Consider the following 41,095-nt stretch of genomic DNA (forward strand, 5'->3'; position numbering starts at 1 on the left):
GACGCGGGGCGCGATCTGGTCGACTCGATCCTGCCCGATCAGCTCGCCTACGAGACCGTGGTCCTGGCGGGGCTCGACGAGGACGGCCAGGGTCAACTCAGCGCGCTGCTGGGGGATTTGCTGGGGCAGCTGGAGGGGCGGCTCGGGCTCTCGCCGGGGTTCCGGGGGTGACCCCCGCCCTCTGTCGTCTTCTGTCGCTCCCTGCCCTTCAGCTGAAGCTCCCTGCCCTTCAGTGATCCTCGACCGTCGCCGCGAGCAACTCCCTTGTCTCCGGCTCCACATGCTCCGCGTAGTACTCGTGCAGAGCCGTGCGTCCCAGCCGGGCGGCGAGAGGTCCATCCCCCGCGGTGATCGCTGCCAGGACCTCGCAGTGATGGGCTATGGAGCGCTGCATCCAGACCGCGGTGTCCGTGACGCCCGCGATCTTCTTCTCGATGACCTCCACCACCGCCTCGTGCACGGCGCGGGCGCACAGGCCCAGGAGGGAGTTGCCGCTCGCCTCGGCGATCGCGCGGTGAAAGAGCGCGTCCGCCTCGCTGAACGCGTGCAGGGACGCCGCGCCGCCGCGGCTGAGGGATTCCATGCGGGTGATCTGTTCGCGCATCCGGGCCAGGTCGTCCTCGCCGTGCAGGCGTGCCGCCAGGCGGTTGCTCTCGGCGTCCAACACCATGCGGAACTGCACCAGTTCGCCGAGCGTCGCCACGCTGGAGCGGGTCAGGCGCCCCAGGGCCTGGCTGAGATTGTCGGGGGAGACGCCGAGCACCTCGGCCCCCAGCGGGTCGCCGGGGCGGGAGCGGATCAGGCCCGCGGACTGCAGGACGCGCAGCGCCTCGCGGACCGTGGAGCGTCCCACGCCGAAGCGGTTGACCAGCTCGCGCTCGGCGGGCAGCCGGGAGCCGGGCGGCAGATCGCCGCTCAGGATGCGCTCCTCGATCTGTTCGGCCACCCGCTGGTAGGCGCGGACCGGTGTGACCGGCCGGAACAGGTCGGCGTCGTCGGCGGCCATCGGCCCGCCCCCTCCACGGTACGTAGCTGATACGCGGTGCCGGCGCGGGAAAACCAAGATCTGGTGGTTGACCCGGCCTCGAACGTGGAGGCAGAGTACGGGAACTCAACTGGTCTGACCAGTCGACTGGCCTCGCGGCCGGGCCGACTTGGAGGTTCCATGCATGCCAGCTCAAGGCACGCCGACTCAAGGCACGCCACCTCTAAGCACAGTGACTCAAGCGCGTCCTTTACCGTCCCGGACGTCGCCTCCGCCGCCGTCGCCTTCACCCAGGACCTGGTCCGGCTGCGTACCGTCAACGCGGCCGGAGCGACCGACGTGGAGCGGCCCGCGGCCGAACTCGTCGCCCGGCTGTTCACCGAGTTCGGCTGGGCGTACGACGTGGTGGAGGTCGCGCCGGGACGGCCCAACACCGTCGCCGTCATCGAGGGCGGTGGGGGCGAAGGGCCGACCCTGATGTTCGAAGGGCACATCGACGTCGTCACGGAGGGGGACCCGGCGGACTGGAGCGTCGATCCCTACGGCGCGGAGATCCGGGACGGCAGGCTGTGGGGGCGCGGCTCCGCCGACATGAAGTCCGGTGTGGCGGCGATGATTTACGCGGTGCGGGCGCTGCAGCTCGCAGGGCCCTTCCCGGGCCGCGTCGTCCTCGGCGTGCTGTGCGACGAGGAAGGGCTGATGCTCGGCGCGAAGGCGTTCGCCCGAACCCCGCTCGCGCGTGAGGTGGACGGAGTCATCGTCTGCGAGCCGGAGGGGTACGAGGTGTGCACCTCCGCCCGCGGCGGCATCCGGCTCCGGCTGGATCTCGACGGGGTGATGGCCCACGGCGCCATGCCGCAGGAGGCCAAGAGCCCGATCGTCGCGGGGGCGCGCATCGTCGAGACGCTCGCCCGCGTGCAGGACTGGGCCCGGGAGCGGTACGGCGCCCATCCGCACGCCGGCAGCGTGACTGTCACGCCGACCGTCCTGCACGGCGGTGACCCCGACCAGCTCAACGTCATCCCCGCGCATGGGCTCGTCGGCATCGACGTACGCACGATTCCGGGCACCGATCACGCGGAACTCATCGAGCGCGTGCGGGAGTTCGCGGCCGAGGCGGCCGGGACCGTGGGGGTGGGTGTCGGGCTCACCGTCGTCGATGACCGGCCCGCCATCGAGATCCCCGAAGACCACCCCGTGGTCACCGCCCTCATCGACGGACACCGCCAAGTACACGGAGCCGCACCGCCGTTCGGGGCAGTGCCCGGCACCACGGACGGAACCATCCTCACCCGCGACGCCGGCCTGCCGACCGTCGTCTACGGACCCGGCGGGAAGTGGATCGCGCACCAGAAGGATGAGTTCGTCGAGGTGCACGAGATCGTCGAGTACACGCGGGTGTACGCCGCCGCGGCGCTCTCTTTCCTGAACGGCACCAGCGGTGCCGACGTCGCCAACAGCGCCACCGGAGGTGCCTGATGACCTGGCCCGAAGGGCTGCCCGTCGGGGACGGCTGGGTGACCGTGCCCGACACTGGGCCCGTCCGCTTTCCGTACGACGGCAGTGAGATCGGCGCGGCTCCGATCGGTGACGAAGCCCTCGCAGTGCGGGCCGTCGAGCACGCCGCCGCGGTGCGGCTGAGGGTCGGCAGGCTCACCGCGGGCGTGCGGCGGCAGGTGCTCACAGGGGTCGCGGCGGCCCTGGCCGAGGCGGTGCCGGAGCTGGTGGACCTGCTCGTCCTGGAGACCGGGAAGCCCCGCGTCGACTGCGAGGTCGAGATGCGGCGGTCCGTGGCGACCTGGCAGTCCGCCGCCGACGAGGTGGCTCATCTGCACGGGGAGACCGTGCCGTTGGACCTCCAGCCGTCCGGAGAGGGCCTCTTCGGCTTCTGGACGCGACGGCCCGTCGGCGTGGTGGTCGGCATCGCGGGCTTCAACTACCCGGTCCTTCTCGCCTCCCACAAGATCGCGCCGGCGCTCGCCGCGGGCTGCCCCGTGATCGTCAAGCCCGCACCTGCGACACCGCTCACCACCTTGCGGCTCGTCCATCTCGTAAGGGAGCAGCTCGTGGCGGCCGGTGCACCGGCCGGAGCGGTGCAACTCGTCACGGGGGACGCGGAGGTGGGCCGTACGCTCACCACGCATCCGGAGGTCGCCGCGGTCTCCTTCACCGGGTCGGCCGCCGTCGGGCACCGCATCGCCCGGGACGCGGCGCCGCGCAAGGTGGTCCTCGAACTCGGCTCCAACGCGGCGCTCGTGGTGGCCGCGGACGCCGATCTCGACGCGGCGGTGGACGCGGTGGTGCGGGGCGGCTTCTACGCGTCGGGGCAGGCCTGCATCTCCGTGCAGCGGGTCATCGTCGTGGCCGCGGTTGCCGAGGAGTTCGAGAAGCGGCTCGCGGAGAGGCTGCCGGACGTGGTGGTCGGCGACCCCCGGGACCCCGCGACCCGGGTCTCGGCGCTCATCGACGAGACGGCGACGGACCGGGTGCTGGACTGGGTCGGGCGGGCCCGCGCGGCGGGCGCGCGCCTTGTGGCCGGGGGAGTTCGCGACGCGGGCGGCCGTTGCATCGCCCCGACCCTGCTCGCGGAGGTCCCCGACGGTGAACCCGCCTGGGACGAGGAGATCTTCGGCCCGGTCGTCTGCCTGCGCACGGCGGCGGACGTGCACGCCGCGTACGACCTCGTCAACGCGAGCCGCTACGGCCTCCACGCGGCCGTCTTCACCAACGACCTGCGGGCCGCGTTGGAGGCCGTGGACCGGCTGGAGGTCGGCGGCGTGGTGGTCAACGAAGTCCCCGGCTACCGCAGCGACATCGCCCCCTACGGCGGCGTCAAGGACTCGGGCATCGGCCGCGAGGGCCCCAGGTTCGCGATCGAGGAGCTGACGGTGACACGCATGGCCGTCATCCGGCCCTAGACCTTCAGCAGAGGCGGACACACGCCCGCCCCTCGGGCAGCCGCCCGTTGGCCGCCTCGTCCGCCGAAGACCGCGTCACCTGGGCGCCCGCCGCGGCATATCGCCCCGCCCCCAAGACCTCAGCCACAAGCCGCACCCGTCAGAGAGCCACACCCGTCAGAGAGGCACCACCATGGACTACGGCCATCTGTTCCGGCTCGACGGCCGCCGCGTCGCGGTCGTGGGCGGCGCGAGCGGCATCGGTCGCGAGGCCGCTCGCGCGCTGGTCGCCCAGGGCGCGCACGTCATCGTCGCCGACCGGGACACGCAGGGAGCGGCGGAGACCGCGGAGCTCGCGGTGGGCGGAAGCGGAGAGGGCCGCCCCGGCGCCGCGGTGCCCGGTGGCCCGGCGGCCAGGGTGCCCGCCTACCTCGCGGGGCCCGGCGCCTCGGACCGTACGGGGGCGGACGCACTGCCGACAGGCGCCCCGGCGCCGACCGCCCCGCACGCGACACCCGTCCACGGTGACCGCGCCGCCGACGCGGTTGCCGACCCCGGCGCGAACGCCTCGCCCGCATCCGGCGAGACGGCCCTCCCCGGCTACGGCACGGCCGTTCACCACCCCCTGGACGTCCTCGACCCCGACGCCGTCCGGGCCGCCGTCGCCGCATGGGGGCCACTCGACGGACTCGTCGTCACCGTCGGGGCCAACGTGCGCAAGCGCATCGCCGACTACAGCCTCGACGAGTTCGACCGCGTCATCGCGCTGAACCTGCGCTCCTATCTGACGCTCATCCAGGCCGTAGCTCCCGGCATGGCCGAGCGTGGCCGGGGGAGTGTGGTCGGGTTCGCCTCGATGCGGGCCTTCCAGGTGGAGCCGGGGCAGGGGCCGTACGCCGCGTCCAAGGCGGGGCTGATCCAATTGCTGCGGACCGCGGCCGCAGAATGGGGGCCGCAGGGCGTGCGGTTCAACGCTGTCGCGCCCGGCGTCGTCCGTACTCCGCTCACCGACCAGATCGCTGCCGACCCCGCATGGTTCGATGCCTACGCCCAGGCCTCCGCGCTCAAGCGGTGGGCCCGCGCCGACGAACTCGCCGGCGCCGTCGCCTATCTCGTGTCGGACGCGTCCACCTTCGTCACCGGCACCGTCCTGAGCGTCGACGGCGGCTGGACCGCGGTCGACGGCCGCTACGACCCGACCGTGTGATCCGTGTGATCCGTGTGATCCGTGCGATCGGTGTGATCCGTGCGCCTGCATGACCTGCATGACCTGCATGACCTGCACGGCCTGCACTGCCTGCGTGACCTCCCCGCCCCGCATGACCTCCCCGCCCCTCCCCAAGGAGCCCCCTCATGCCCCCCACAGCCGAAGACAGCGGCGAGCAGGGTTCACCGGACCCCGCGGCCTCGCCTCTCGACGGCCTCCCCACCCTCCGCGGCGTGGCCCGCCCCTCCCTCTGGCTGCTCCTCGTCCCCGTTCTGCTCTACGGCACCGCCCCGTTCGTGGCCAACCGCATCGAGCCGCGCATCCTAGGCGTCCCCTTCCTCCTGGCCTGGGTCATCGCCGCCACCGTGATCAGCCCCCTGGTCATCTGGCTCGCCGCCCGGCTCGACCCGGCGTACCGCGCGGGGGCCGTCGAACCCCTCCCGGCCGACGACCTCGTGGCCACCGACACCCGCGCCGACACTGGCACCGACATCGAAGGAGGCCGCCGATGAACGGCTCAGCAGCCGTCGCGACCACCATCTTCGGTCTCGCGATGGTCGCCACTATCGGTATCGGGGTGTGGAGCGCCCGCGGCCGGTCCAAGGGCCTCGCCGAGTGGTCCGTGTCCAGCCGCGGACTCGGCGTCCTGTTCATCTGGCTGCTGATGGCCGGCGAGACGTACACGAGCTTCTCGTTCCTCGGCACCGCGGGCTGGTCGTACTCCTTCGGAGCGCCGATCCTCTACCTCGTCGCCTATCTCACCGTCGGTTTCGCGGTCGCGTACGTCGTCGGCCCCGCGCTGTGGACATACGCGAGCAGGCACAGCCTCATCTCCATCGCGGACATCGCCGAATTCCGGTTCCGCTCACGGCCGGTGGGGATTCTCGTCGCCGTCGTCGCGACGGTCTTCATCGTCCCCTACATCCAGGTGCAGATTCAGGGCATGGGCGTCGTCGTGAACGCGATGACGTACGGCAGCGTCGACCTGAAAGTCGCCGCCGTCATTTCCTTCGTCGTGGCCGAGGTGTTCATCCTCGTGTCCGGGCTGCGCGGCTCGGCGTGGGTCAGCGCCCTCAAGGACATGCTGGTGATCGTCGCCGTCGTGTTCCTCGCCGTGTACATCCCGATGCACTACCTCGGCGGCTTCGGCGACTTCATGCAGCGCATGGTGACCGAGAAGCCCGAGTGGCTGACCTTCCCCGGGCACGAGTCCGGCGGCCGCAACGCCATGTGGTTCCTGAGCACCGTGGTGCTCAACGCCGTGACGATCACCATCTTCCCGACCACCGTCGCGGGCTACCTCAGCGCGAGGAGCCCGAACGCGCTGCGCCGCAACGCGCTGCTCCTGCCCTGGTACCAACTGCTCCTGTTCGTCCCGATGGTGGTCGGCGCGACGGCCCTGTTCGTTATGCCGACCCTGGGCAACCCCGATCTGGCGCTCTTCAGCCTCGTCACCGATTCGCTGCCCTCACCCGTCGTCGCGCTCATCGGCGTCGCGGGCGCCCTCTCGGCGATCGTGCCGATGAGCGTCTTCATGCTCTCCATCGGCACGCTGTGGGGACGCACGGTCCTCGGTGGCGGCAACGGCGCCGACCCGCGAGCACGCCGCCGCTTGCCGGGCAAGGCCGGTGACGCGAGCGACATGCGGACCAAGCGGCTCTCCCAACTGGTCTGCGTCATCGCGGGTTTGATCGCCCTCGCAGGCAGTCTCTTCTACCCCAACACCCTCGTGGAGCTCTCCGTCCTGTCGTACGAGGGTCTGGCTCAGTTGGTGCCAGTCGTGCTCCTCGCCCTGTTCTGGCGGCGGCTGACCGCGCGGGCCGCCGTCGCCGGGATGCTCACCGGGCTCGCGGTGATGACCGCGCTGTGGGCCACCGACAACGACCCGTACCACGGTGTCAACGGTGGCATCATCGCCCTCGCGGCCAACCTCGTCGTACTGCTCGCGGTCGTCCGGATCGCGCCGGGTCCCGGGCCGGCCGTCGTCGCCGCCAACCCGGCCGCACCGGACGAGAGTTCGGCGGAAACCACCGTGAAGTCGTGAAGGAGCCCCGATGACGGACAGAGACACCTTCGAGGTGCCGGGCCTCCAAGAGCCCGTGGAGATCCGGATCGACCAGTGGGGCGTCCCGCACCTGTACGCCGCGTCCCAGGACGACCTCTTCCTCGCCCAGGGCTTCAACGCCGCCCGCGACCGCCTCTTCCAGCTCGACCTGTGGCGACGGCGCGGACTCGGTCTGCTCGCCGAGGTACTGGGGGAGCGGTACGCCGAACACGACCGCGCGGCAAGGCTGTTCCTCTACCGCGGGGACATGGCCGAGGAATGGCGTGCGTACGGCGACGACACGGAGCGCGTGACGACAGCCTTCGTCAACGGCATCAACGCCTACGTCTCGCTGTGCCGCACGGATGAGGAGCAACTCCCGCCCGAATTCGCCCTGTTGGAATACGACCCCGCCTACTGGCAGCCCTCCGACGTGGCCCGTATCCGCAGCCACGGCCTCCAGTACAACCTCCGCGATGAAGTCGCCCGAGCCCTCACCCTGCGCGACCACGGCCCCGAGGCGGAGGAGCTGCGCCGCCGCCGCGAGCCCGCCCCGCACCGACTGCGCGTCCCCGAAGGCCTCGACCTGTCCGTCATCCCGTCCGACGTCCTGCGTGTGTACGAGATGGCCACCACGCCCCCATGGGCAGCCGGCGCGGCGCCCCGCCAGGGACTGGACGGCTCCAACAACTGGGTCATCTCCCCGTCCCGTACGGCCACCGGCCGCCCTCTTTTGGCCAACGACCCGCACCGCGGGATCGCCCTGCCCGCGCTGCGCTACCTCGCGCACCTCTCGGCGCCGGGCATCGACGTCATCGGAGCGGGGGAACCGGCGCTGCCCGGCATCTCCATCGGCCACAACGGCCACGTCGCCTTCGGCCTGACGATCTTCCCGATCGACCAGGAGGACTTGTACGTCTACCGCACGAACCCGGCGAACCCGCACGAGTACTGGTACGAGGACCGCTGGGAGCCGATGGCACACGTATCGGAATCGATCCCGGTGCGCGACGGCGAAGCGATCCGGGCCGACCTGTGGTTCACCCGGCACGGCCCGGTCATCCGTGAACTCCCCGAGCGCAACGCCGCGTTCGCGGTCCGCGCGGCCTGGCTTGGCCCCGGCATGGCTCCCTACCTGGGCAGCATGGACTACATGCGGGCGGCGAGCCCCGACGCGTTCGTGGCGGCGATGCGCCGCTGGGGCGCCCCCGGCGAGAACCAGGTCTACGCGTCCCCCGACGGCACGATCGGCTGGCGCCCCGCCGGACGGGTCCCCGTGCGCCCCGGCTGGGACGGCACCCTCCCGGTACCGGGCGACGGCCGCTACGAATGGGACGGTTTCCTGGACGTCGAGGACCTGCCTTCGGTCCGCGACCCGGCCCAGGGCTGGTTCGCCACGGCCAACCAACTGAACCTCCCGCCCACGTACCCGAACGCGGAGAAGACGGTGACGTACGACTGGTACGCCCCCACCCGCCACGACCGCATCACGGAGGAACTGAGCGCGCACGCGGCCTGGACGGTGCAGGACTGCGTACGCCTGCAGACGGACTGTGTGAGCCTGCCGGCGCGACGGGTGCAGCGGCTGCTCGCGGGGTTGGGACAGGACCAGGGTGCGGTGGCCACCGCCCTCTCCCTCCTTCGCGACTGGGACGCCCGTCTCACCGTCGATTCACCCGCCGCGGCCCTCTTCGAGGTCTGGTACCGGCGGCATCTGCGTCCCGCCCTCCTGGCGCGGGCCCTCGACGGGGTCGTGGGGGAGGAGCAGCGGGCGCGGGCCCTGGCGCGCGTCCTCCCGGTCGAGGACGCGGCGGCCGACCCGCGCGTCGACATGGAGCTCCTCGACGGTGACCCGGACCCCGCGCTGCTGCTCGGCACGCTCTGCGCGGCCTTCGACGAACTCGCCGGGCTCCTCGGGGCCGACTCGGCAACCTGGTCCTGGGGCGCCCTCCACCACGCCCACCCGCACCACCCCATCGCCGCCCTGCTCGACGGCCCCGCCCCCAAGTGGGCCTGTGTGGGGCCCGTTCCGCGCGGCGGCAGCGGGGACACCGTGGGGGCTGCCGCCTACGGGCCGGGGTTCCGGCAGACCGCGGGGGCCACCTTCCGGCTCGTGGTGGACGTCGGTTCGTGGGACGAGTCCGTGGCGATGAACTCCCCCGGGCAGTCCGGCGTTCCCGGCAGCCCGCACTACGACGACCTGTTCGCGAGCTGGGCCGCCGACGGTTCCTTCCCGCTCCTCTACTCCCGCGAGGCGGTGGAGAAGCACACGCGGCGGACGATCACGCTGCGGCCGTCCGCCGCGACGGCTCAGGCTGCCGACCCGAAGGGCAGGTAGTTCAGTTCGTACCCGAAGTAGCGGGGGCCGGTCAGCGCGAGGCCGGCCGGAGTGATCCAGCGCGGATCGCAGCGGGCGGCGATGACACTCACGCGCTGGCCGTAGCGCAGGCCCTCCGTGGTCACCGGGTCACCGGTCTCGCTGTCCAGGACGCAGATCAGGTCGGGCGTGGTCGCCACGGTCACTCCGTCCCGCGTGGCCACCAAGTGCTCGTTCTGGAACCCGAGTTCGAGCACCCGGCCCACGTCACCCCGCAGCCCCTCGACCCGGGCGTGACCGCGCGCGAAGCCGCCTTCCGTGCGACGGATCACGTCGACCACCTTGCCCGTCAGGAGAAAGATGCCGTCAAGCATCCCCCGCGCCGCCGCCACCGGATCGCCGTGCGCCGCGCGCGCCTCGCGCACCACCGCGCCGAGCCGACCGGCGAGCGTCAGTGTCGCCGGGACCAGGCCGACGGCGAGCTGGTCACCGCGCAGCACCGTGTCGGCGCAGCTGATCTGGCAGCCGAGCTCCACGCACACCGCGCGGGCGATCCGCTCGGCGGCGTGATTGTCCACGGCCTCGACGATGACCGTGTTGCCCTTGTCGTCGGCCAGAGCCATCGGCGAGTTGCTGATCCCGGCCAGGCCGGGCAGCACCATCTGTGCCTCGGGAAACGCCCGCCCCATCGCGTCCCCGTCCACGAGGGGCAGCCCGGCCCGCGCGGCGCACGCGATCGGCAGCATCGAGTTGACCCCGCCGACCTCCAGCGGCGTGAGGTGCGTGGCCCGGCGCCCGAGGTGTCGCTCCAGGGCACGCAGCGCGGCAAGGTCCTCGAGCCCGTTGGGCACCCGCTCCAGGAGGACGGTCGGTGCGCCCATGCCGGAGATGGGCACGACGGTCGCGTCGGCGTCGACCTCGTCGATGTGGGCGAGCCGCACCGGGCCGTGCGCGCGGATCGCCTCACGGGCGAGCAGTTTGCCGATGTAGGGGTCGCCGCCTCCCCCCGCGCCGAGGATGCCGGCGCCCCGGGCGATGTCGTCGAGGTTGTCGAGGGTGATCTCACGCACGGGACGTCGCCCCGGCGCCGGGCGCTGTGGCCTCGTTCAGACGCCCCAGGTCCAGATCGCCCACGGCCTTGACGCGGATGCGCGTCGCGCCGCCGGGCAGATAGGCGAGCGGCACCTCCTCGATGTCGACGACGCGTACGCTGCCGGGCCGCGCCCCGGCGTCCAGCGCACGCCCGACGGCCTCATCGCGGGCCCCGGCGAGCACCGTGTCCCGGTGTCCTTCGGGGACGCGGAAGACCCGGTCGACCTCGCCGCCGACCTGCGCGATCGCCGCGCCCACCGCGTTGGCCACGTCGAAGTGGCCCGGCCTGCGCACATCGGTGAAGCCGGGCAGCGCATCGGGCACGAGGATGGAACCGCCTCCCACGGCGACCACCGGCAGCACCGCCGCCGATGTCCGCATCCGGTCGACACCTTCGGCGAGGCGCTCGGCGACGCGGTCCAGGGCGTGCCCGGTGAACTCGGGGGCCAGACGCGCGACATGAGAGCCGTCGCCGATGGCCGCGCGGCCCGCCGCCACCGCGAGATCCGTAGCCGTGAGCCGCGTGCCGCCGAACACGAGGGCCTCCTGCGTGAGCAGGTAGCCCACCGACCGCGGCCCCGTCTCACCGTCGCACGACACCAGGGACCCGCCACCGATGCCGAGCGAAAGGACGTCGGGCATACGGAAGTTGGTGCGGATCCCCGCAGCCTTGCTCTCGCCCGCGGTCTCGCGCGGAAAGCCCCCGGTCAGGACGCCGATGTCGGCTGTGGTGCCGCCCACGTCGATGACCGCGCAGTCCCCGAGCCCGGAGAGGAGCGCCGCGCCCCGCATCGAGTTGGTCGGCCCCGAAGCGAACGTCGCGACGGGGCACGCACGCGCGAAGTCGGCATCCATCAGCGTTCCGTCGTTCTGCGACAGAAAGAACGGCGCCGTGATCGACACTTCGGCCAGTGCCTTGCCGAACGACTCGACGATGACCGTGGCCAGGTCCCGCAGCGATGCGTTGATGATCGTGGCGTTCTCCCGCGCGAGCAGCCCGACCCGGCCGAGCTCGTGCGAGAGCGAGAAGTGCACGCCCTCGCCGAGCTCCTCCCGCAGGATCTCGGCGGCACGCCACTCGTCCGCCTCCGCGACCGGAGAGAACACCGACGACACGGCGACCGAGGTGAGACCGCGCGCGGCGATGTCGGCGGCCGTCCGCCTCAGCTCGTCCGGGTCGAGCGGTGACAGGGGCCGGCCGTCGAACTCCCGTCCGCCGTGACAGAGATAGCCGTGCCCGCCGACGGCCGCCCGCTGCCGCGTCGGCCAGTCCGCCATGGGCGGCAGGGCGGCCGTGGCGGGCAGTCCGAGACGTACGGCGGCCACGGGAGTGAGCCGGGCGCCCTCGACGAGCGCGTTGAGGAACTGCGTGGTGCCGATCATCACCGCGGTGATGGATTCGGCGGGCGGTGCGAGGGCCTGGACCGCCGCGGTGACACCGGAGGTGATGTCGGGCGTGGTCGGTGTCTTGGTGGCCGCGAGCACGCGGTCGTCGTATCCGAGGAGGGCGGCGTCGGTGTTGGTCCCACCGACATCGATGCCGATACGCATGGTGGTGGAGTCCTTCGTGTGGCGGCGGGCGGGTGATGCGAAGTACGGACGTGGCGCGCGTCGTGATCAACCAGGCGGCGAGACGGCGGATTCCGGGGCGTCTTGGGGCCATCTGACGGCGGCATCGACCTTCAGACGAGGGCCGCGGCATTGCGGAGCCCTGAATCTCGGCCCTTTCGTCATCACGCCAAGGATCTCGGTACGTTGCGGCGGCGCCTACCCCACCACTGGTAGTCGCCGCGGGCCCGCACGACCAGAGACGCGGCGGCTGCCCCGACGTGCGCGCGATCCGGTGCTGTGCCCGCGCGAAGGCCGGTGCTCGCTTCCTGCGAGCACCGGCCTTCGAGTGAACTCCTCGACTGGCTACGGGAACAGCGGCTTCTCCGGGGCCATCGAACGCCCCGCCACCTCCGACGTCATCCGCGCATGGATCTCCTCCGGCGAGAGATAGACGTCCGTCTTCTCGAAGTCCGCGAGTGTGGCGGGTCGCTGGGACTGGAACCCGGTGCGTACGTAGTCGTCGCCCGCGAGCGCGTTGAGCCCCCAGTTCGCGGCCGTGCGGAAGCGCGCGGTGACGGTGCGCAGCGCCCCCAAGTGGTAGCCACGCGCGACGACCTGAGCGGGCAGACCCGTCAACTGCACACCCAGCGGCTTCGACACGGCCTGGATGCCGCCGAGGTCCACGACCAGGCCCATGTCCTTGTGCCGGTAGGCGGTCAGGGGCGTGCCGCGCAGCGCCGCGGTGACGTTCTTCGCGGCGGCCCACCCCTGGCGCATCGCGTGCTGGGCGGTCGGCGGGCAGATCGCGCCGCCGCCCTTGGCGAGGTCGGGGACGGCCGCCGCGTCGCCGAGCGCGAACACGCCGTCCATGCCCGGGACCGTCAGCTCCGGGTCGACGACCAGGCGGCCCTTGTTGGTCTCGGCGCCCAGCGTGGCGATGAGCGGGCTCGGCGCGACACCCGCGGTCCAGATCAGCGTCCGGCAGGGCAGCTCGCGTCCGTCGGTGAGGGTGACGGTGTCCTCGGTCACCTTGTCCACCGTCACGCCGAGCGACACCTCCAGGCCACGACGCCGCACGATGTCGAGGGCCTTCTCCCCGAGCCGGTCACCCAGTTCGGGCATCAGCTTCGGTGCCACATCGACCAGATGCCACTTGATCTGCGAGGGATCGAGCCCCGGGTACCGCTTGACGGCGGCACTCGTCAGGCGGTGCAGATACGCCGCCGTCTCCGTCCCCGCGTACCCGCCACCGACGACCACGAACTGCAGCCGGGACTCACGCTCGGCCCGGTCCGAGCTGGCCGCCGCCAGGTCGAGTTGCGAGATCACGTGGTCGCGGATCCAGGCGGCCTCGGCCAGCGTCTTCACACCGACGGCGTGCCGGTCGACTCCGGGAATGTCGAACTGCCGGGTCACGCTGCCCGGGGTCAGGACGAGGTAGTCGTAGCGCTCCACGACCTCCTCGCCGTTGATCTTCCGTACGATCACGGCCTTCGCGTTCGGGTCCACCCCGATGGCCCCGCCCGGCACGATCGCCGTACGGCGCAGCATGCGGCGCAGCGGGACCGCGACCGACTGCGGGGTCAGCACGCCCGAGGCGACGTGGGGAAGCAGGGGAAGATACAGCTGATGGTCCTGCGGGCTGATCAGCCGCAGTTCGGCGTCCTGCGCCTTGAGCGTCCGCTCCAGCTTGTGCGCGCACTCCATACCGGCGAAGCCACCGCCGATGATCAGAATCCGGGGACGTTGCATACGAGATCGCTCCAGGGTTGGGCGAGGGGTCCGGTCAATCCTCCGACGAGGGGCCGCCCGGCGCACGTCGGGTGCGCCGGGCGAGAAACCCGGGTACCCCAGAACCGCCGGACGATTGCACCCGAACCGCCGGATCGGAGCCGGAAGGTTCGCGTCAGATCCCGGGCCGGTACCGAATGGGATGGTCCTCCGGTACCTCGACGAGGACGATCCTGACGCCGTCAGGGTCCGCGATCCACATCTCGACCAGACCCCAGGGCTCCTTCACCGGCTCCCGCACCACCTCGACGCCCCGCGCCGCGAGCTCCGCGTGCGCCGCGCGCACGTCCGCCACCTGGAGCCACAGCTGGAGGCCGGGCGCGGGCGGGTTCTCCGAGCGGCCGGAGACCTCGAGGTGGCCGCCGCCCAGGAAGTAGACCGTGCCGCGCTCGGGGCCCGTGCCGAACTCGCGGTAGACGGCGAGGCCCAGCGCTTCGCCGTAGAACGCGCGTGAGCGCTCGGGGTCGGTGGGACGGAGGAGGATCCTGCTGCTCAGTACATGCACCATGCAGCCGCACCTTAGTGGGGGGATACGCTCGACGGTGCCTCGCCCACGCCGCGCCCGACAGCGGTGGGCCAGAGAGATCGGAGAACCCGCCCCATGGACACCGCCCCGCGCCCCAGCACGAGCGACCTCACCTTCCGGGACGCCACCGACGCGGACGTCGACGCACTCGTCTCGCTCATCGAGTCGGCCTACCGCGGCGACTCGAGCCGGACCGGCTGGACCACCGAGGCGGACATCCTCCAGGGCCAGCGGACCGACCCGCAGGGTGTCGTCGACGTCATCAAGTCGCCTGCGAGCAAGCTGCTCACGGTGGAGCGGGACGGCGAGATCGTCGCCTGCTGCCAGCTCGAACACCGCGGCGAGCACGCCTACTTCGGGATGTTCGCGGTGAGCCCGGCGCTCCAGGGCGCGGGCCTCGGCAAGGTGATCATGGCGAAGGCCGAGCGGACCGTCCGCGAGGCGTGGGGCGCGCGGGAGATGCACATGACCGTGATCTCCGTACGCGACGACCTCATCGCCTGGTACGAGCGGCGCGGCTACCGCCGTACGGGAAAGATGACCCCCTTCCCGTACGGCGACGAGCGGTTCGGCATTCCGCAGCGGGACGACCTGCAGTTCGAGCTGCTGGTCAAGGCGCTGGTCTGAGCAGAGGCCGGGTCATGCCGTGAAGCGGCCCGTGCGCTTGATCTCCGGGTAGTCCGTGGTCGCCCCGTCCAGCTGCAGCGCGCGCACGAGCCGCAGATCGTCCTGCGTGTTCACGACCCAGCCGATGATCCGCAGGTCGGCCTTCCTGGCGCGCTCGACGATCTCCAGCGTCAGCCGCCTGATGTTCAGGACGAGGGTGGTGGCACCGACCGCCGTGGCGCGCTCCACGACGTCGGTGCCGTAACGGCTCGCGACGAGTGCCGTGCGTACGCCCGGGACGAGGCGGGCGATCTCGGCGATCGCCTCGTCGTGGAAGGAGATCACCTCGACGCGGCCGACCAGGTCGCGCCGGTGCATCACCTCGGCGAGGGCGCGGGCGGCGGCCACATCCTTGATCTCGGCCTGCAACGGCGCCTTCACCGCGTCCAGGACCTCTTCGAAGACGGGGATGCGCTCACCGCGCCCCGCGTCGAGCTCCCGCAGCTCGGCCAGGGTCTTCTCGGCGATCGGTCCCTTGCCGTCGGTCGTACGGGCCACGTCGGCGTCGTGCATGACGACGAGGGCGCCGTCCTTGCTCAGATGCAGATCGAGCTCGATGAGATCGAGGCCCGCGGCTTGCGCGGCGATGAAGGACCGAAGGGTGTTCTCGGGTTCGACACCCATGACCCCACGGTGACCGATGGTGAGGAAGTTCAAGGTTCACTCGCTTCCGTCGACGGCGGCTCGATGGCCACGCGGTGAGGACAGGGGTGCCACGTGGCAAGGTCGCAGCCTAACGGCCCGCCTCCGCGAAGGAACCGCCCGTACGAGGGTGCTCCGAAGAATCGGAGTCGTCCGCTCTGCTTCCCACGATGCCGAGGAGAAGCCCGGTGATGACGGCGGCGACAAGGACGGCGCGGGTGGTCACAGCTGCACTGCTCCATACGGCGGGGTCGGCTGACCCCGCCCGTCCTACCGCCCAGCGCCCCCACGCAGCGAGCCACGTCACCCGTGGGTGGGCGAGTCCTCGACGGGTTGACCGGGGGCGGTCGAGGCACCTGTTTCCGCGCGCTCGGCGAGCGCCGGCGTCGCCATCCCCGCGAGATCGTCGAGCATCGCTTCCGCAAGTTCGATCTCCGCCTCGAGACGCCGCCCGCTCCAGCGGAGCGCGATCAGCGGATGTGTCCAGGCCGCCTCCCCGTCCGCGCGGGCGAGCGCGTCGCGCACCTCCTTCAGTTCGCCCCGCGTGTGCGCGATGTGCTCGCTCACCAGAGCCCGCAGGTGACCCGGCGCCGCGAGGTGCCCGAGCCAGACCCGCAGGAGCAGCGGGTGCTTCAGGACGGCGGGCCCAGCGTCCTCGGCTCCCCCCGCCCATCCGATCAGCGCCGCACGGCCCTCGGCGGTGATGGCGTACGACCGTTTCGCGCGGGGCTCCTCAGGACCTGAGCGTCGCGATGTCGCGTACCCGAGCGCTTCGAGGCGCCGCAGTTCGGCGTAGATCTGGCTGATGGCGGGGGACCAGTAGAAGTGGCGCAGTGAAGCGTCCGCCCACTTCTTCAGTTCGTACCCCGTCCGCTCCCCGGGGAAGGAGAGCAGGCCGAGCACGGCCCACGCGGTCGGCGGCAGCTCGGCGGGCCGCTGCGGTGAGATCGGACGGGGGGCTGCCATATGACTGATTGAAGTGAACGTCACAGGGCTCGCGCAAGATGTGTGCGGTGGGGAGGGCGTGCGGGGGTATAGGGGGTTCATGAGTGATCTTCCGACCTCGCACATCCGCAGACTGCTCGGCGCCACCGACCGGCTGGCGTTCCACCGCGTGGCATCCCGCTCCTGGCCTGCGGCGCAGCCCGTGCTGCCGCGGCTGAGCCGGAGCGCCGACCACGGGCTGCTGTGGTTCGGCGTCGCCGCGGGGATGTGGGCGTTCGGCGGCGCGCGCGGCAGGCGTGCTGCGGTGCGCGGCGTGGCCTCACTCGCCCTCGCGTCGGCCACGGTGAACACGCTGGGCAAGAGTGCGGTGCGCCGCTCCCGGCCGGTGCTCGACGCGGTGCCGGTCATAAGGCATCTCTCCCGGCAGCCGATCACCAGCTCCTTCCCTTCCGGGCACTCCGCGTCGGCGGCGGCCTTCGCCACCGGCGTGGCCCTGGAGTCGCGGGGGATGGGCGCGGCCGTGGCCCCGGTCGCGGCGTCGGTCGCCTTCTCCCGCGTCTACACCGGCGTGCACTACCCGAGCGACGTCCTGGTCGGCGCGGCCCTCGGCGTGGGCGCCGCCTACGCGGTGCGCGGCATGGTGCCCTCCCGGGCACAGCTGCCACCGCCCGCACGGCCCCGGACGGACGCGCCCGCGCTGCCGGACGGCGACGGCCTCGTCGTGGTGGTGAACCCCTCATCCGGTGCCCAGCCGCAACTCATGGACCCGGTCCGGCAGTTGAAGACGGCCCTGCCCCGAGCGGAGGTGGTCCTCTACGAGGAGGAAGCGGGCCCGCTGCCCAAGGTCCTCGCGGAAGCGGCCAGGGACGCCGCCCGGCGCGGCGGGGTCTTCGGCGTGTGCGGGGGAGACGGCACGGTGAACGCCGCCGTGACAGCGGCCCTGCGCTTCGACGTGCCCCTGATGGTGCTGCCCGGCGGCACGTTCAACCACTTCGCCGCGGACCTGGGCGTCGACACGGTCGCGGACGCCTGCGTCGCCCTCGCCGAGGGCAGTGCCGTACGGGCCGACGTCGGCCGGATCAAGCCCCTGGCCAAGGTCGGTCCTGACGGCAGGACGCACTCCGAGCCGGTGTACTTCCTGAACACGTTCAGCCTCGGCGCCTACCCCGAGCTCGTACGCACCAGGGAGGAATGGTCCCCGAAGGTCGGCGGTCCGCCCGCGGCCCTGCTCGGCGTCGCCCAGATCGTGCACACGGGACGACCGCTGAGCGCGGTGGTGAACGGCAAGGCCCGCTCGATGTGGCTGCTCTTCGCGGGCAACGGCGCCTACCGCAGCACCGGTATCGCCCCCGTCCGCAGGCACGACCTGGCCGACGGGCTGCTCGACATCCGCATCGCGAGCGGCGGCCGCTTCGCGCGCACCCGTCTGCTGGCCGCGGCGGTGGTCGGCCAGCTGACCAAGACGCGCCTGTACGCCTCCGCGAAGGCCCAGCGCCTGGTCATCTCCGGCCTGCCCGATGGCACCCAGATGGCGTACGACGGCGAACTCGCCCCGGCGCCCCCCGCGCTGCTCCTCGACAAGCTCCCCGAGGCGCTCACCGTGTACCGGCCCACCCTCGACTGACCCGGGGTCGGGCCCGGAAGTCATTACGCCAAGCGGAGCACTCGGAGTGCGCGCGGGGCCCGGCGCCAGTGTGCTGGCCTTCATGGGCTACCACATAGACAGCCCGCGTGAAGCGGGCAGCACACGACGCGACGTACTGAGCGTCGCCGCGGTCCTCCTGGCCGGCGGCGCCTTCACAGTGGCGGGACCAGCGCCCCATGCCGCGGCCGAGACCGACGGCGGCTGCGGCATCGGCTACGACGGGGAGTTCGAGCAAGCCCTCGCCGAGGCCGACGAGGCCATCCCCGAGAATCGCGCGCTCGCCCCGGAAGGACCTCGCGGCAAGTTCACGCTGCCGCTCCGCCGGCGCTTCCGCGTCTCCGCCCGCTACGGAATACGCGGCAACTGGCTCGCCGGACACCACACCGGCATCGACCTCGCCGTCCCCTCGGGAACACCGGTGCACGCCATCGGCGCGGGCACCGTTGTCCTGGCGGCCTGGTCGGGGGCGTACGGCAAGGCGGTGACGGTGCGGCTGCGGGACGGGCACTACGCCGTGTACGCGCACCTCTCCCGCATCTCCGTGCGCCGAGGGTCCCGGATCGGCACCGGCGACCGGCTCGGCAGCAGCGGGGCCACGGGCCGGGCCACCGGACCCCACCTCCACCTGGAGATCCGGGCCAAGCGGGGCTACGGATCGGACATCAATCCGGTCCGCTATCTCGCGAAGCGGGGCGCCCAGTTGTTGTGAGGGCGCGTGCCTGATGGCCCACGCTGCTGCGGCCCGCCACCGCGGTGGAGGTCGTCGTGGTGTGGGCCAGGCGCGCGGTACGGGCCGGGACGTCGACCGTGTAGGTGTCGACCGTCATGGCCCGCTCGGAGACCCTCAGGACCATGAACCCCACGTCGGAGAAGTTCTGCCAGGCGGCCGGGTGGTCGAAGTGGGCCCTGCCGTCACCGGACTTGGCGGCGGCCCCGCAGACGATCTGACGGGTGCCTGCCGTGCGGGTCGTGGGCTCCAGGATCTGGAGGGTGTGGTCGTGCCCGGACAGGATCAGGTCGGCCCTGCCGCACACCACCTCTTCGTACAGCTCCTTGAGGTGGATCCCGCTCGTGTAGTGGCCGATGACGAACCCGTCGTACGAACCGGCGCTCCCGTGCTTGCCGTTGTTCAGGTACGGGTGGTGGCCGAGCACCACCTTCCAGCGGGCCCGGGAGGCGGCGAGCGCGGAGTCGAGCCATGCACGCTGGGCGCGCATGTAGGGGCCGTCCCACCGGTAGTGGCGCGAGGTCTGCGCGACGGTCGACGCGACGGGGTTGGTGTCGAGCGCGAAGAACTCCACCACCGGGTCGCCGCCCGCCGGGCCGTCGGAGGACGGCAGTGCGACGTTGTAGTAGCGGCTCGGCATGTACCAGCGCGGCGATGTGGCCGCGTAGGAGACCTCGCGGTCGCCGCGCGAGGGGTCACCGCCGCTGCCCGGGATCAGGCCCGAGCAGTCATGGTTGCCGAGGACCATGAGCCAGGGGACGTCGATGCCGGTGTTGGGCGTCTCGAACTTGTCCCGGAACTCGGAGTCGTGGTCGGACTCGGGCCCGTTCTCGTAGATGTTGTCGCCCAGGCCGACGGCCAGCGAGATTCCCTCGTCACGGCACACTCGCCGGGCGGCCTCGGTCACGGCGAGCTGCTCCTCGCCGCCCGTGCCCGCGTCCCCGGTCACCAGGACGGCGAACTCCCCCTGCTGGTTCGGCGCTTCGGGGAAGGGGAACTTGGCGGCGCCCTGCACCGCCGTGGCCTGCCGGGCGCCGTACGGAAGGACAGCGAGGGCGGCCCCGGCCGCGGCGCCGCCCAGCAGCGTGCGCCGGTGCAGCGTGAGGGCCTGCGGCCCCCACGTGGCGGCGAGGTCCCGGGCGAGCGGATCGTCGGCCCGCAGCCACTGCTTCTCGGTCAAGTCCGCCCGGGGCGGTATCAGTTCGTCATCGCACACCCGAGCGTTCTCCCATATCGGTGCGGACAGAGGAAGACGATCAGGCGAATTACCGGTGGAGATTACGGTGGGCGGGACCCGCGCGCCCCGCACAAGGAGACCCCCGCACATGCCTGAGGATCCCCGCCCCGCATCCCCCCTCGCCGGAATGAAGGTCGTCGACCTCTCGAAGATCCTCGCCGGCCCCTACGTCACCATGTCCCTCGCCGACCTGGGCGCGGACGTCATCAAGGTCGAGCACCCCCAGGGCGGCGACCCGACCCGCGCCTGGGGCCCGCCCTTCAACGGCCCCGACGCCACCTACTACTTGGCCGCGAATCGCAACAAGCGCTCGGTGACCCTGGACCTCAAGTCCCCCGAGGGGCAGGAGGCCGTCCACCGCATGCTCGCCGACGCCGACGTGATGGTGGAGAACTTCCGCCCCGGCAGCTCCCTGGCCGACGTCTTCGACTACCGCGTCCTCAGCGAGCGCTACCCCCGCCTGGTGCTGCTCCACATATCGGCGTTCGGCGACACGGGACCGCTGCGCGACGAGCCCGGATACGACATGGTCGCCCAGGCGAGCGCGGGCCTGATGTCCCTCACGGGCGAGGCGGAAGGCCCGCCCGTCAAGGCCGGGTACGCGATGGGCGACCTGGGCGCCGCGCTCTTCGGCCTCATCGGCGTCACATCGGCCCTCGTCGAACGCGAACGCACGGGACGCGGCCAGTACGTCACGACCTCCCTGTACGAGTCGCAGCTCGCCCTGCACATCAACTGGGCCACCGGCTACTTCGCCACGGGGGAGCGGCCCACCCGCCTCGGGTCCGGCCACCCCAGCCTCGTGCCGTACCAGGCCTACCCGGCATCCGACGGCCACTTCGTGATCGCGGTCGGCAGCGACGGCCTCTTCCGCCGCCTGAGCGAGTCACTCGGCCACCCGCAGTGGGCCGACGACCCGCGTTTCGCCACCAACCGTGCCCGCGTCACCCACCGCGGGGCACTCAACGCCAAGCTGGAAGCGGTCCTCGTCGACGAGACGGTGGCCCACTGGTGCGCGCTGCTCAAGCCGCGCGGCGTCCCCGTCGCCCCCATCCGCACCCTCGACGAGGTCTACGCCTGCCCGCAGACCGAGGCGCTCGGCATGGTCCAGAAGGTCGACCACCCGGACGTGGGCCCGCTCCAGCAGGTCGCCTTCCCCGTCAGCTTCCGCGGCGAACGCCCCGCCGTACGCACCGCCCCGCCCACCCTCGGCCTGCACAGCAGGGACGTACTGGCCGAACTCGGCTACGACGACGCGGACATCGACCGGCTGCTCGGCCGCTCGTGAGGGCCCCGCTGAAGCTCAGCCGCCGAGCCCGTGCAGCGCGGCGCCCACCAGGGTCCGTACGCCCGGCAGCAGGACCGAGAGGTCCGGGGTGAACAGGGAGCTGTGGTTGCCCGGGACCGCGGTGATCTTCTCGCCGAGTTTCTGCCCCGGAGCGGCCTCCCATGCGCTCTGCGGTGTCGAGGCCACGAACCAGAAGTCGTAGGGCACCCCGGTGGGTACGAGGAGCGAGAAGTCCTCGCTGCCCATCGCGGGCCCGAAGTCGAACACGCCCCGCGCGCCGAGGAGTTCGCGATGCAGGGCGGCGATCTCCGCGTCCAGCGCCGCGTCGTTGACCGTGGCGGGGAAGCTCGCTCCGGTGTTCACCTCGGGCGGCGTCGGGCACCCGGCGGCCAGGCACTCCCCCTCGACGATGCGGCGGACGGCCGACAGGACCCGCTCGCGCACCTGCACGTCCTGCGTACGCAGGTTCAGCCCGAGCCGGGCTTCCGAGGGGATGATGTTTGGCCGCTGCCCGGCGTTGAACTGCCCTGTGGTCAGTACGGCCGCCTCCGCCGCGGCCACCTCACGGGAGACGACGGTCTGCAGCCGGGTGACGATGTACGCGGCTGTCACCACCGGGTCGACGGTGGCCTCGGGCCGTGAGCCGTGGCCGCCGACCCCGGGCACCACGATGTGCACGTCGTCGGCGGCCGACATGATCAGGCCAGGGGTGTGGGAGACGAGGCCCGCGGGGCCGGGGGCGACGTGCTGGCCGAAGACGGCGTCGGGGCGGGGGAACCGTTCGTGCAACCCGTCGGAGACCATCGCCCGCGCTCCGTCACCGCCCTCCTCCGCCGGCTGCCCGATCACCACGACGGTGCCCGACCAGGTTTCCCGGCCGGCCGCCAGCGCCTCGGCGGCGAACGCCAGCCAGGTCACGTGCATGTCGTGACCGCAGGCGTGCATGACACCGTCGACGGTGGAGGCGTACGCGAGGCCCGTGGTCTCCGTGACCGGCAGCGCGTCCATGTCGCCGCGCAGCCACACCACAGGGCCGTCGCCGTTCTCCAGGACGCCCACGACGCCGGTTCCGCCGACGCCGGTGCTCACCGCGTACCCGGCGCCTCGCAGCCGTTCGGCGAGGATCCCGGCCGTGCGGTGCTCCTGGAAGGAGAGCTCCGGGTGGCGGTGCAGGTCCTGGTACAGATCCTCGAGGTCACGGGTCTTCACCCCCGAGGTGAGGTCCAGGGTCAGGCTCGCTGCGGTGGCTGCGGTGGGCATGCGGCGGCTCCTTGTGTTCGAGGGACGAGATCACCCTTCAGCCACCCTCGCACGGGGCGTGCCGCCCGGCACTGGCCTCCTCGGAAGGTGCCTCGGGTGACAAAGTGCAAAAATCGTGCCATACCCCCCAGGAGGAGTGTGGTCAGTGTGTCCCGGAACCGCCGTCTGATCCTGGCCTCCCCGGCCGAGGTCTGGAGCCTGCTGTCCGACGGCCACCGGTACGGGGAGTGGGTGACCGGAACCCAGGAGGTTCTCGCCGCGGACCCGCACTGGCCCGCGGTGGGCGCCCGTCTGAGGGTCCGGGTCGGCGTCGGCCCGCTGGTCCTCGACGACACCTGCGTCGTCCGCATCAGCGAACCCGAGCGCCGTCTGCAGCTGGAGGCGAAGGCGGGTCCCTTCGGGGCGGCCCGCATCGCCATCCACCTGGTGCCCTGGGGCGAGTACACCCTCGTCATCCTCGACTGGCACCCACTGCGGGGCCCCGGCACCCGGATGCACGGCCTCCCGGTGGATTACGTCGTCGCGATCCGCAACGGCATGATGCTGACGAAGCTGGCCCGAATCGCGGTGGGTGAGCACGGCCGGAGCGTCTGACCGCCACGGGGAGCGGCTCAGCGCAGAGACTTCCAGAAGTCGTACTGGTGCTCCTTGGCGAAGCCCACCGGGTGGATGCCGCCGGGGCCCGATGCGAGGGACTGCGTATTCAGGGCGGCGGATGTGGCGGGCTTCCAGGTGGCCTTGCCGCCGCGGGCGAAGTCCGTCCAGATGCGGATCATCGCGTCGGACAGGTCGCGCTGGGCGGGGTTGAGCTTCTCGTAGTCATCGATCTCGAAGAGGTAGGGCAGCTCGAAGAGGTGCCCGGCCCCTGCGGGAAAGTTGGGCTTCGGGTACATCGGGTCCGCGTACCAGGGCGTCTCCTGCTCGGCGAACTCGTAGGAATACGTGGGCACGTGGCGGGCCAGCGCGCGACCGGTGCCGACGGCAGGCTCGGCGTAGTGGGCGTCCGTGAGGGCGGCGGCGAGGGCCAGGGCGGGGTTGTCGGCGTAGGCATGGACGGGGTAGCGCTCGGCGATGACCGCGGCCTTCTCCCTGCCGAACTCCTCCTCCAGACGGGCCCGGCGGTCGGCCGCGTCGATCGTCGCGTCCGGGTCGCCGGTAGCCTGCCTCTTGGCGAGCTCCATGCCGTAGACCATCGCCCGCATCTCGTCGCGGTTGATCCCCTGGAGGACCGGAACCTTGTTGAACCGGCCGGTGGCGAACGCCTCCTTGGGTCTCAGCGGGAGCAACTCACCGCCATAGACGGGGGAGTAGCGCGGGCCCTGACCGAAGGGATGGATCAGATGCTCGACGGGCGCCTTGCGCCAGTTCTTCACGCCGGGCTTCGTCCCGATGTCGGCGGGCGTCTTCTCGCCCTGCCGCAACGCGTCCTCGCGCCCGGTCTTGCCGTCGGCGCCCGCGCCCCACGCCGGCGGCGCACCCCCGGGCGGCACGGGGGCGGAAAGGGGATGGCGGCGCGGCCTCAGCGGATGACGTCGAAGATGTTCTTCTGGAGGCCGTTGGCGTAGGCCTCGTGTTCTACGAGCTTCAGCTTCTGGGTGTCCTTGTCCGTGTCGCTGAACAGGCGCTTGCCCGCGCCGAGCAGCAGCGGGAAGACGAGCAGGTGGTAGCGGTCGATCAGGCCGGCGTCGGAGAGGTTCCGGTTCAGGGTGGCGCTGCCGTGCATGATGATCGGGCCTCCCTCGGTCTTCTTCAGCGCGGCGACCTCGTCCAGCGAGCGCAGGATCGTCTGCTCGCCCCAGCCGGAGACCAGCTTGTCCTCGGTGAGGGTGCCGGAGACGACGTACTTCGGCATGGTCTTGTACTGCGAGAACTCCTCCATGTCCGGCCAGGCGGGGCTGAACGCCTCGTAGCTCACCCTGCCGAACAGCATCGCGGTGGCTTCCTCCTGCTCCCGGCCCTTGATCTCGTAGGCCTCCGGCAGGAACTCCATGTCCTTGAAGGTCCAGCCGGAGTTCCGGTATCCGGGCTCGCCGCCCGGGGCCTCCACGACGCCGTCGAGGGAGACGAAAGCAGTGCTGATCAACGTACGCATCTCAAGATCTCCTGGTGAGTTTTCGCCGGTCGCCGCTTCATCATCGCGGTTACGGGATTACTGACCGCCGTACTCGCCGAAACTCATCGGCCGTCAGCCGCGGCAGTCGGCCGTCAGTCGCGGCAGCGGATGTGCCTCTCCGCCCGCCAGGTCTCGCAGTTGTACGTCGTCACGGTCACGTCCTTGGCGGGCAGGTACAGGGGGCGTTGACTGCGATGGTCGTAGAGGACCACCGTGTTGGGCCCGTGCCCGATGTAGAGCAGGTGGCCGGCGTCGACCGCACCCAGGTCGAGCCGCTTGGTGCCGTCCGTGACGGTCAGGCGCACGTCCGCGGGATACGCGCGGACGGCCAGGACGGTGATGGGACCGAAATGCAGAGGCTCGACCCACTTCCCGCTCTTGGCGCTGTCCGCCATCTCGTCGGCCACGTAGCCGACGAGCCCCGCGACGATGGCGATCCCTGTCGCACAGCAGACGAGGATCATGGCTCTGCGCTTCGCCGGCCGGCGCGCGGACGCCCGCATGCGAACGGCCCGGGCACGGGCGGCCGGCGGGCCGAAACGTCGCACGGCATGCAGGCAGACATGGGCCAGCGCGAACAGCGCCCCGGAAGCGACGAGACTCATCAGGACGAGCCCCGCGGACCCGCTCAGCCGGGTCGAGTACTCGACGCCCACATCGCCGGGGGCCATGCCCAGCTCCCGGTAGAACTGGTCGTACTCGACGGTCAGCTGCCCGAACAGCAGGGCGCCACCGACACCGAGGGTGGGTAACAGATACTTCTCGATCCACGTGCTCAGAGCCGGAGTTGGCGCCGCGGCGGCGGGGGTCCCCGGGGGCGCCGGCGACGCGGGATCGGGGTCTCCTGTCGCGCGCGGGCCGGGCAGCGGGGGACCAGGAGTATGAGGTGTGGACGCCATGGCCGGACGCTAGAGACACCTCGGGGCGGAACCAATGCTTCCAGCGCGGCTCGGTCCTCAATCACCCTTTCGTGGGGACGTGGGGACGTGGGGACGTGGGGGCGTGGGGGCGTGGGGACGTGGGGTCGTGGGGACGTGGGGACGTGGGGTCGTGGGGACGTGGGGTCGTGGGGACGTGGGGTCGTGGGGTCGTGGGGGCGCGGGCAACGCGACAGGGGCCCACGCATGGCCATCCCGGGAGGGTCGGAAAGGCGTTGTCCGCTCCCGCCTGCTCGTTCTACCCTGGCGCCGAGGCCCGCCCCCAGCCCCCGGACCGGCCCGACTCGGGCTGCCGGGTCCGCATTTCCCTGCAGCGGACGCGCGGACACCGGCCTGTCCTGCCGGCCGTTGCGTCCGGGGGCCTCTCGCGGCCCCTTGGTCGTCGGCCGGTGCGGACACCCGCTCCTGGGGTGCCAGGGGGAGCCTGCTCCCAGGGGCGCCGCGGCCGCCGCCGAATCGGCGGCGGCCGCCGGCTCCGGCAGCACGGACGCTCGTCCCGGAGAGCCCGGTAGTGCGAGGCGGAGGCGGAGGCGCCGGAGAGCGGCGCCGGATCGAATGGTGAACACCACTGCCACCCCTGGGGCAAGCAGCGGATACGGTGCTCTGGTGACTGATGGGGAGGGGACGGTGCCCGGGACCGCGCTGCTGATCGCGGCGGCGCCGGTCGGCAAGGCCCGTATGGTGGACGCGGCCTCCGTGCTGCCCGTGCTCGCCGCGGTGTCGCCGGCGGTGCTCGCCGGGACCGCGACCGCCAGCGTCGTGGAGCTCGCGGACCCGCTTGATCCGCAGACCGTACTCACGCGGCTGCGTGCGGCGGCGATGGCGCCGGGACCTCTGACGGTGTACCTCGTCGGGCAACTGCACCTCGATCGCCGCCAGCGACTGCAGCATGTGGCCCTCGCGCGGACCACGGCGGCCACGGTGCGCTACACCGGATTCCCCTGGCACTGGATCGCCCAGGAGCTGCGGCTGCGGCCGCCCGGCAGCACGACCGTCATCGCCGACCTGCATGCCGACACGGACAGCTGGCAGCAGTTGGCGCAGCGCTCCTTGGACGTGGGGCCGGGTGTGGCGCTTTACGGGCGGATCGCGCCGCCGCCGGGTCGGCGCGCGGTCGCGGCGCCCTCGTACATGAAGGCCCTGGCGACGGTCCTGCGCAGCGGGCACCGGCCGCCGCTGGCGGATCTGCATCAGCACGTCGCGGCCCAGACGGTGGAGGAGGGCGCGACCGGCATCGTGCTGCTGTCCGCCGACCCTGCCGTCGCCTTCCCCGCAGGAGGACTCGGGGGCATGCGGGGCAACCGTGCGCCGGTGCCCGCCCAACAGCGTGGCCCCACCCCTGGCGTCCCTGACGCCCCTGACGTGCCGCCTTCCGCGGCGCCGCGGACCGCCGGTGCGGACCCGCACGCGGCGATCACCAAGGCCGTTGAGGCCGGGCGGCACGGGGAGGCCGCGGCCATGGCGGCGGCCTGGGAGCAGGAGGCGCTGCGTACGTACGGGCCGTCCTCGCCCGAAGTGGTGCACTGGATGGAGGTCCGCGGACATCTGGCGATCTTCGCCAAGGATCCTGGGCGCAGCTGCGAGATCTGGCTCGCGGTGGTCTCCACCAGGATCACGGCAGGCCAGGCCCCCGACAATCCCGACGTCGAGGCCGCCGCGGACCTGGCCCACCACCAGTGGGAGCAGGTCCGCGACCCGGACACCGTCCGCGAACTCGGCCCGGCCCTGGTCGCGTTGAGGCGCCGCGTGCCGGGCCGCCAGCGCGGCACGGTGAACCTCGTCCAGCAGCGCCTGGTGCAGTTCCACACACAGGTCGGCTGAACTCCGGGCAGCTCAACGCGCGAGCGTCCAGGCCAACACGTGAGCATCGGGCGCGGCTTGTCGCCCGAGCATCCGGGTCGGCCCGGTGCTCGAGCCTCCAGGGCGGCCCCACCCCCGAACGTCCGGGATAGCTCAACGCCCGAGCATCCGGGACGGTCGGCCCGGTCCTGCGGTTACGACGCGGACGGTGATGTTCCGGCGGGCGGGACCGCCTGGCTCGGTGCGCCGAACCACCGCGGCAGTCGGCCGAGCAGATCCTGCTGATCTTCACCGACCCACGCCACATGACCGTCGGGCCGCAAGAGCACGGCGGGCACATCCAGTTCCTCGCTGACGTCGACGACGTGATCGACCCGGTCGGCCCACCCGGCGACCGAAAGCCTGCCGGTCTGGTCGAGCAGCAGCCCGCGGCCCTCGTGCATCAGCCCGTAGAGACGCCCCTGCTTCAGCTCCACGTCCCGCATCCGCCGACCGAGCAGTTCGTGGCCCTCGCCGAAGTCGTAGCTGACGTCGACCGCGGTGATCATCCCGGTCACGTACCGGTTCACCTCCTCGAAGTCCATCAGCTTGGAGAACAGCTCACGCAGAGCGGTGGCCCCCGGATCGGCCCCGAGCATCGTGATCTGCGCGCGGGTGTTGGCAAGGACGCGGGACCCCACCGGGTGCCGTTCGGCGTGGTAGGTGTCGAGGAGCCCGTCCGGCGCCCAGCCGTCGACCGCCGCGGCCAGTTTCCAGCCGAGGTTGAACGCGTCCTGCACACCGAGGTTGAGCCCCTGCCCACCGGTCGGCGGGTGGATGTGCGCCGCGTCGCCCGCGAGGAACACCCGGCCGACCCGGTAGCGCTCGGCCTGCCGGGTGGCGTCGCCGAACCGGGAGAGCCAACGCGGCGAGTGCACGCCGAAGTCGGTGCCCGTGTGGGCCCGCAGCTGCTCCTTGAAGTCGTCGAGGGTCGGCTCGGCGGCACGGTCCTCGGCCACACCCTCGGCGGGCACGACCACCCGGCAGATCCCGTCCTCGTTGGGCGGGGCGATGCCGAACCGCAGCTGGGTCTTGTGTACTTCCTTGACGGCGGCGGCGACCGTCTCCGGGTCCGCGGTCACCTCCATCTCACCGAGGAGGGTCTCGACCTTGGCGGCCTCGCCGGGGAAACCGACGCCGAGCAGCTTGCGCACCGCACTGCGGCCGCCGTCGCACCCGACGACGTAGCGCGCACGCAGGCGCGTGCCGTCCGCCAGCTCGACGGTCACCCCGCCGCCCCCGTCCCCGTCGTCGTCCTGACTCAACCCGACGACTTCGCGGCCCCGCTGGATGTCGGTGCCGAGCTCGACCGCGCGCTCGTTGAGCAGCCGCTCGGTGACCGGTTGCGGGGTGGCGACGCCGTACGGGTGGGCCGTGTCCAGCTTGGCCGGCCACGGCTTCATGATGCCGCCGAACAGGCCACCGACCTGGAACTTCTCATTGACCGCGAGGAACCGGTCAAGCAGGCCGCGCTGGTCCATCACCTCGACGCTGCGCGCGTGCAGGCCTTGACCGCGGGACTGCGCGGTGGGCTTCTCCGCCTTCTCCAGGACGACGGTGTGCACGCCATGGAGTCGCAGCTCGCTCGCCAGCATCAAACCGGTGGGCCCGCCGCCGACCACGATCACGTCAATCATTGTTCTCATTTCGCTGTGTTCTGGCTCAGGCCGTCCTGGCTCAGGCGGATGATTGTGCGGCAGGACCGGGGCCTTGCCGCAAGGCCCCCCATGCGTTATAAGTTAAGAGTGGCAAGGAGTTCGAACACTCCTTGCCTTTGTCATGTCGACCGTCATGTCGACGAGGAGCGTCACGGCATGAGCACTCTCGACATCCTGTCCGATGACGAGCGGTTCGCCGTCAACACGGTGCGGGACTTCGTCGACAAGGAAGTAAAGCCGGTCGTACGGGAGTTGGAGCATTCCAACACCTACCCCGAAGCCCTGATCGAGCGGATGAAGGGCCTCGTCGTCTTCGGCCTCGCCGTGCCAGAGGAGAGACAGCGGCGCCGCTACCTGCCGAAGATGGCCACCGGCGAGATCCGAGCGACCATACGCGGCCCGGGAGGCGGACGAAGGCCGCATCGCGCGCCAACTGGTCGAACGCGGCGGTCTCGACGCGTGATGTCAGGGTGCCGGGCTCACCGGTGGCTCACCACATTGACGACCCGCCCATTGGGATCACGCACGAAGAACCGGCGCACGCCCCACTCCTCGTCCCGCAAGGGATGCACGATCTCCGCGCCGCTCTCGCGCACCGCCGCGTGAACCGCGTCCACGTCGTCCACTTCGACACTCATGTCGGGCACGACGGGCGCGGTCTTGTCCTCGCTCATGAAGGTGACTTGGGCCGTTGGGTTGGAAGGAGAGCCGAGCGTCATGACCCAGCCGAGGTTCATGACCTCCTCGAACCCCAGAAGACCGTAGAAGTCGCGGCTCTCCTCCATGGCCTCGGTGCGGACGTCGGGCATGGCGCGGCGGATGGACATGGGGCTCCTGGCGACTAGGGGTTCCAACGTGCCCGTGATTCTCCCAGCGCGCTCGGCGCGGACAACGGAACTTCGGGGTGCGGGGAGGCGTTGGCAGGAGGACGCGTGGAACACGCGCGTACGAGCTAACAGGTAGTCGAGGTGGCACGGATGGCGATGTGGGACCGGATCAAGGACCAGGCCAAGGGTCTGCAGCAGTCGCAGGGGGCACGGAGCTCCGGCGGTCACGGACGCCCGGGTCCGGGATCGGGGTCAGGGTCAGGAGGGGGGTCGAAGGCGCAGCTCGTGGGCGTGCTCAAGTCCCAGCTCGCCTCCCTCAAGACGGAGCTCAAGAGCGGTTCCTACCGTGACGCCAGCATGGCCATGTGCGCCCTGGTCGCGGCGGCCGACGGCTCCGTCGACCCGGCCGAGCGGCAGCACGTGGAGTCACTGATCCTGCAGAACGACGTCCTGAAGAACTTCCCGCCGGAGCAGCTGCAGCAGCGGTTCAACAAGCACGTCGACCAGCTGTCGTTCAACTTCCAGCAGGGCAAGACCGAGGTCATGCAGGAGATCGCCAAGGCGGCGAAGAAGCCGATGGAGGCCAAGGCGGTCGTCCAGACCGGGTTCGTGGTCGCCGGCGCGGACGGGTACATCGCCCCGGCCGAGGAGCAGGTCCTGCGCGAGGCGTGCGCGGCGCTCAACCTCTCCCCGCAGGAGTTCGGTCTCTGACCGCAGTCGCGTTTTGCCAGGTGAGCGGGGGTCGCGCCTCGAAGTGCGGACCCCGCTCCGGGTCGCGCCTCGAAGTGCGGACCCCGCTCCGGGTCGCTCCCCCGTCGCCCGCTAGAAGGTGTAGCGCGTGTGGCTGAACACCTGGCCGTCGTGCTCGAAGCCGTACGCCGTACCGGGTGCCACCGCGAACAGCAGGTCGTTGCCCTCGCGGATGCTGTCGCCGAAGCCGTAGAAGAGCCCCTCCGGCGAGGTGATGTGGTCTTTGTACTGCGCTTCGAACGAGGCGATGACCTCGTTCTGCCGCGCCGGATCCGTCACTCGCTCCGCCGTGCCCTCGACCACGACGTCGAGGCCCTCGGAGAACGAGTTGTGCCCCGTGGTGAGTACGCAGTGGGCATTGCCGGCCAGGTTCTTCACCTTCTGTCCGCCCTGCCCGCTGCTGAAGTGCAGCGCCCCGTCGTGCCAGGCGGCGATCAGTGGCGTGACGTGCAGCCGGCCGTCCGGCCGAACCGTGGTGATCCAGAAGATCTCTGCGGCACGCAGTAGGCGCTGGGCTTCGGCCCAGTCGGTGGCTGTGACGTTCTCCGCGCCAGGGCGCGGCTTGAGCGCGGAGCTGTAGCGGGCGTCGAGCTCGGTCCTGGGCTGCTTCGGAGTCATGCGGAACTCCCTTCCCTCTCCTGTGACGAATGCTACGCAGCCCGGCCCGGCGGCGCTCAGCAAGCTCCCGCTGCGGACCAGCCCGAGCCCCCGGCTCGAAGGTGGGACGGCTTCGGGAAGAGCTCACGCGGAAGCTCTTGCTACTTCGATACCTGACGAGTAGTCATATGGCTAATCGAAGCAAGGCGCGCGCCCGCACCGCAGTGGTCAACTCCCTGGAGGGCAAGTGAAGTTCTCCGTCATATTCGAAGCTCAGCTCGCCGACCCCACCGTCGAGCGCGAGCACCAACTCATCCGGGACAGCGTCGAACAGGCCGTCCTGGCCGAGGAGATGGGGTTCGACCGCGTCTGGGCGGTCGAGCACCACTCCCTCAAGTGGTACGCCCACATGAGCGCCCCGGAGATCTTCCTGACCTGGGTCGCCGCGCGCACCAGCACCATCCGCGTCGGGCACGGCGTGGTCTGTATGCCGTTCAAGTTCAACCACCCGGTGCGCGTCGCCGAACGCGCCGCCATGCTCGATCTGCTCTCCGGCGGCCGGCTCGACCTCGGGGCGGGGCGCGGAGGGACGCTCCAGGAGACCTCGCTCTGCGGCGTCGACAAGGAACGTACGACCCAGGAGGTCGAAGAAGCGCTGCAGATCATCGGGAAGGCCTGGGAGCGGGAGGAGCTGGAGCATCATGGCGCTCTGCTCGACATCGACCCCCACCCGATCCTGCCCCGGCCGCGGCAGACCCCCCACCCCCCGCTCTTCCTCGCCTGCAGCAGGACCGAGACCCTGGCCCAGGCGGCCGAACTCGGCGTCGGGGCTCTGGTGATGGGCTTCGCGGGGCCCGAGTCGATCGCCGAGATGCGTACGGCGTACGACACGGCGATCGCGGGCCGGAGCGACGCGCGCCTCGTGTCCAGCGTCGTCAACGACCACTTCTCCGTGCTCTGTCCGACCATCGTGCTGGACGACCGCGACGAGGCCCGGCGCGTCGGCATCCGCGGACAGCGGTTCTTCGCGCAGTCCATCGGACACTGGTACGGCGGCGCGGGCATCCCCGACGAGGCCGTGGTCGCGGGGGCCGACGAGGCGGCGGCGATGCGCGAGGCCGCAGAGCAGGTCGTCGCGCGGCTGCACGAGCACAACATCCCGGTGCGGCCCACCTCCACGGCGACCTTCAACGCGGATCACGCCTATGGAAGCGCCGACGACGCCATCGCGTACGTGGAACGGCTCCGCGACGCGGGTGCCGACGAGATCATGTGCCTCATCCAGATGGGCACCGTTCCGCAGGAGGCCTGCATGGAGACCCTGCGGCAGTGGGGCGAGAAGGTCATCCCGTACTTCCGCGCCCAGGAGGCCGGGTGATGGCGGCCGACGGCACGGACGGCGACCGGCTCTCCGCGGAGGCGCGGCCCCTCGTCGACGCCCTCAGCGCCGCCTTCCCCGACCTCGGTGGCACCGTCACCGACGCGGCCGAGGCACGCCGCATCCTCGCCGCGCGAGCCCCTGCGCGCGAGGGCAGGGCCGCGCCGCCTGTGGGAAGGGTCGAGGACCGCAGCATCCCCGGTCCCGCCGGGGCTCCTGACCTGCCCGTACGCGTCTACCACCCCGAGGGGGCGAGCCACCCCCACTCCGCGGACCCCCGCCCCACCCTGCTCTTCTTCCACGGCGGCGGCTACACCCTCTGCGGCCTCGACACCCACGACGCCACGGCCCGCACCCTCTGCGCGGAGTCCGGGGCCGTCGTGGCCTCCGTCGCCTACCGCCTCGCCCCGGAGCACCGCTTCCCCGCGGCCGCCGAGGACGCGTACGCGGCGCTGTGCTGGGCCGCGGCCGAGACCAGGGAGGGTGGGCTGGGCGGTGATCCGGGCGCCCTGGTGACGGCCGGGGACAGCAGCGGGGGCGGCCTCGCCACCGTGGCGGCCCTGATGGCGCGGGACCGGGGAGGGCCCGCCGTGGCGCTCCAGGTGCTGATCTACCCGGTGCTCGACGCGGGGCAGGGCAGCGACTCGTACACGTCGAACGCGACCGGCTACTTCCTCACCGCCGCGCACCTGCGCTGGTTCTGGGAGCAGTACCTCGGCCCGGACGGCGACGGCACCCACCCCTACGCCTCGCCTCTGAACGCGGACGTCACCGCGCTGCCGCCCGCGCACATCGTCACGGCGGGCTGCGATCCGCTGTGCGACGAGGGCGCCGCGTACGCGGTCAAGCTGCGTCTGGCGGGGGTGCCGGTGACGCGGGGGCATCACCCGGAGATGTTCCACGGGTTCCTGGGCTTCCCAGGGCTCCTGGACGATGCGCGCACCGCGGTGGCAGAAGTAGCAGAAGCAGTCGCCTCAACGGTGTACGGCAGGAAAAACAGCGGTGATGTTGGGGGTGTCACAGGATAATCTCCCGAGCCCCCTCTTGTGGCGGAGAACCTCGCCCGCATACGGTGTTCTAACGCGAGGTTCTCCCGTGGAGGTTGACAAGTGACGGAAATTCTTGTGCAGAGGGTTGCGGAAGAGGCGGTTTCTCCCGCGAGTGGGGGTGCCCCCATCGGAAGGGTCGTGGAGCACCCGGCCTGGCCGATGCTCAAGGACGCCGTGGAGGAGATCCGCCCGTGGCAGTCCGCGGACGGCTCGATCGACTTCGACGCGGAGGACGCCCCGGCGAAGTCCGTGGCCGAAATCGCCGTGGACCGCGTGATATCCGCGATCGACCAGCTCGCCCCGCTCCTGCCGCACGACGCCGCGTACCACCAGGCGCTCGGCACGGACCTGCGGCGCTGGGCGGACGGCGGTTTCCAGGTGCCGGACTTCCTCGACTCGCTGCTCGCCTTCCAGCCCGCGGCACACCGCGAGGACGGCCTGCAGCACCTCGTGGTCTTCCCGATGTACACGCAGAACGGCAATCCGGACCGCAATCTCGAAGCGGTCGTACTGCGCATGGTCTGGCCGGAGTGGCTGGCCGAGCTCGAGCGCACGCGCTACGACAACCCGCTGTTCTGCGGCATCACCTTCGAGGACTTCACCGCCGGGTACGACACGAACTCGGCCGTGCTCTTCCCGGAGACCATCGCCGTGCGCGAGGCCCCCGAGCGCTTCAGCTGGGGCGGCATCTTCTGCGACCGCGAGGCGGCCCGCTTCCGCCGCGTCACCGAGGCCTCCGTCGACATCCTCGGGCTCGAACTGCCCGACGACATCCGCGAGATGATCGGTGACCAGGACCGCTGCCAGCAGGCGTTCGTCCTGTGGGACATGGTCCACGACCGCACCCACAGCCACGGCGACCTGCCCTTCGACCCCTTCATGATCAAGCAGCGTCAGCCGTTCTGGATGTACGGCCTGGAGGAGCTGCGCTGCGACCTCACCGCCTTCAAGGAGGCCGTGAAGCTGGAGGCCGAAGGCGTGCCGCAGGCGCGTGACGTGCAGTACGCCGTCCTCTTCGACCGGATGTTCCGCTTCCCGGTCACCGGCGACCGCGTCAAGAACTACGACGGTCTCGGCGGCCAGCTGCTCTTCGCGTACCTCCACAAGCACGACGTCGTCCGCTGGACCGACAACAAGCTCAAGATCGACTGGCAGCGCGCGCCGCAGGTCACCAACCAGCTGTGCGCCGAGATCGAGGAGCTCTACCGCGCGGGCATCGACCGCCCCAAGCTGGTGCACTGGTTCGCCGCCTACGACCTGGTGTCCCAGTACCTCGCCCCGCACCCCGGATCGCGCTGGGCCAAGGGCCCCGACGCCCTCGATGTCCAGCTTCCGCCCAGGAAACTCGTCGACGACGTGCTTCCTGACGAGTTTCCGCTCAGCATGTTCTATGAGGCGCTCTCCAAGAAGCTCAAGCACGTGATCGCCTCCACCAAGGGGATCACCGCGGCGCGCGCCGAGCAGGTCGCCGCATGAGCGACCGCACCAAGGAGGCGAGGACGATGTCCGCACTCGATGGAGCCGTGGTCGCGGTCGCGGGGGCAGCAGGGCCTGCGGGCCGTGCCACGCTGCTGAGGCTCGCCGAGGCCGGCGCCACGGTCGTGGCGTCCGACGCCGACGCGGCCCGCCTCGCGGAGGCCGTGGACGCCGCGCGCTACGCGCACGGCGGGGCCACCGTCATAGGCGACACGGTCGATCTCCTCGACCTCGGCGCGGCCCGGGAATGGGCCACCCGCACCGAGAAGGAGTTCGGGCGGATCGACGGCCTGGTCCACCTCGTCGGCGGCTGGCGCGGCAGCGCCACCTTCGCCGAGACCGACCTCGCCGACTGGGACCTGCTCGAAAAGCTCCTGATCCGCACCGTGCAGCACACCTCGCTCGCCTTCCAGGACGGCCTGCAGCGCAGCGACCGCGGCCGCTACCTCCTGATCAGCGCGGCCGGCGCCTCCAAGCCGACGGCGGGCAACGCGGCGTACTCCGCCTCGAAGGCCGCAGCCGAGGCCTGGACCCTCGCCCTCGGCGACGCCTTCCGCAAGGCGGGGGGTGAGCAGGGCCCGAAGTCGGCGGCTGCCATCCTGGTGGTCAAGGCGCTGGTGCACGACGCGATGCGCGCGGAGCGGCCCAACGCGAAGTTCGCGGGCTTCACGGACGTCAAGGAGCTGGCCGAGGCCATCGCCGGAGTCTGGGAGCGACCCGCCGGAGAAGTGAACGGAACCCGCCTGTGGCTGACCGAGAAGCCGTGAACGCTCGCGACCCCCGTGACAGAGAAGCCGTGAACCCTCCGAAGACCGACGCGCGCCGCCACCACGACCCGGATGTACGGGGGTTCGCGAGCGACAACTACGCGGGCGCCCACCCGGAAGTGCTCGCCGCCATCGCGCTGGCCAACGGCGGGCACCAGATCGCGTACGGCGAGGACGACTACACCGCCAACCTCCAGCAGGTCATCCGCGGCCACTTCGGCCCCACGGCCGAGGCGTTCCCGGTCTTCAACGGCACCGGCGCCAACGTGGTCGCGCTGCAGGCGATCACCGACCGCTGGGGCGCGGTGATCTGCGCCGAGTCGGCGCACATCCACGTCGACGAGGGCGGTGCCCCCGAGCGCATGGGCGGCCTCAAGCTGCTCACGGTGCCCACGCCCGACGGCAAGCTGACTCCCGAGCTGATCGACCAGCAGGCGTTCGGCTGGGACGACGAGCACCGGGCGATGCCGCAGGTCGTCTCCATCGCGCAGAACACCGAACTGGGCACGCTCTACACGCCCGACGAGATCCGCGCCATCTGCGACCACGCGCACAAGCTCGGCATGAAGGTGCACCTCGACGGCTCGCGCATATCGAACGCCGCCGCGTCCCTCGACGTCCCCATGCGGACGTTCACGAACGCGGTCGGCGTGGACATCCTGTCCCTGGGCGGCACGAAGAACGGCGCGCTCTTCGGGGAAGCCGTCGTCGTCCTCAACCAGGACGCCGTCAGCCACATGAAACACCTGCGCAAGCTGTCCATGCAGCTCGCCTCCAAGATGCGCTTCGTGTCGGTCCAGTTGGAGGCCCTGCTCGCCAAGGACCTCTGGCTGCGCAACGCCCGGCATGCCAACGAGATGGCGCAGCGCCTGGCCGAAGGGGTGCGCGCCGTCCACGGCGTGGAGATCCTCTACCCGGTGCAGGCCAACGCGGTCTTCGCGCGCCTTCCGCACGACGTGAGCGAGCGGCTGCAGAAGCAGTACCGCTTCTACTTCTGGGACGAGGCGGCGGGCGACGTCCGCTGGATGTGCGCGTTCGACACGCGTGAGGAGGACGTGGACGGGTTCGTCGCGGCCCTCAAGGAGGAGATGGCGCGCTGATCCGTGCCGCCAACCCCGCTGACTGCATAGATATACGACCGACCGCAATTGCATTGACGTGCGGTCGGTCGTATTCCTATGCTCCCGTGCCATGCGGCTGATCCAGGAAAACCCTGACCTGTCGGCGTACTTGGCCGCCGACGACGTGGTCGACCACCACCACCCACTGGTCCGCGAGGCGGCGGCCGGTCTCGCAAAATCATCCGCCGATACCTACGCATACGCCCGCGCAGCCTTCGAGTTCGTGCGTGACGCCATCCCGCACTCGCAGGACTCGGGCCGCATGGAGGTCACCTGGCGGGCGTCCGACGTCCTTCGTGAGCGCACCGGCATCTGCACGGCCAAGTCCCATGCCCTGGCCGCCCTGTTGCGCGCCGAGGGCATCCCGACGGCGTTCTGCTATCAGCGGCTGCGGGACGACAGCACCGGCGGATACTCCCTGCACGGCCTTGTCGCCGTACGCCTCGACGGCGCGTGGCACCGGCAGGATCCGCGCGGAAACATACCGGCCGGGGTCGACGCGCAGTTCCGTCTCGGCGAGGAACGGCTGGCCTGGCCCGTGGATCCGGAGTCCAATGAAGTGGACTATCCAGTCCTGTACGCTGAACCGAGTCCGGTGGCGCTCAGCGTGCTCAAGCAGGCCCGCGACCGGCTGCACCTCTGGCAGATCTACCCCTCAGAACTGTGACGCACGAACTGTGAGGCACGACGGACCATGACCATCGACCTGACCGTCTCCGACGAGGTCCGCGCCATCGCGCCCGGCTTCACCCACGTCGCCATCGAGGCCCACGGGCTCGTCAACGGCCCCAGCACCGAAGGGACTTCGGCCCTCCTCGACGAGGCCGCGCGCCGCCTCGCCGAGCGGCTCGACGGCCGTGCCCCGCACGAGGACCCGCACATGGTGGCCTGGCGCGCGGCGTACACCGCGTTCGGCGCGAAGCCGTCCCGTACGCGCAACTCCGCCGAGGCGCTGGCCAAGCGCGCCCTCGCCGACGGCGGTCTGCCGCGGATCAACATCCTCGTCGACGTCTACAACGCGATCAGCGTCGCCCATCTGATCCCGGTCGGCGGTGAGGACCTGGACCACATCAAGGGCGGCATGCGCCTGGTGCGGGCCGACGGCACCGAGGACTTCGTCACCACGGCCGCGGGGGAGCAGTCCATCGAGCACCCAGACGCGGGCGAGGTCGTCTGGTGCGACGACGAGGGCGTCACCTGCCGCCGCTGGAACTGGCGCCAGGGGCCGCGCACCCGCCTCACGGAGGAGTCGGTCAACGCCATCTTCCTCCTTGAGGGGATGGGGCCGGACTCGGGCGTCGAGGAGGCGGGCGCCGAACTGGCCGAGCTTCTCGCGAAGTTCAGCCCCGGCGCGCGGCTCACCGTCCACGCGCCGGAGGGGGCGTCCGACCGACCCGAATAAAGTGGTCGAGCGCCCCGAGTAATCGATTCAGCTCGCCTCGGCGGCCTTCACCTCGGCCGGAGTCGGCGCGGTGCCGCCGAGGTGCGCCGGCATCCACCACGTGTCGTCCGGGCCCTTGGGGCGTACGGGGTAGGCGCGCTGCGCGGCCTCCAGCAGCTCCTGGCAGCGCTCGCGAAGGCGCCGGGTGATCGCGCCCGCGAACTGGTCCTTCGGGGCCTCCACCGGCTCGCCGACCCGGATCGTGATCGGGATGTGGCTGCGCTTGAAGTTGCGCGGCTGCCCCTTGGTCCACAGCCGCTGCGTGCCCCACAGTGCCATCGGGATCAGCGGGACGCCGGCTTCCTGCGCCAGACGCGCGGCCCCCGACTTGAAGGTCTTCAGCGTGAACGACGGCGAGATCGTCGCCTCGGGGAAGACACCGATGATCTCCCCGGAGCGCAGCGAGTCGAGCGCGTGCTGGTACGCCGCCTCACCCTGCTTGCGGTCGACGGGGATGTGCTTCATCCCGCGCATGAGCGGACCGGAGATCCTGTGCCGGAACACCGACTCCTTGGCCATGAAGCGCACGAGACGCTTCTGCGGCAGGGCGGCGAGGCCGTCGAAGATGAAGTCGAGATAGCTGATGTGGTTGCTGACCAGCACCGCGCCACCGGTGCGAGGGATGTTCTCCGACCCCTTGCAGTCGATCTTCAGGTCCCATGCCTTGAACAGGGTTTTCGCGGCACCGATGACCGGACGGTAGACAAGCTCTGCCATGGGTGGGGATGACCCTTCGTTTCTGCCCGGGGAGGGGGTTCCCGGCGGGAAGTTACGCAGCCGTAGGTTTTCGGCATTGCGCAGATCGTGCCCCAAGAACGGACCGCTGGCCACCCATCGTGCCCGGCGAGCGCGAGATTCTCGTCACGTTGGGAATGTTCGCGTGCGCCGGGACGCTGAAGGCGGGGACAGTTGGATCATGACGCGGGGCAGGAGGCTGACGTGTGGATACGCGAGGCGGGGGATCGGCTCGACGCGCCGGCGCCGGACACATGGGCCGAGTACGCGCTGGGAGAGCGCGCCACGCTCGTGCAGTTCTCCAGCGCTTTCTGCCAGCCCTGCCGGGCGACCCGTCGCGTCCTCTCCGAGGTGGCCACCATGGTTCCCGGCGTCTCCCACGTGGAGATCGACGCGGAGGCGGAACTCGATCTCGTACGGGAACTGCGCATCCTCAAGACGCCGACCGTGCTGGTGCTCGACGCGGACGGACAGGTCGTGACGCGCGCGACCGGGCAGCCGCGCAAGGCCGATGTGATCGCCGCCCTCGGCAAGGCCGTGTGAGTTCCGGGACGCGGGGGAGGAGGGGCATGACCCAGGGACGACTTTCACATCGCAGAACGGACTTGACTGCACCCCGCATCTATCGCCAGCCTGCTCCCATGCCTCCGGAGCTCCTTCTCTACGAGCGCGTCCACGTGGACCTCGCCCGTCATGCAAGTGCGCGCTGTCCGGGCTGCTGAGCAGCCACGGAACCGCTCGTACCTCCTGCAGAAGGACAATTCCATGACGGCCACTTCCGATCTCCGCTCCCCCCAGCTCGCCTCTCCCGACCTCCTGCGCTCGGTCTTCCGGCAGCACGCTGCGGGCGTCGCCGTGATCACCGCTCAGGGGCCCTCCGGGCCCGTCGGCTTCACCGCCACCTCGCTCGTCTCGGTCTCCGCCGAGCCCCCGATGCTCTCGTTCGGGATGGGGACGGGGGCCTCCAGCTGGCCCGCGGTATCCGAGGCCGAACACGTCGGCGTCCACATACTCGGCGAGCACCAGCTCGACCTCGCCACGACCTTCGCGCGCAGCGGCGCTGACCGCTTCGGCGCGGGCACGCGCTGGTTCGAGGGGCCCGAGGGAGTTCCCGTGCTCGACGGCACGCTGGCCTGGCTGGTCTGCAGGGTTGCGGCGCGGGTGCCCGCTGGTGACCACCGGATCGTCATCGCGGAGGCGGTGGTGGGCGACCTCGCCGGCGCCGGTCGGCCGCTGCTCTACCACCAAGGGCGCTTCAACGGGCTGCGCGACTGAGAGTTCCCGAATAACCCTCCTCGCGCCCGGTTACAGAGCGTTGGGAAGGTCACAGTTCAAAGCGCTTGCTCAGTGGGAATGCAGTAGGTGTACTGGCGAGTAATATTCTGGTCGGAGCGCGGGCCGCCCCGACCGGGATCCGCCCCTGCAGGCGCCTATGCTGCCTGCAGGAAGGCAGTGGCCAGAGCAAGGCAGCAGCCCAGTAAAGACGATGCAGTAGGAGAGCCGGCGTGAGCTTGAGGATCGTTGTCACCGTGAAGTACGTGCCTGACGCCACCGGCGACCGGCACTTCGCCGATGACCTGACCGTT

At 71.1% G+C, this 41,095-nt stretch carries 40 protein-coding genes and 2 pseudogenes (1 of these 42 only partly in view); 25 read left to right on the forward strand and 17 right to left on the reverse strand.

All coding sequences use genetic code 11. From position 1 onward, the window contains the following. Positions 1-171, forward strand: partial view of a MarR family winged helix-turn-helix transcriptional regulator gene (locus ACZ5WE_RS29780; RefSeq protein ID WP_467693626.1) — the 3' portion only. Its footprint begins 318 nt before the window's first position; the window shows 171 of its 489 coding nt (coding positions 319-489); its start codon lies beyond the left edge, outside the window; the stop codon is at positions 169-171. Between the two features lie 58 nt (positions 172-229). Here the strand turns inward: ACZ5WE_RS29780 and ACZ5WE_RS29785 are convergent, their stop codons facing one another. Beyond that, entirely contained in the window at positions 230-1,006 is a 777-nt protein-coding gene (locus ACZ5WE_RS29785; RefSeq protein WP_467693537.1) for a FadR/GntR family transcriptional regulator, read from the reverse strand. 159 nt (positions 1,007-1,165) lie between these two features. Between ACZ5WE_RS29785 and ACZ5WE_RS29790 the strand changes: the two genes are divergently transcribed. The 6 genes from ACZ5WE_RS29790 to ACZ5WE_RS29815 all read left to right on the forward strand — a co-directional run bounded on the left by ACZ5WE_RS29790 (position 1,166) and on the right by ACZ5WE_RS29815 (position 9,471). Further along, positions 1,166-2,464: a M20 family metallopeptidase gene (locus tag ACZ5WE_RS29790; protein ID WP_467693538.1), complete on the forward strand. Its 1,299-nt coding sequence runs from the start codon at positions 1,166-1,168 to the stop codon at positions 2,462-2,464. After that, positions 2,464-3,903: an aldehyde dehydrogenase family protein gene (locus ACZ5WE_RS29795; protein WP_467693539.1), complete on the forward strand. Its 1,440-nt coding sequence runs from the start codon at positions 2,464-2,466 to the stop codon at positions 3,901-3,903. Before ACZ5WE_RS29790 ends, ACZ5WE_RS29795 begins: the two co-directional genes overlap by 1 nt. A gap of 172 nt (positions 3,904-4,075) precedes the next feature. Continuing rightward, complete coding sequence (locus tag ACZ5WE_RS29800) at positions 4,076-5,089, forward strand: SDR family NAD(P)-dependent oxidoreductase (RefSeq protein WP_467693541.1); 1,014 nt, start codon at positions 4,076-4,078, stop codon at positions 5,087-5,089. Positions 5,090-5,235: 146 nt separating this feature from the next. Then, positions 5,236-5,601 (forward strand): DUF3311 domain-containing protein, encoded by a 366-nt coding sequence (locus ACZ5WE_RS29805; RefSeq protein ID WP_467693542.1) that lies wholly within the window; start codon positions 5,236-5,238, stop codon positions 5,599-5,601. Further along, complete coding sequence (locus ACZ5WE_RS29810; RefSeq protein WP_467693544.1) at positions 5,598-7,133, forward strand: sodium:solute symporter family protein; 1,536 nt, start codon at positions 5,598-5,600, stop codon at positions 7,131-7,133. Before ACZ5WE_RS29805 ends, ACZ5WE_RS29810 begins: the two co-directional genes overlap by 4 nt. A gap of 10 nt (positions 7,134-7,143) precedes the next feature. Further along, entirely contained in the window at positions 7,144-9,471 is a 2,328-nt protein-coding gene (locus ACZ5WE_RS29815) for a penicillin acylase family protein (RefSeq protein ID WP_467693545.1), read from the forward strand. On the opposite strand, the gene ACZ5WE_RS29820 is transcribed toward ACZ5WE_RS29815, so the two are convergent. From ACZ5WE_RS29820 to ACZ5WE_RS29835, 4 genes are all read right to left on the reverse strand, one after another. Next, positions 9,444-10,520, reverse strand: a complete 1,077-nt coding sequence (locus ACZ5WE_RS29820) for a DUF917 domain-containing protein (RefSeq protein WP_467693547.1) — start codon at positions 10,518-10,520, stop codon at positions 9,444-9,446. The genes ACZ5WE_RS29815 and ACZ5WE_RS29820 overlap by 28 nt on opposite strands. Further along, the gene (locus tag ACZ5WE_RS29825) at positions 10,513-12,093 is read right to left on the reverse strand and encodes a hydantoinase/oxoprolinase N-terminal domain-containing protein (protein ID WP_467693549.1); all 1,581 of its coding nucleotides are present in this window, start codon (positions 12,091-12,093) and stop codon (positions 10,513-10,515) included. The genes ACZ5WE_RS29820 and ACZ5WE_RS29825 overlap by 8 nt, the downstream gene beginning before the upstream one ends. A 363-nt stretch (positions 12,094-12,456) precedes the next feature. Continuing rightward, entirely contained in the window at positions 12,457-13,845 is a 1,389-nt protein-coding gene (locus ACZ5WE_RS29830) for an NAD(P)/FAD-dependent oxidoreductase (RefSeq protein WP_467693551.1), read from the reverse strand. A gap of 154 nt (positions 13,846-13,999) precedes the next feature. Next, positions 14,000-14,392 (reverse strand): VOC family protein, encoded by a 393-nt coding sequence (locus ACZ5WE_RS29835; RefSeq protein WP_467693552.1) that lies wholly within the window; start codon positions 14,390-14,392, stop codon positions 14,000-14,002. Positions 14,393-14,485: 93 nt separating this feature from the next. Between ACZ5WE_RS29835 and ACZ5WE_RS29840 the strand changes: the two genes are divergently transcribed. Next, on the forward strand, positions 14,486-15,037 hold the full coding sequence (locus tag ACZ5WE_RS29840) for a GNAT family N-acetyltransferase (RefSeq protein WP_467693554.1): 552 nt from the start codon (positions 14,486-14,488) through the stop codon (positions 15,035-15,037). A gap of 12 nt (positions 15,038-15,049) precedes the next feature. Here the strand turns inward: ACZ5WE_RS29840 and ACZ5WE_RS29845 are convergent, their stop codons facing one another. The 3 genes from ACZ5WE_RS29845 to ACZ5WE_RS29855 form a co-directional block, all read right to left on the reverse strand. Next, on the reverse strand, positions 15,050-15,733 hold the full coding sequence (locus ACZ5WE_RS29845) for a glycerophosphodiester phosphodiesterase (protein WP_249591461.1): 684 nt from the start codon (positions 15,731-15,733) through the stop codon (positions 15,050-15,052). 76 nt (positions 15,734-15,809) lie between these two features. Next, complete coding sequence (locus ACZ5WE_RS29850) at positions 15,810-15,944, reverse strand: hypothetical protein (protein ID WP_467693555.1); 135 nt, start codon at positions 15,942-15,944, stop codon at positions 15,810-15,812. A 77-nt stretch (positions 15,945-16,021) separates the two neighbouring features. Continuing rightward, positions 16,022-16,684, reverse strand: a complete 663-nt coding sequence (locus ACZ5WE_RS29855; protein WP_467693556.1) for a helix-turn-helix transcriptional regulator — start codon at positions 16,682-16,684, stop codon at positions 16,022-16,024. Positions 16,685-16,763: 79 nt separating this feature from the next. On the opposite strand from ACZ5WE_RS29855, the gene ACZ5WE_RS29860 reads away from it, so the two are divergent. After that, entirely contained in the window at positions 16,764-18,287 is a 1,524-nt protein-coding gene (locus tag ACZ5WE_RS29860) for a phosphatase PAP2 family protein (RefSeq protein ID WP_467693558.1), read from the forward strand. A gap of 82 nt (positions 18,288-18,369) precedes the next feature. Then, positions 18,370-19,017: a M23 family metallopeptidase gene (locus ACZ5WE_RS29865; protein ID WP_467693560.1), complete on the forward strand. Its 648-nt coding sequence runs from the start codon at positions 18,370-18,372 to the stop codon at positions 19,015-19,017. Here ACZ5WE_RS29865 and ACZ5WE_RS29870 read toward each other — a convergent pair. Next, complete coding sequence (locus tag ACZ5WE_RS29870) at positions 18,971-20,251, reverse strand: metallophosphoesterase (protein WP_469157303.1); 1,281 nt, start codon at positions 20,249-20,251, stop codon at positions 18,971-18,973. The two genes, ACZ5WE_RS29865 and ACZ5WE_RS29870, sit on opposite strands and share 47 nt — an antisense overlap. Before the next feature lie 109 nt (positions 20,252-20,360). Here ACZ5WE_RS29870 and ACZ5WE_RS29875 point away from each other — a divergent pair, with 109 nt between their 5' ends. Further along, a complete protein-coding gene (locus ACZ5WE_RS29875; protein ID WP_467693564.1) occupies positions 20,361-21,560 on the forward strand; it encodes a CaiB/BaiF CoA transferase family protein in 1,200 nt (399 codons plus the stop codon). 15 nt (positions 21,561-21,575) lie between these two features. Here ACZ5WE_RS29875 and ACZ5WE_RS29880 read toward each other — a convergent pair whose 3' ends face one another. Continuing rightward, positions 21,576-22,820, reverse strand: a complete 1,245-nt coding sequence (locus tag ACZ5WE_RS29880) for an amidohydrolase (RefSeq protein ID WP_467693566.1) — start codon at positions 22,818-22,820, stop codon at positions 21,576-21,578. A gap of 147 nt (positions 22,821-22,967) precedes the next feature. Here ACZ5WE_RS29880 and ACZ5WE_RS29885 point away from each other — a divergent pair, with 147 nt between their 5' ends. Then, a complete protein-coding gene (locus tag ACZ5WE_RS29885; protein ID WP_467693568.1) occupies positions 22,968-23,414 on the forward strand; it encodes an SRPBCC family protein in 447 nt (148 codons plus the stop codon). Between the two features lie 17 nt (positions 23,415-23,431). Here ACZ5WE_RS29885 and ACZ5WE_RS29890 read toward each other — a convergent pair whose 3' ends face one another. The 3 genes from ACZ5WE_RS29890 to ACZ5WE_RS29900 form a co-directional block, all read right to left on the reverse strand. After that, a complete protein-coding gene (locus tag ACZ5WE_RS29890; RefSeq protein ID WP_467693569.1) occupies positions 23,432-24,310 on the reverse strand; it encodes a carboxylesterase family protein in 879 nt (292 codons plus the stop codon). Positions 24,311-24,339: 29 nt separating this feature from the next. Beyond that, positions 24,340-24,912 carry a dihydrofolate reductase family protein gene (locus tag ACZ5WE_RS29895; RefSeq protein ID WP_467693570.1) on the reverse strand — a complete coding sequence of 191 codons (573 nt, stop codon included), beginning with the start codon at positions 24,910-24,912 and terminating at the stop codon, positions 24,340-24,342. A 113-nt stretch (positions 24,913-25,025) separates the two neighbouring features. Beyond that, entirely contained in the window at positions 25,026-25,832 is an 807-nt protein-coding gene (locus ACZ5WE_RS29900) for a hypothetical protein (protein ID WP_467693572.1), read from the reverse strand. Between the two features lie 666 nt (positions 25,833-26,498). Between ACZ5WE_RS29900 and ACZ5WE_RS29905 the strand changes: the two genes are divergently transcribed. After that, on the forward strand, positions 26,499-27,692 hold the full coding sequence (locus ACZ5WE_RS29905) for a hypothetical protein (RefSeq protein ID WP_467693628.1): 1,194 nt from the start codon (positions 26,499-26,501) through the stop codon (positions 27,690-27,692). A 173-nt stretch (positions 27,693-27,865) separates the two neighbouring features. On the opposite strand, the gene rox is transcribed toward ACZ5WE_RS29905, so the two are convergent. Then, complete coding sequence (gene rox, locus ACZ5WE_RS29910; protein WP_467693574.1) at positions 27,866-29,347, reverse strand: rifampin monooxygenase; 1,482 nt, start codon at positions 29,345-29,347, stop codon at positions 27,866-27,868. Positions 29,348-29,524: 177 nt separating this feature from the next. Between rox and ACZ5WE_RS29915 the strand changes: the two are divergent. Beyond that, a pseudogene (locus ACZ5WE_RS29915) lies at positions 29,525-29,779 on the forward strand (acyl-CoA dehydrogenase family protein); the annotation flags it as partial. 68 nt (positions 29,780-29,847) lie between these two features. On the opposite strand, the gene ACZ5WE_RS29920 reads toward ACZ5WE_RS29915, so the two are convergent. Next, entirely contained in the window at positions 29,848-30,195 is a 348-nt protein-coding gene (locus ACZ5WE_RS29920) for a VOC family protein (RefSeq protein WP_467693576.1), read from the reverse strand. Between the two features lie 150 nt (positions 30,196-30,345). Here ACZ5WE_RS29920 and ACZ5WE_RS29925 point away from each other — a divergent pair, with 150 nt between their 5' ends. Beyond that, on the forward strand, positions 30,346-30,906 hold the full coding sequence (locus tag ACZ5WE_RS29925; protein ID WP_467693577.1) for a tellurite resistance TerB family protein: 561 nt from the start codon (positions 30,346-30,348) through the stop codon (positions 30,904-30,906). 111 nt (positions 30,907-31,017) lie between these two features. Here ACZ5WE_RS29925 and ACZ5WE_RS29930 read toward each other — a convergent pair whose 3' ends face one another. Next, entirely contained in the window at positions 31,018-31,563 is a 546-nt protein-coding gene (locus ACZ5WE_RS29930) for a pyridoxamine 5'-phosphate oxidase family protein (protein WP_467693579.1), read from the reverse strand. A 226-nt stretch (positions 31,564-31,789) separates the two neighbouring features. Here ACZ5WE_RS29930 and ACZ5WE_RS29935 point away from each other — a divergent pair, with 226 nt between their 5' ends. The 7 genes from ACZ5WE_RS29935 (at position 31,790) to ACZ5WE_RS29965 (ending at position 38,735) form a co-directional block, all read left to right on the forward strand. After that, positions 31,790-32,920, forward strand: a complete 1,131-nt coding sequence (locus ACZ5WE_RS29935; protein WP_467693580.1) for an LLM class flavin-dependent oxidoreductase — start codon at positions 31,790-31,792, stop codon at positions 32,918-32,920. Beyond that, entirely contained in the window at positions 32,920-33,948 is a 1,029-nt protein-coding gene (locus ACZ5WE_RS29940; protein WP_467693582.1) for an alpha/beta hydrolase, read from the forward strand. Before ACZ5WE_RS29935 ends, ACZ5WE_RS29940 begins: the two co-directional genes overlap by 1 nt. Before the next feature lie 81 nt (positions 33,949-34,029). Further along, positions 34,030-35,445, forward strand: coding sequence for a DUF6421 family protein (locus tag ACZ5WE_RS29945; protein ID WP_467693583.1), 1,416 nt, complete (start codon positions 34,030-34,032; stop codon positions 35,443-35,445). After that, the gene (locus ACZ5WE_RS29950) at positions 35,442-36,212 is read left to right on the forward strand and encodes an SDR family NAD(P)-dependent oxidoreductase (protein ID WP_467693585.1); all 771 of its coding nucleotides are present in this window, start codon (positions 35,442-35,444) and stop codon (positions 36,210-36,212) included. Before ACZ5WE_RS29945 ends, ACZ5WE_RS29950 begins: the two co-directional genes overlap by 4 nt. Positions 36,213-36,241: 29 nt before the next feature. Further along, positions 36,242-37,312, forward strand: a complete 1,071-nt coding sequence (locus ACZ5WE_RS29955; protein WP_467693587.1) for a threonine aldolase family protein — start codon at positions 36,242-36,244, stop codon at positions 37,310-37,312. A 91-nt stretch (positions 37,313-37,403) separates the two neighbouring features. Next, positions 37,404-38,000: a transglutaminase-like domain-containing protein gene (locus ACZ5WE_RS29960; RefSeq protein WP_467693589.1), complete on the forward strand. Its 597-nt coding sequence runs from the start codon at positions 37,404-37,406 to the stop codon at positions 37,998-38,000. Between the two features lie 27 nt (positions 38,001-38,027). Then, positions 38,028-38,735, forward strand: a complete 708-nt coding sequence (locus ACZ5WE_RS29965) for a B3/B4 domain-containing protein (protein WP_467693591.1) — start codon at positions 38,028-38,030, stop codon at positions 38,733-38,735. A gap of 27 nt (positions 38,736-38,762) precedes the next feature. Here ACZ5WE_RS29965 and ACZ5WE_RS29970 read toward each other — a convergent pair whose 3' ends face one another. After that, the gene (locus ACZ5WE_RS29970; protein ID WP_453399775.1) at positions 38,763-39,491 is read right to left on the reverse strand and encodes a lysophospholipid acyltransferase family protein; all 729 of its coding nucleotides are present in this window, start codon (positions 39,489-39,491) and stop codon (positions 38,763-38,765) included. Positions 39,492-39,719: 228 nt separating this feature from the next. Between ACZ5WE_RS29970 and ACZ5WE_RS29975 the strand changes: the two genes are divergently transcribed. From ACZ5WE_RS29975 to ACZ5WE_RS29985, 3 genes and pseudogenes are all read left to right on the forward strand, one after another. After that, positions 39,720-40,052, forward strand: a complete 333-nt coding sequence (locus ACZ5WE_RS29975; protein ID WP_467693629.1) for a thioredoxin family protein — start codon at positions 39,720-39,722, stop codon at positions 40,050-40,052. A gap of 222 nt (positions 40,053-40,274) precedes the next feature. Then, a complete protein-coding gene (locus ACZ5WE_RS29980) occupies positions 40,275-40,784 on the forward strand; it encodes a flavin reductase family protein (protein ID WP_467693592.1) in 510 nt (169 codons plus the stop codon). A 230-nt stretch (positions 40,785-41,014) separates the two neighbouring features. Further along, positions 41,015-41,095 (forward strand): annotated as a pseudogene (locus tag ACZ5WE_RS29985) (electron transfer flavoprotein subunit beta); the annotation flags it as partial.

The organism is Streptomyces sp. NPDC033180, from assembly GCF_055577645.1.

Coding starts and splice junctions, on each gene's coding strand:
- ACZ5WE_RS29785 (WP_467693537.1), bottom strand. CDS start 1,006: ATGGCCGCCGACGACGCCGACCTGTTCCGGCCGGTCACACCGGTCCGC.
- ACZ5WE_RS29790 (WP_467693538.1), top strand. CDS start 1,166: ATGCATGCCAGCTCAAGGCACGCCGACTCAAGGCACGCCACCTCTAAG.
- ACZ5WE_RS29795 (WP_467693539.1), top strand. CDS start 2,464: ATGACCTGGCCCGAAGGGCTGCCCGTCGGGGACGGCTGGGTGACCGTG.
- ACZ5WE_RS29800 (WP_467693541.1), top strand. CDS start 4,076: ATGGACTACGGCCATCTGTTCCGGCTCGACGGCCGCCGCGTCGCGGTC.
- ACZ5WE_RS29805 (WP_467693542.1), top strand. CDS start 5,236: ATGCCCCCCACAGCCGAAGACAGCGGCGAGCAGGGTTCACCGGACCCC.
- ACZ5WE_RS29810 (WP_467693544.1), top strand. CDS start 5,598: ATGAACGGCTCAGCAGCCGTCGCGACCACCATCTTCGGTCTCGCGATG.
- ACZ5WE_RS29815 (WP_467693545.1), top strand. CDS start 7,144: ATGACGGACAGAGACACCTTCGAGGTGCCGGGCCTCCAAGAGCCCGTG.
- ACZ5WE_RS29825 (WP_467693549.1), bottom strand. CDS start 12,093: ATGCGTATCGGCATCGATGTCGGTGGGACCAACACCGACGCCGCCCTC.
- ACZ5WE_RS29830 (WP_467693551.1), bottom strand. CDS start 13,845: ATGCAACGTCCCCGGATTCTGATCATCGGCGGTGGCTTCGCCGGTATG.
- ACZ5WE_RS29835 (WP_467693552.1), bottom strand. CDS start 14,392: ATGGTGCATGTACTGAGCAGCAGGATCCTCCTCCGTCCCACCGACCCC.
- ACZ5WE_RS29840 (WP_467693554.1), top strand. CDS start 14,486: ATGGACACCGCCCCGCGCCCCAGCACGAGCGACCTCACCTTCCGGGAC.
- ACZ5WE_RS29855 (WP_467693556.1), bottom strand. CDS start 16,684: ATGGCAGCCCCCCGTCCGATCTCACCGCAGCGGCCCGCCGAGCTGCCG.
- ACZ5WE_RS29860 (WP_467693558.1), top strand. CDS start 16,764: ATGAGTGATCTTCCGACCTCGCACATCCGCAGACTGCTCGGCGCCACC.
- ACZ5WE_RS29865 (WP_467693560.1), top strand. CDS start 18,370: ATGGGCTACCACATAGACAGCCCGCGTGAAGCGGGCAGCACACGACGC.
- ACZ5WE_RS29875 (WP_467693564.1), top strand. CDS start 20,361: ATGCCTGAGGATCCCCGCCCCGCATCCCCCCTCGCCGGAATGAAGGTC.
- ACZ5WE_RS29880 (WP_467693566.1), bottom strand. CDS start 22,820: ATGCCCACCGCAGCCACCGCAGCGAGCCTGACCCTGGACCTCACCTCG.
- ACZ5WE_RS29895 (WP_467693570.1), bottom strand. CDS start 24,912: ATGCGTACGTTGATCAGCACTGCTTTCGTCTCCCTCGACGGCGTCGTG.
- ACZ5WE_RS29900 (WP_467693572.1), bottom strand. CDS start 25,832: ATGGCGTCCACACCTCATACTCCTGGTCCCCCGCTGCCCGGCCCGCGC.
- rox (WP_467693574.1), bottom strand. CDS start 29,347: ATGATTGACGTGATCGTGGTCGGCGGCGGGCCCACCGGTTTGATGCTG.
- ACZ5WE_RS29920 (WP_467693576.1), bottom strand. CDS start 30,195: ATGTCCATCCGCCGCGCCATGCCCGACGTCCGCACCGAGGCCATGGAG.
- ACZ5WE_RS29925 (WP_467693577.1), top strand. CDS start 30,346: ATGGCGATGTGGGACCGGATCAAGGACCAGGCCAAGGGTCTGCAGCAG.
- ACZ5WE_RS29930 (WP_467693579.1), bottom strand. CDS start 31,563: ATGACTCCGAAGCAGCCCAGGACCGAGCTCGACGCCCGCTACAGCTCC.
- ACZ5WE_RS29940 (WP_467693582.1), top strand. CDS start 32,920: ATGGCGGCCGACGGCACGGACGGCGACCGGCTCTCCGCGGAGGCGCGG.
- ACZ5WE_RS29950 (WP_467693585.1), top strand. CDS start 35,442: ATGAGCGACCGCACCAAGGAGGCGAGGACGATGTCCGCACTCGATGGA.
- ACZ5WE_RS29960 (WP_467693589.1), top strand. CDS start 37,404: ATGCGGCTGATCCAGGAAAACCCTGACCTGTCGGCGTACTTGGCCGCC.
- ACZ5WE_RS29965 (WP_467693591.1), top strand. CDS start 38,028: ATGACCATCGACCTGACCGTCTCCGACGAGGTCCGCGCCATCGCGCCC.
- ACZ5WE_RS29970 (WP_453399775.1), bottom strand. CDS start 39,491: ATGGCAGAGCTTGTCTACCGTCCGGTCATCGGTGCCGCGAAAACCCTG.
- ACZ5WE_RS29980 (WP_467693592.1), top strand. CDS start 40,275: ATGACGGCCACTTCCGATCTCCGCTCCCCCCAGCTCGCCTCTCCCGAC.